General features: G+C 61.8%; 47 protein-coding genes and 2 pseudogenes (1 of these 49 cut by a window edge). 27 read left to right on the forward strand and 22 right to left on the reverse strand.

Translation table 11 applies throughout. The annotated features are described in order from the left end of the window. A protein-coding gene (locus HY067_19175) for an MFS transporter (protein ID MBI3530075.1) crosses the window boundary here: on the reverse strand, positions 1–163 show its 5' end (the start). The gene continues 1,139 nt to the left of window position 1, outside the view; 163 of the gene's 1,302 nt are visible here — the first part of the coding sequence; the start codon lies at positions 161–163; the stop codon falls past the left edge of the window. A gap of 222 nt (positions 164–385) precedes the next feature. Then, positions 386–1,642: a dienelactone hydrolase family protein gene (locus HY067_19180; protein ID MBI3530076.1), complete on the reverse strand. Its 1,257-nt coding sequence runs from the start codon at positions 1,640–1,642 to the stop codon at positions 386–388. A 266-nt stretch (positions 1,643–1,908) separates the two neighbouring features. On the opposite strand from HY067_19180, the gene HY067_19185 reads away from it, so the two are divergent. Then, on the forward strand, positions 1,909–3,456 hold the full coding sequence (locus HY067_19185; protein ID MBI3530077.1) for a twin-arginine translocation signal domain-containing protein: 1,548 nt from the start codon (positions 1,909–1,911) through the stop codon (positions 3,454–3,456). A gap of 274 nt (positions 3,457–3,730) precedes the next feature. Here HY067_19185 and HY067_19190 read toward each other — a convergent pair whose 3' ends face one another. Next, positions 3,731–5,467, reverse strand: a complete 1,737-nt coding sequence (locus tag HY067_19190; protein MBI3530078.1) for a hypothetical protein — start codon at positions 5,465–5,467, stop codon at positions 3,731–3,733. 164 nt (positions 5,468–5,631) lie between these two features. On the opposite strand from HY067_19190, the gene HY067_19195 reads away from it, so the two are divergent. The 5 genes and pseudogenes from HY067_19195 (at position 5,632) to HY067_19215 (ending at position 9,936) form a co-directional block, all read left to right on the forward strand. Then, a complete protein-coding gene (locus HY067_19195) occupies positions 5,632–6,639 on the forward strand; it encodes an ABC transporter permease (GenBank protein ID MBI3530079.1) in 1,008 nt (335 codons plus the stop codon). Positions 6,640–6,701: 62 nt separating this feature from the next. Then, complete coding sequence (locus HY067_19200) at positions 6,702–7,478, forward strand: ABC transporter permease (protein MBI3530080.1); 777 nt, start codon at positions 6,702–6,704, stop codon at positions 7,476–7,478. A gap of 59 nt (positions 7,479–7,537) precedes the next feature. Beyond that, a pseudogene (locus HY067_19205) lies at positions 7,538–8,347 on the forward strand (ABC transporter ATP-binding protein). Beyond that, positions 8,347–9,147: pseudogene (locus HY067_19210) on the forward strand (ABC transporter ATP-binding protein). Before HY067_19205 ends, HY067_19210 begins: the two co-directional pseudogenes overlap by 1 nt. 51 nt (positions 9,148–9,198) lie before the next feature. Continuing rightward, positions 9,199–9,936: an SDR family oxidoreductase gene (locus HY067_19215; protein MBI3530081.1), complete on the forward strand. Its 738-nt coding sequence runs from the start codon at positions 9,199–9,201 to the stop codon at positions 9,934–9,936. A 135-nt stretch (positions 9,937–10,071) separates the two neighbouring features. Here the strand turns inward: HY067_19215 and HY067_19220 are convergent, their stop codons facing one another. Continuing rightward, entirely contained in the window at positions 10,072–10,326 is a 255-nt protein-coding gene (locus HY067_19220; GenBank protein ID MBI3530082.1) for a hypothetical protein, read from the reverse strand. Positions 10,327–10,361: 35 nt separating this feature from the next. Here HY067_19220 and HY067_19225 point away from each other — a divergent pair, with 35 nt between their 5' ends. Beyond that, positions 10,362–10,601, forward strand: coding sequence for a hypothetical protein (locus HY067_19225; GenBank protein ID MBI3530083.1), 240 nt, complete (start codon positions 10,362–10,364; stop codon positions 10,599–10,601). A 648-nt stretch (positions 10,602–11,249) separates the two neighbouring features. Here HY067_19225 and HY067_19230 read toward each other — a convergent pair. Beyond that, positions 11,250–12,203 carry a hypothetical protein gene (locus tag HY067_19230; GenBank protein ID MBI3530084.1) on the reverse strand — a complete coding sequence of 318 codons (954 nt, stop codon included), beginning with the start codon at positions 12,201–12,203 and terminating at the stop codon, positions 11,250–11,252. A 271-nt stretch (positions 12,204–12,474) separates the two neighbouring features. On the opposite strand from HY067_19230, the gene tal reads away from it, so the two are divergent. From tal to HY067_19260, 6 genes are all read left to right on the forward strand, one after another. Further along, positions 12,475–13,449, forward strand: coding sequence for a transaldolase (gene tal, locus HY067_19235; protein ID MBI3530085.1), 975 nt, complete (start codon positions 12,475–12,477; stop codon positions 13,447–13,449). A gap of 38 nt (positions 13,450–13,487) precedes the next feature. After that, positions 13,488–14,222, forward strand: a complete 735-nt coding sequence (locus HY067_19240) for a hypothetical protein (protein ID MBI3530086.1) — start codon at positions 13,488–13,490, stop codon at positions 14,220–14,222. Between the two features lie 65 nt (positions 14,223–14,287). Then, entirely contained in the window at positions 14,288–14,686 is a 399-nt protein-coding gene (locus tag HY067_19245) for a RidA family protein (GenBank protein MBI3530087.1), read from the forward strand. A 133-nt stretch (positions 14,687–14,819) separates the two neighbouring features. After that, complete coding sequence (locus tag HY067_19250) at positions 14,820–15,980, forward strand: hypothetical protein (protein ID MBI3530088.1); 1,161 nt, start codon at positions 14,820–14,822, stop codon at positions 15,978–15,980. Positions 15,981–16,026: 46 nt separating this feature from the next. Next, positions 16,027–16,431, forward strand: coding sequence for a RidA family protein (locus HY067_19255; GenBank protein MBI3530089.1), 405 nt, complete (start codon positions 16,027–16,029; stop codon positions 16,429–16,431). Positions 16,432–16,542: 111 nt separating this feature from the next. Beyond that, complete coding sequence (locus tag HY067_19260; protein MBI3530090.1) at positions 16,543–16,686, forward strand: hypothetical protein; 144 nt, start codon at positions 16,543–16,545, stop codon at positions 16,684–16,686. A gap of 13 nt (positions 16,687–16,699) precedes the next feature. On the opposite strand, the gene HY067_19265 is transcribed toward HY067_19260, so the two are convergent. From HY067_19265 to HY067_19300, 8 genes are all read right to left on the reverse strand, one after another. Continuing rightward, positions 16,700–18,343, reverse strand: coding sequence for an AMP-binding protein (locus HY067_19265; protein ID MBI3530091.1), 1,644 nt, complete (start codon positions 18,341–18,343; stop codon positions 16,700–16,702). Between the two features lie 122 nt (positions 18,344–18,465). Beyond that, positions 18,466–20,943, reverse strand: coding sequence for an amidase (locus HY067_19270; protein MBI3530092.1), 2,478 nt, complete (start codon positions 20,941–20,943; stop codon positions 18,466–18,468). Continuing rightward, complete coding sequence (locus HY067_19275; protein ID MBI3530093.1) at positions 20,940–21,662, reverse strand: ATP-binding cassette domain-containing protein; 723 nt, start codon at positions 21,660–21,662, stop codon at positions 20,940–20,942. Before HY067_19275 ends, HY067_19270 begins: the two co-directional genes overlap by 4 nt. Next, the gene (locus tag HY067_19280; protein MBI3530094.1) at positions 21,659–22,681 is read right to left on the reverse strand and encodes a branched-chain amino acid ABC transporter permease; all 1,023 of its coding nucleotides are present in this window, start codon (positions 22,679–22,681) and stop codon (positions 21,659–21,661) included. The genes HY067_19275 and HY067_19280 overlap by 4 nt, the downstream gene beginning before the upstream one ends. Positions 22,682–22,704: 23 nt before the next feature. After that, positions 22,705–23,571, reverse strand: a complete 867-nt coding sequence (locus tag HY067_19285) for a branched-chain amino acid ABC transporter permease (protein MBI3530095.1) — start codon at positions 23,569–23,571, stop codon at positions 22,705–22,707. A 22-nt stretch (positions 23,572–23,593) separates the two neighbouring features. Next, positions 23,594–24,817 carry a transporter substrate-binding protein gene (locus HY067_19290; protein ID MBI3530096.1) on the reverse strand — a complete coding sequence of 408 codons (1,224 nt, stop codon included), beginning with the start codon at positions 24,815–24,817 and terminating at the stop codon, positions 23,594–23,596. Positions 24,818–24,852: 35 nt separating this feature from the next. After that, positions 24,853–26,445 (reverse strand): flotillin, encoded by a 1,593-nt coding sequence (locus HY067_19295; GenBank protein MBI3530097.1) that lies wholly within the window; start codon positions 26,443–26,445, stop codon positions 24,853–24,855. Positions 26,446–26,618: 173 nt separating this feature from the next. After that, a complete protein-coding gene (locus HY067_19300) occupies positions 26,619–27,674 on the reverse strand; it encodes a substrate-binding domain-containing protein (GenBank protein ID MBI3530098.1) in 1,056 nt (351 codons plus the stop codon). Between the two features lie 291 nt (positions 27,675–27,965). Here HY067_19300 and HY067_19305 point away from each other — a divergent pair, with 291 nt between their 5' ends. The 7 genes from HY067_19305 (at position 27,966) to HY067_19335 (ending at position 32,430) form a co-directional block, all read left to right on the forward strand. Next, the gene (locus HY067_19305; GenBank protein MBI3530099.1) at positions 27,966–28,397 is read left to right on the forward strand and encodes a MarR family transcriptional regulator; all 432 of its coding nucleotides are present in this window, start codon (positions 27,966–27,968) and stop codon (positions 28,395–28,397) included. 650 nt (positions 28,398–29,047) lie between these two features. After that, the gene (locus tag HY067_19310) at positions 29,048–29,479 is read left to right on the forward strand and encodes a DUF4437 domain-containing protein (protein MBI3530100.1); all 432 of its coding nucleotides are present in this window, start codon (positions 29,048–29,050) and stop codon (positions 29,477–29,479) included. A 279-nt stretch (positions 29,480–29,758) separates the two neighbouring features. Then, positions 29,759–30,154 (forward strand): GFA family protein, encoded by a 396-nt coding sequence (locus tag HY067_19315; GenBank protein MBI3530101.1) that lies wholly within the window; start codon positions 29,759–29,761, stop codon positions 30,152–30,154. A gap of 124 nt (positions 30,155–30,278) precedes the next feature. Next, positions 30,279–30,566, forward strand: coding sequence for a type II toxin-antitoxin system HigB family toxin (locus tag HY067_19320; protein ID MBI3530102.1), 288 nt, complete (start codon positions 30,279–30,281; stop codon positions 30,564–30,566). Positions 30,567–30,595: 29 nt separating this feature from the next. Then, entirely contained in the window at positions 30,596–30,979 is a 384-nt protein-coding gene (locus tag HY067_19325) for a transcriptional regulator (protein ID MBI3530103.1), read from the forward strand. 168 nt (positions 30,980–31,147) lie between these two features. Next, positions 31,148–31,915: an SDR family oxidoreductase gene (locus HY067_19330; protein MBI3530104.1), complete on the forward strand. Its 768-nt coding sequence runs from the start codon at positions 31,148–31,150 to the stop codon at positions 31,913–31,915. 59 nt (positions 31,916–31,974) lie between these two features. After that, entirely contained in the window at positions 31,975–32,430 is a 456-nt protein-coding gene (locus HY067_19335) for a DoxX family protein (protein ID MBI3530105.1), read from the forward strand. Positions 32,431–32,446: 16 nt separating this feature from the next. Here HY067_19335 and HY067_19340 read toward each other — a convergent pair whose 3' ends face one another. From HY067_19340 to HY067_19365, 6 genes are all read right to left on the reverse strand, one after another. Next, positions 32,447–32,878: a 3-dehydroquinate dehydratase gene (locus HY067_19340; GenBank protein MBI3530106.1), complete on the reverse strand. Its 432-nt coding sequence runs from the start codon at positions 32,876–32,878 to the stop codon at positions 32,447–32,449. A 113-nt stretch (positions 32,879–32,991) separates the two neighbouring features. After that, a complete protein-coding gene (locus HY067_19345; protein ID MBI3530107.1) occupies positions 32,992–34,272 on the reverse strand; it encodes an ABC transporter substrate-binding protein in 1,281 nt (426 codons plus the stop codon). A gap of 38 nt (positions 34,273–34,310) precedes the next feature. Next, complete coding sequence (locus tag HY067_19350; GenBank protein MBI3530108.1) at positions 34,311–34,694, reverse strand: cupin domain-containing protein; 384 nt, start codon at positions 34,692–34,694, stop codon at positions 34,311–34,313. A gap of 13 nt (positions 34,695–34,707) precedes the next feature. Further along, positions 34,708–35,652, reverse strand: coding sequence for an NAD(P)-dependent oxidoreductase (locus tag HY067_19355; GenBank protein ID MBI3530109.1), 945 nt, complete (start codon positions 35,650–35,652; stop codon positions 34,708–34,710). A 15-nt stretch (positions 35,653–35,667) separates the two neighbouring features. After that, positions 35,668–37,119: an aldehyde dehydrogenase family protein gene (locus tag HY067_19360; protein ID MBI3530110.1), complete on the reverse strand. Its 1,452-nt coding sequence runs from the start codon at positions 37,117–37,119 to the stop codon at positions 35,668–35,670. Beyond that, positions 37,116–38,906, reverse strand: coding sequence for a thiamine pyrophosphate-binding protein (locus HY067_19365; GenBank protein MBI3530111.1), 1,791 nt, complete (start codon positions 38,904–38,906; stop codon positions 37,116–37,118). The genes HY067_19360 and HY067_19365 overlap by 4 nt, the downstream gene beginning before the upstream one ends. 133 nt (positions 38,907–39,039) lie before the next feature. Between HY067_19365 and tcuA the strand changes: the two genes are divergently transcribed. Further along, on the forward strand, positions 39,040–40,530 hold the full coding sequence (gene tcuA, locus HY067_19370) for an FAD-dependent tricarballylate dehydrogenase TcuA (GenBank protein ID MBI3530112.1): 1,491 nt from the start codon (positions 39,040–39,042) through the stop codon (positions 40,528–40,530). Between the two features lie 14 nt (positions 40,531–40,544). After that, the gene (locus HY067_19375) at positions 40,545–41,993 is read left to right on the forward strand and encodes an FAD-dependent oxidoreductase (GenBank protein ID MBI3530113.1); all 1,449 of its coding nucleotides are present in this window, start codon (positions 40,545–40,547) and stop codon (positions 41,991–41,993) included. Positions 41,994–42,215: 222 nt separating this feature from the next. On the opposite strand, the gene HY067_19380 is transcribed toward HY067_19375, so the two are convergent. Beyond that, entirely contained in the window at positions 42,216–43,121 is a 906-nt protein-coding gene (locus tag HY067_19380; protein ID MBI3530114.1) for an IclR family transcriptional regulator, read from the reverse strand. A gap of 122 nt (positions 43,122–43,243) precedes the next feature. Here HY067_19380 and HY067_19385 point away from each other — a divergent pair, with 122 nt between their 5' ends. Together HY067_19385 and HY067_19390 are read left to right on the forward strand one after the other, a co-directional pair. Continuing rightward, a complete protein-coding gene (locus HY067_19385; protein ID MBI3530115.1) occupies positions 43,244–44,113 on the forward strand; it encodes an N-acyl homoserine lactonase family protein in 870 nt (289 codons plus the stop codon). A gap of 178 nt (positions 44,114–44,291) precedes the next feature. After that, on the forward strand, positions 44,292–45,254 hold the full coding sequence (locus HY067_19390; GenBank protein MBI3530116.1) for a site-specific DNA-methyltransferase: 963 nt from the start codon (positions 44,292–44,294) through the stop codon (positions 45,252–45,254). On the opposite strand, the gene HY067_19395 is transcribed toward HY067_19390, so the two are convergent. Together HY067_19395 and HY067_19400 are read right to left on the reverse strand one after the other, a co-directional pair. Further along, the gene (locus HY067_19395; GenBank protein MBI3530117.1) at positions 45,205–45,771 is read right to left on the reverse strand and encodes a restriction endonuclease; all 567 of its coding nucleotides are present in this window, start codon (positions 45,769–45,771) and stop codon (positions 45,205–45,207) included. The two genes, HY067_19390 and HY067_19395, sit on opposite strands and share 50 nt — an antisense overlap. After that, a complete protein-coding gene (locus HY067_19400) occupies positions 45,734–45,979 on the reverse strand; it encodes a helix-turn-helix transcriptional regulator (protein MBI3530118.1) in 246 nt (81 codons plus the stop codon). Before HY067_19400 ends, HY067_19395 begins: the two co-directional genes overlap by 38 nt. 421 nt (positions 45,980–46,400) lie before the next feature. Between HY067_19400 and HY067_19405 the strand changes: the two genes are divergently transcribed. From HY067_19405 to HY067_19415, 3 genes are all read left to right on the forward strand, one after another. Then, positions 46,401–47,336 carry a glutathione S-transferase family protein gene (locus HY067_19405; protein MBI3530119.1) on the forward strand — a complete coding sequence of 312 codons (936 nt, stop codon included), beginning with the start codon at positions 46,401–46,403 and terminating at the stop codon, positions 47,334–47,336. A 99-nt stretch (positions 47,337–47,435) separates the two neighbouring features. Then, a complete protein-coding gene (locus HY067_19410) occupies positions 47,436–47,882 on the forward strand; it encodes a nuclear transport factor 2 family protein (GenBank protein MBI3530120.1) in 447 nt (148 codons plus the stop codon). A 201-nt stretch (positions 47,883–48,083) separates the two neighbouring features. Next, complete coding sequence (locus tag HY067_19415; protein ID MBI3530121.1) at positions 48,084–48,491, forward strand: hypothetical protein; 408 nt, start codon at positions 48,084–48,086, stop codon at positions 48,489–48,491. The last annotated feature ends 486 nt before the right edge of the window (positions 48,492–48,977 follow it).

A 48,977-nucleotide genomic window follows, 5' to 3' on the forward strand; every position in this document is an offset into this window, starting at 1 on the left:
AGCCATAGGCCGTCGCCGTGAATCCGAGCTCGGCATTCATCGTCAGCGCCGCGAACCCGACGTTGAGCCGGTCGATGATGCAGATCAGATAGGTCAACAGCAGGAATGGCAACACGCGCCACGCCATTTTGCGCACGAGCGCCTTTTCTTCGACCTGCGTCATGTTCTCTCCTCTTGTTAATTCTTACTTCTTGTTAACCCAACTAACCGCAAAGGCGCGAAGGCGCAAAGTAAACGCAAAGAAAAACGAATGAAAACCGGTCAGAAAACAACCCACCTCTGAATTGGAATGTGTTTGAGTTTATTACCCGTTCGTTGTCAATGCTTCCCTTCGCGTTTCCTTTGCGCCTTCGCGCCTTTGCGGTGAAGGGTTATCCGCGGAGGGTCAGCTCTTGCCTTCGCTCTTGGCCCAGTTCTTCATCAGCATGTTGGACGGGAAGTTCTCGTCCACGAGTTTCCGGGCCGTTTCCGCGCCGGAAATCGGCAGGCCGTTCTTCTTCGGGTCGAGCAGACCGATCTGCACCAGCACCGAAGCCTGGTCCCAGTAGATGTGTTCGTGATAGAGCTTGTCGCCGCGGAAATTGACGATCGCCACCAGCGGAATCTCGACGTACTTGCCGGTGGGCGCGACGCCGGGCAGCATCCAGTCGATCTCGATGTCGTGCGTGAAACAGAACAGCATCTCGTCGACCAGCCGGTCCGCGCCGATGGTGCGCGAGATCGGGATCAGCTTGGTGTCTTTTGGCGTGGTCGGAATGAAGTGATGTTTGTAGAAGCGCTTCAGGTGATCGTGGCCGACGCCGCCGGTCAGGGTCGGGATGTGATTGACGTAGGGTTGCGCGACCATGGTCTTCATGGTCGCGTCGACATCGCGCGTGCCGAACTCGTGCATCGTGTGCAGTTCCCACAATGCGGACAAGTCGTAGTGCGGGCCCATGACCCTGCGGAACAGCGCGATCGAGCGCGAATGCGCCATCATCGACGCCGGCCGGTCGTAATGCATGCCGCCGGTGCGGGCGAAGGCGTGGTCGACGCCGGGGTAGATGTAGATTTCGACGTTGGCGTTGTCCTTGAACGCGTTCTTGATCTTTTCCACGGCTTCCGGCGGCGCGTATTTATCCTCGGCGGCGAAGTGCAGCACCATCGGCACCTTGATCCTGGTCGCTTCGTTCAGGTATTTCTCGATGGTCACGCCGTAGTAGCCGACCGCGCAATCCACACCGGAGCGCGCTGCCGCCAGATAGGCGAGCCGGCCGCCGAGACAGAAGCCGAGCGCGCCGACCTTGCCGGCCACTTCCGGCCGGGTGCGCAAGGTGCGCACCGCGGCGGTGATGTCTTCCATTCCCCTGTCGATGTCGAAGCGCTGAAGAAAATCAAAAGCCTTTTTCCACTCTTCCTCGGTGTAGCCGAGATCGACGTCTTTCTCCAGCCGCCAGAACAGGTCCGGCGCTAGCACCACGTAACCTTCCTCGGCGTAATAATCGGCGACTTCGCGGATGTAAGCGTTGATGCCGAAGATTTCCTGGCACAGCACGATGCCGGGGCCCTTGCCCGACGCGGGAACGGCGAGGTAACCCCTGAATTTTCCGCCATCCGCGGCTTTGATCTCGATCCATTGCCCTGTCCTGTTTGGCCCGGCCATATCGTTTCTCCCGGATATCATGTCACTGTGCTTGTTGCAGCGCGGCGTCCGCGCGTCAAAAACATGCCGCCCCTTGTACCGTGCGAAACAGCGCCGTGTCAAACCGGCCATCCGTCGCGACGGCGGCAGGGCGCGGCTTGACAAAACACCCCCTGCCACCTAGATTCCGGCGGGTCATTCGCCATAAAAACAACCGGCGAGCCCGCATCCGACCGGACTGCGTCCATCGCATTCAGCCAGTTGCAACTAACTCGGGGAGAACTACCATGATTCCGTTTACGCGCCGCCGCTTTTTGCAGGCGACCGGTGCCGCGGCCTTGACCGCGCCGCTCGCCAATTCGCTGCTCGTTCCGACCGAAGCCCACGCACAAGCGGGCGGGGTTCTCAGCATTGCGTACAACGTCGCCCTGCCATCTTGGGATCCGACTACCGGTCCGTCGGCGGTGAACCCGACCATCCAGTCGCTCTACAAAGCGGTGTTCGATTCCTACATCGATCAGAACCCGGACCTGTCCTTCAAGCCGGGACTGCTCACAAAGTGGGGCTGGAACAAGGACAAGACCAAGGTCGAGATGGAAGTGCGCAAAGGCGCTTTCTGGCACGACGGCAGCCCGGTCACGCCGGAAGACGTGGTGTGGTCGCTGGAGCGCGCCGGGGACCCCAACAGCGGCAATCCGATCCAGTTCGTCTGGGGCAAGATCGGCAACTTCGGGATCGACGGCCAGAAGATCACGGCCGACGTCAAGGAATTCGAGCCGTCTCTGTTCAAGTGGATGGCGTTCCTGACCGGTTACGTGTTGCCCAAGAAGGCCTACACCGCGGCCGGCGCGCAGGGATGGGAAAGCAAGCCGATCGGCAGCGGCCCTTACATGGTCGAGAAGTTCGAGCGCAATGCCTTCATCCGTCTCAAGGCCTTCCCGAAATACTGGGGACCGAAGCCCGCGTTCGAGACCGTCGTGTTCAAGCTGGTGGGCGATGCATCCGCGCGCGTGGCGGAGATCGAGAGCGGCTCTTCCGACCTCACCCTGGAAGTGCCTTACGAAGAATTCGACCGGCTGACGAAGAAGAGCGGGCTGACCGGCGTTGCCCATCCGGTCTCCGACATCGGCATGATCTTCATCACCAATGTCGAGCCGATGCTGGACAAGAACGTGCGCCTGGCGATGATTCATTCAATCGACAAGAAATCGATCGTCGGCAAACTGCTGCGCGGTTACGGCACGGTGATCGACACGCTGGAGGCGCCCCAGTATGCGGCTTTCGATCCTTCGATCAAGGTCAAATACGATCCGGAGCTGGCGAAACAGTTGCTCGCCAGGTCCGGATTTTCAACATCGAAGCCCGTGAAGTTCACGATCCAGACCACCCGCGGCTTCAAGCCGAAGGATTACGAAATGATCCAGGCGGTGGTCGGCATGTGGCGCAAGGTCGGCATCGAAGCCAGTATCGAAACCTACGAAATCGCCAAGCACTTCGAACTGCGCATGCGCCACGGCCTGGCGCCGGCGGCGTTCTACAACTGGGGCAACTCGATCGGCGATCCGTCGACGTCCACCGGCTTCGCCATGTTCAGCCATTCGCCGCATTCCGCGTGGAAGACCGAGGACGTGGACAAGACGATCGGGCCGTTGTGGGGCGAGAAGAACGAGAAGAAGCGCATCGAAGGCTACAAGGCTGCAGATCGTTATATCGCCAGGAACGGCTACGTCATCCCGCTGCTGCAATATTCACAGCCGGTGGTGCACAAGAGTAGCATCAAGTTCACGCCCCACGTCGCCGGGTTCATCCTGCCCCAGTCCATCAAGCCGGCTTAGTGCATACACCCAACACAGCAGCTTCAGCTCCAAGTGTTCCCTTGAGTGTTTCACCTTAAGGCGCAGAGGGCGCGGAGGACGCAGAGGTTAAGCAAGACGAGAAGTGGCGAACAACTGGAAACATGGCCCATGCGGAATTATCGGCGGCTGTTTCTCAAGTTATCGTTATCTTTGATTTTCTCTGCGTCCTCTGTGCTCTCCGTGCCTTAAGGTGAAACACTCAAGGGAACACTTGGAGCTGAAGCTGCTGCGTTGGGTTTTGATTTAGACAGGACTAAAAATTCGCGCTAGTCTTGACCAGGAACTGCGTGGACCGGATGTTCGGATCGGGATTGAGCGGAAACGCGATGTCGGCATGCAGCACGTTGCCGAACGCGGAACGGGCACTGAGGATGCGCAAGCCGAAGCCGACATCGCTGAGCCAGCCCGGATTCACCGGGTTCTGGAACGGTCCGCCCCAGGCGCGGCCGATGTCGTAGAAGACGGCGCCGCCCACGCGGAACAGCCGAAACGGGTACCAGTCCGTATAGACGCGCTCTTCGACGGTGAATAGCGCGCGGTGTTCGCCGCTCTGGTAGCGCAACGGGTAGCCGCGCAAGCCGTTATCGCCCCCAAGCAGCAACAAATCGGCCGTCTCGGGCTTGCGCACGACGTCGCCGGACACGGCGGCATAAAACAGGGCCCGCTTGCCCTGCGGGACGTAGTAGCGCAGCGAACCGCCAAGCCCCTCGCGTCGCCCGCGGCCGTCCCCATATTGGCCCGAGAGGTAGGTCGAAATCAGCATGTCGTTGCCGTGTGGTATCTGGAAGCCATCGCTGACGGTGGCCGAGTAAGTCCATAGGTTGAGCGTCGAGCCCAGAGAGGTGAGCGCGCGATTGACCTGCAGTTTCGAATTGAAGCCCAACGCGAAAAATTCCGGGCGCTGGATCTTGTCCCTGTTTGTGAGCTTTTCATAGTTGTCTTCGATTAACTCATAGCGCACGAATGGTGACACCAGAGTCTGATCGGCCGGTACGACGGAAGGCGGGATCAGCGACGGGTCGACGGTGTAGGTATCGGCCTGATAGCGCAGGCCGGTGGAATAACGTTGTGCCCAACCGTCGATCAGGCCCTTCGACCAGCCGCCGAATACCTCGCCTGCGTCCTGCTTGTGGCGGTACTGGCCGACGACGACGCCGTCCTGGTAGATGGATTCGATGCGCTCGTCGTGAAGAGCCGATACGCCGGCGGCCCAGCGCGTGTCGAGTGCATAGAAGGGCCGGCCGAACGCAAACGACTGGCGTTTGCCGTCGTCGTAGCTGGCCAACTTCAGGTCGATCTGCGTCCATCCGCCGAAGGCGTGGTCCTGCGAAATCTGGAACTCGGTGCCTTTGCGATCGGCGTCGGAGCTCTTTGCGTAGCTGAGCTTGGTTCCCGTGCCCAGCAGGTTGTATTCCTTCACCGTCAGAGCAGTCGAGTTGGAGCCGCCCGCGCGGCTGAAATTGAAGCCGGGCTCCAGAGTCCAGGTGTCGCGGGTCTCGACTTCGATATCGACGATGCCGTCGTGATAGGCGATCGGGTGGATGTCGACGTCGTAGATGTAACGATTCCCATGCAGCAGGCGCTCCGTTTCTTCGATCCGCTGCACGGAAAGCGGCTCGCCGCTATGGAACAGCAGGGAGCGCTGGATGACGCTCTGGCGCGTGCGGATGTGCAGCTTGTTCGCCAGCCGGAACAGAAAATTGTCTTCCTTGGGATCGTCCAGGTCGAAGATGTTGTCGTTGACGATGCGTATCTCGCCGACTACCGCACCGGCGGCCTGCAGTTCGGCGAAAGAAGGGAGCGCATTTTCACTTGTGGCTTCGTCCGCCATCGCCGGCAGGCAAAGGCAAAGGAAAGCGGCGCAGCCGCTTAGCCAACGGGCCAGACTGCGCAACACCCGCTTGTGAAAGGCAACGAGACGGTTTCCCGACCATTCCGGAATCGGGCTGGAAATTAGAAAACGCCCGCGCACGGTTTCGGATGCACGCATGTTCGGGAGTTTGCCGCAAGACGGTCCAACATTGGAATCACAATTTCAACGTGCCGGCTCTGCGCAGAATCGCCGAGCCCGGTCGGGCGATTCCATGGTTGCAGCGGCGCTGGCAGTTGGTGTACAAGATGCGGCTACTATTGCCTCTGATCACGAACCTTCCAATGTCCGGGAACTACTTGTTGAAACGCCTGCTGTGGGCGTTGCCGACGTTGTTCGGCGTGGCGGTGGTCGTGTTCGTGCTGGTGCGCGTGGTGCCGGGCGACCCGATCGCCATGATGTTGCCGCCAGGCGCAACCGCGGACGATGTCGGTCGTTTGCGGGCGCTGTACGGGCTCGACGCGCCGATCGCGAAGCAGTTCGTAGTCTGGATGAGCAAGGTGCTGAGCGGAGATTTCGGCAACTCGATCAGCCTGCGTGACGGCGTGGCCTCGTTGGTCCTTAGCCGGCTTCCCGCTACCCTCGAGCTCGTTGTCATCGCGGTTACGGGAGCTTGTGCACTCGCGGCAATTGCTGCAGTGACTGCGGTTTATTTCCGTGGCCGCTGGCCGGAACTGGTGGTCGATGGTGCCAGCGGCTTCGTACTCGCCATTCCAGATTTTCTTTGGGGATTGCTGTTCATCCTGGTCCTCGGCGTACTCCTGCCGTGGCTGCCGATTTCGGGACGCATCGACCCGACCCTGGATTTCAATCCGGCGACCGGCTTCTATCTCGCCGAAGCGCTGGTGCGCCTGCGATGGACAACGTTCGTGGATCTGCTGCGGCACATGGTACTGCCGGCTCTCGCGCTGGCGTTGCCGCTCGCCGCGGCGCTCACGCGCGTGCTGAAGGGTTCGCTCATCGAGGCCATGAACCAGGACTACGTGACGCTCGTGCGCGTGAAAGGCTATTCGAGGGCGCGCACCTTATGGCGAGTGGCCCTGCGTAATGCGCTCATCCCAACGGTGACGCTCACCGGCGTGCAGTTCTCCTTCCTGATCGGCGGCACGGTGCTGATCGAATACATCTTCTCCTATCCCGGCATCGGCAACCTCGCCATTGCTGCCGTCAACCAGCGCGATCTGCCGCTGATCCAGGGACTGGTGCTGACGTTTGCCGTGCTGTTCATTCTCACCAACCTGATCGTGGACATGGCTTATTCGGTCCTCAATCCGAAGGTGCGGCAGGCGTGAACGCGATTGCGTCGTCGCTGCGCAATCCGCGAGTCGCGTTCGGCGCGCTGGTGTTGCTCGCCATGGTCGTTGCGGCGGCCGGCGCGCCCTGGCTGTCTGCGCACGATCCGCTCGAACAGGACTTGCTCAATTCGTTCCAGAGTCCCGGTGTCGCAGGCGGCGATCACGCGCATCCGCTCGGCACCGACAGCCTCGGCCGCGACATTCTTGCGCGGCTGATCTACGGTGCGCGTCCCGCCCTGATCGTTGCGTTCGTCGCCGCCTTGTTCGCCGGCCTGATCGGCACCGCACTCGGACTCGCCGCGGGCTATTTCGGCGGCAGACTCGATGCGTCAATCTCGCGCCTGGTCGATGTCTGGATGAGTTTTCCATCGGTGCTGCTATGCATCGTGCTCGCCGCGGTGCTCGGCGCGGGTCTGCATACTGTCGTGATTGCGATCATCGTCATCGACTGGACCCGTTTCTGCCGCGTCGTGCGCGCGGAAACGATGGTGCAGAAAAGCCACGACTACGTTGCTTCGGCCGTGACGATCGGCCTCGGACCCGGGCGCATCCTGGCGAGCGAGATCCTGCCCAATGTCGCGCCTCTGCTGCTGACGCTGTTCACGCTGGAAATGGGCATCGCCATCGTGATCGAGGCGATTCTTTCCTTCGTGGGACTGTCGGTCTCATCGGGTGTGCCGACCTGGGGCGGCATCATCCAGGAAGGCCGGCTGTACGTGAACCAGGCCTGGTGGCTGATGGCGGCGCCGATGGCCTGCATCGTCGTCGCGGTACTGGGACTCAATGCGCTCGGCGACGGATTGCGCGACGTAATCGACCCGGTCGAATCCCGTTGAGCGTGCTGCTCGACATCCGCGCTCTCGACTTGTGGCTCGAAGCGCGGCCGCCTCAGCGACTGCTCAGACGGGTGTCGTTGCAGGTTGCACCCGGACAAATCGTCGGGCTGGTCGGCGAATCCGGCGCGGGAAAAACCATGGTCAGCCGCGTCGTGCTCGGCATCGCGCCGGCAAACGCCCGCGTGACGCACGGCACCGTCGTCTTCGACGGGCGCGATATCACGCATCTTTCGGAAGCGCAACGCCGCCCTCTGCTCGGACGCGAAATCGCCCTCATCCCGCAGAACCCGATGACCGCCCTGAATCCGGTGGAGCGCATCGGGCCGCAGATCACCGACGTATTGCGCATGCACCTGAAACTCGAACGGGCCGCCGCGCGCGATCGTGCGCTGGCGCTGCTGCGCGAAGTGCACTTGCGCGAGCCGGAAAGAATATTGCGCCAGTACCCGCATGAACTTTCCGGCGGCATGCGCCAGCGCGTGTTGATCGCGATCGCGTTTGCCTGCAAGCCCAAATTGGTGATCGCGGACGAGCCGACCACCGCACTGGACGTCACGGTCCAGAAGCAGATCTTGCAGTTGATCAGGGAACTGCAACGGAATTCGGGAACGGCGATCCTGTTCATCACGCACGATTTGGGGGTGGTGGCAAAGCTGTGCGGGCACGTGGCGGTCATGCACGGCGGCCGGGTGCTCGAATCGGCGCCGGCGTCGCGGTTGTTCGCGAGCCCCGTTCATGACTACACCCGCGCGCTGTTTGCGGCGACGCCCCGCTTCGACCGGCCGGGCGATGAACTGAAACCGATTCCCGCTGCGCTTACGCAGCGACTTATCGAGGAGGCGCGCGCACTCGACGCGCGCGACGCGTAGTGGCGTTGCTCGAAGCTCGCGGACTTACGCTGCAATTACGCGACCGTTCCGCCACATCGCTGTTCGGCGCCGCGCCGCTGATCACGATCTTTCGCGGCGTCGAATTCGCACTCGAAGCCGGAGAGTCCGTCGGCATTGTCGGCGAATCCGGATCGGGCAAGACTTCGCTTGCGCGAACGTTGCTGCGGCTTTACGAGCCGACCGCTGGCAGCGTGCGCTTCAAGGGACGCGACATTTCGCATCTTCCGGAACAGGAACTGCGTCCGCTGCGCGCGCAATTTCAGTCCATCTTCCAGGATCCGCTGTCTTCACTGAACCCGCGTCACCGCATCGGGTCCATCCTGGCCCAGCCATTGCTCGCGTACGGACGCGCGCGGGATCGCCGGTCAGGCTGGCGCGAAGCCGGCGCTTTGCTCGAGCGGGTCGGGCTGCCGGCGGCATTCACCGATCGCTTTCCGCACGAACTCTCCGGCGGCCAGCGCCAGCGCGTCGGCATCGCGAGGGCGATTGCGCTGAAGCCCGATCTGATCGTGGCCGACGAAATCGTGTCCGGCCTGGACGTTTCCACCCAGGCACAGATCCTCATGCTCCTCAAAGAGCTGAAGACCGACGGCTCGCTGATCTTCATCAGCCACGATCTGTCGGTGGTGCGGGTGTTGTGCGACCGGGTGCTGGTGATGCGCCAGGGCGAGGTGGTCGAATCCGGACCGTGCGCCGAGCTTTTCGCCAGGCCTGCTCACGACTACACTCGCAGTCTGCTCGACGCCATTCCGCTGCCCGACCTGGATCCGGACTGGGTCAGTCGCGGCGCGGAAAGCGAACAACATGAAGAGGGAAAGGAGACGGGGGGAATGAAGATCGAGGGAGCAATAGCGCTGGTGACCGGCAGCAATCGGGGCATCGGCCGGAATTTCGTCAAAGCGCTGATCGCAAAAGGCGCGAAGAAGATTTACGCCACCGCGCGCGATCCGTCGAAAGCGGCCGACCTGGTGGCGGCGCATCCTGGCAAGGTCGAGACGCTCAGGCTCGACATCACCGACGAGGCGCAGGTGGCCGCAACAGCGCAGAAATGCAGGGATGTGACGCTGTTGATCAACAACGCCGGCATCAACCACAAGAAAGCGTTGATCGCTGCCGGAACGCTGGAGGATGCGCGGCTGGAGATGCGTACCAATTATTTCGGTCCTCTCAACCTGTGCCGTGCATTCGCGCCGATCCTGAAGGCCAACGGCGGCGGCGCCATCGTCAACATGCTATCGATCCTGTCGCGGGTCAACCTTCCCGCATACGGTTCACTGTGCGCATCGAAGGCCGCGGCGCTGAGCCTGACGCAGGGCGTGCGCGCGGAACTCGTCAAGCAGGGGACGCTGGTGATCGGCGTGATGCCCGGCGCTTGCGATACCGATATGGAGCGCGATTTCCCTGGTCACAAGGAGAATCCTTACGAAGTGGCGATGGCCGCGCTCGATGCGGTCGAGAAGGGAATTGAAGACGTGTATCCCGGCCAGATGGCGGGCGGGGTTTCGGCGGGACTCGCCGCCAATCCAAAGGCGGTCGAGAAGGAATTCTCAGCTTACTTGCCCGGCTGAAAATTCCTCCACCTCAACGCAAAGGCGCAAAGGAAAAGCTAGGGGACAGAGGTGAATGGCTACGGGCAGGTTCTCCCACCAGGTATGTGCGGGCGCTCTGAGATCCCGCCATATCTGCGTCGAACACTCAGACTTTCATCCAGAAGCGTTCTTATCTTTCCTTCGCGAACCTTTCTCTTCCCTTTGCGTCAACGCTCTTGAACTTTCTTTAATTATTTTGAGACGGATTGCGACGCGGCGGGGACCGCCGGCAAGACAATCTCCGTGTGGCCACCGCGCCCGCCAGATCAGAATCTCAAAGATGCCTTCGGGCTTGAACGTTTCGCGGTAGGCGTAGCCGTTATTCTGCAGGATGCTATAGAGCGGCCAAGGCTGGCGATCTATGATCATCAGTAACTGTTCGTCGGGCCGGTCACCCTAACACGATGGCAGTTCGCGACGATCGGCAGTCGAGCTGCCGCGCGCCGCGTGCACTCGGTGAAATGCGGGCGATCACTATTCTGGAGAAGGTGCAGAAATCCATTGACTTTGACGGAGGAAGGGCGCTCACTGGATTCGCTTCCGCGCGCTGGACCGGGGTAGATTCTCAAGCCCAAGGCATGACGATCCGGTTGTTGCCTAAGGCATTCGCTGTTGCGCGCGCCATTTCGTTCGGGTGTGCCTGATGCGGAGACGGGCGGCGACCACCTTAAACCCGATGTTTGAGGGTTATCTCGACCAGAGCGCCGAAGCAAACCGCAAAGGGCGTGACGCGAGTCGCGCCCTTTGTATTTGCCGTTTCGGCAAAGACGTGCCGGCCGGCCGCGGATTTATTTGGGAGACTTATCATGACGCTTTGCCCAGTTGCGTTGGCAGTGGGCTGCATCAAGTGCCCCGTATTCAACATCTGCCCCGTCAAGGGGATTATCGGCGACTACAAAAAAGACGCACCGCCGCCGGCGGACCTAAAGAAAAAGCAGTAAACGCAGGTTGTTCCTTTTTGCCAGTCACGCCCACTTTCGCGATGTCCGCTCTCAGGGAAAGTTCGCCTCCCACCTGACCGGCAGGTTTTGCCCGTTTTAAGGCGTCCGTAAATGCACCACGCCGATTCGCGTACCGAACCGGCATGTCGGGACAATTCAGAGACTCTGCGAACAAAGATCGGCGCCGGGTTTCTTGCCCCGATTTCCTTTGCGCCCTCCCTTGCTTTTCGTAAAAGGGTACTCCACGCTATTGCGAGGGTATCTGCGACCTTAAGGTGAAACACTCAAGGGAACACTTGGAGCTGAAGCTGTTGCGTCAACGCCCTTGATCTTTTTCTTCTTTGAGACGGATTACTGCGCAGCAGGGCGGAAATAGACCTGCTTGTCGCGCTCGACCACGTCGTAGTTCTGGTTGGGGACGACGATGAATTGCTCCACGCGGCTGCGCACCGACAGCCCGCGCTCGGAGTAGCCCTGTCCGCGTTTCCACAAGTTGTCGAGGAACCATTTCTCGATGCCGGCGTGTTTTATTTCCAGCCGTTCCGAGCCGAGGAAAGCGAGCGGAATCACCCGGTGGTAACCGAGCAGTTCGTGATCGACCTGCAGGTACTCGAAACCGATCATGCCCTGCGGCAGCGCGAGCGCCTGGTTATCGATGCGGGCGATCGCGCCCTCGCCGACCGGAATGCGCCACATCACCGTCTCCTCTGCCGGTTTCGATTCGGCCGCGAACAGCAGCGAAACCGCGAGCACACCGGCAACGGCGAATGCGAACACCGTGTCGCGCAGCCGTGCGATCGGACCAGTCCCGCCAAGATGGAACACACGCGCAACCAGCCAACTGATCGCAACCCAGCACGCCAGCGCCAGGCCGAAGAACAGCTTCTGCAACGGCCCGGCCGGCGCCCAGACATGAAGAGCGATGAACCCGGCAACGGTCAACACCACGAACGCCGTGAGCCCCAGACTGTCCCAGGTCCAGCGCGTCCAGCGCCACCACATCGGCTGGCGCCGCAGGCGGATGAAATGCCACGCGCGCATGATGAAAGGCAGTTCCAGGCTCTTGCGGCAGAACGCGCACTGGGCATCGTGAACGACGGTTTCGCGATGGCAGTACGGGCATTCCATCACGACGCTTTCTTGCATCTTCAGGCGCGCCGAGATCATTTCCATGTACAGCCGGAACACCGGCGAGAATATGCGGTGGGCAAGCAGGACGATACTCAACCAATAGACCGCGGTTGCGACCGTATCGAGCGATGGGCCCAGAGATTGTTCGATGGCTTGAAACAGACTTCGCAACATGAGACAGCGCTCCGTATCGTCAGTCCGGAACCCATTATAGGGGGCGATTCCGTCGGCATGCATGACGCCAATCGGCGACAGCGTACCGGGCCGTGGTAATTTATGGTCATGCCCAGTGTCTTGTTCCGCCGATTTCGCGGGTTTTCCGAACGATGTAGGATTGCTGTCAAATGTGTATAAAGGACCGACTTCCAAGGTTCGCGAGTTATTCCACGAATCAGCGGAACAGGACACTAGACCGCCTTACGGCAGGTGTTTACAGGAGCGCACCATGAATCTGCTCGAATCCCTGAAAAAATACTCCGTCATCGTCGCTGACACCGGCGATATCGATGCCATTGCGCGGCTGCGGCCGCAGGATGCGACCACCAATCCGTCGCTGCTTTACCAGTCGGCGCAGAACCCGAAGTACCGCGCGCTGGTTGAAGACGCGCTCGCCTTCGGCATGCGCGCCAAGGGCGATCGAAAGACGAAGGCCGAGGCAACGATGGAAAAGCTTGCGGTGAATTTCGGCTGCGAGATCCTCAAGCACGTCAAAGGCCGCGTTTCGACCGAGGTCGATGCGAATCTGTCGTTCGACGTCGATGGCAGCCTGGCCAAGGCGCACCACCTGATCGCGCTCTACGGGCAGGCCGGGGTCGCGCACGAGCGCGTGCTGATCAAGCTGGCCAGCACCTGGGAGGGTATCCGCGCCGCGGAGAAGCTCGAGCGCGAAGGCATCCACTGCAATCTCACCTTGCTGTTCAGCTTCGCGCAGGCGGTCGCCTGTGCAGACGCGGGGGTGACGCTGATCTCGCCGTTCGTGGGCCGCATCTACGACTGGTACAAGAAGGAACGCAAGGTCGACGACATCGCAGCGGAGGACGATCCCGGCGTGCAATCGGTGACGCGCATCTACAACTACTACAAGAAATTCGCTTACCGCACGCAGGTCATGGGGGCGAGCTTCCGCAAGGTCGAACAGATCACCGGACTCGCCGGCTGCGACTTGCTGACCATCAGCCCGGATCTGCTCGACAAGCTGGAAGGCAGCCCCGGCGAACTCGGGCGCTGCCTGTCGGTGGAGGCGGCGAAAGCGAGTGCGGCGGAAAAATTGGCGATGGACGAAAAGACCTTCCGCTGGATGCACAACGAGGACGCGATGGCCACCGACAAGCTGGCGGACGGCATCCGGCGTTTCCACGTCGATGCCCGCAAGCTCGAAGAACACGTGCTGGGGCTGGTGGCGAACAGCCAGGCTGCCTGAGTGGTGCGCGTGCGAGAAATGGATTGCGATCATTGCCGATGCGCTGGTTGAGCAACACCACGCCGCGCCCGACCGCACCGTCCACCATGCTGTCGCGGCCTATGCTCGCGACGATGCTGCTGACGGTGATTGTCGGACTGCCGGTGGACGGATTCGGCGGCATTCCCGGCCAGATCGCCGTCAGCGTCTGGACCTGGGCGCTGTTCCTGGTTCTGCTCACGCGCATCAACCAGCAACTGCGTTTTCCCCTGATGCTTTGCCTCGTGATTTCGACCTTAGGGGAATGCGGCTTGTCGTTGCTCTGGGGCCTGTACGTCTACTGGCTGCACAATGTTCCCTTCTTCGTTCCGCCGGGGCACGTGCTGCTGTTCGCGCTGGGCCTGACTCTCGCGCCGCGTCTGCCGCAATGGGCGATCGGGCTGGTGGCCTTTTCCGCCGCCGGCTATGGGGCGGCGGCGTTCCTGACTTCCACCGACACCCTCAGCGTAGCGCTGGCGATCCTTTTCCTGGCCTTCATGACGTTCGGCAGCAACCGGCGGTTGTACGCGACGATGTTCGTCATCTCGCTGCTGATGGAGTTGTACGGCACCTGGATCGGAAACTGGATGTGGGTGCCGGAAGTCCCCGGCTTGCCGCTGTCGAGCGCGAATCCGCCGCTGTGCGTCGGCGGGCTCTACTGCGCTCTCGACCTGTGCGTGGTGAATGCGGACCGCGCATTGCGCAGATGGCGGCGCTCCTCGGGACGCGTCGTGGAGGCGGGCTCCGCCGCGTGACGCGGGTCTGAGCGGGCATACTGGAAATAGTCCGTAAAACGGCAGCATCGCCAGGAGGAGAGAAAATGGCAAAGAAGTTCGTCAATCCGCCGGGAATGAAACCCCTGGGCATGTACTCGCAGGTCACCGTTGCGCAGGGCGGCAGCATCGCCTTCATCAGCGGCCAGGTCGCCGTCGACAGTCAGGGGAAAGTCGTCGGCACCGGAGACATCCAGGCGCAGGCGGTGCAGGTGTTCGAGAACCTGAAGCTCGCGTTGGGTGGCGTCGGTGCGACGTTCGAGGACGTGATCAAGTTCACCATCTACATCGTCGGACTGACGCAGGAGAAGCGCAAGGCCGTGATGGACGTGCGCGGCCGCTACATTTCGCACAAGAATCCACCCGCCGCGACCATGGTCGGCATCGACCAGCTCGTGCAACCGGAATTGCTGGTGGAAATCGAGGCCGTTGTGGCTTTTGACTAGGGCGAAAGAGCGTTGACGCAAAGGACGCAAAGGTGAAAAGAGAGGACGCGAAGGAAACAAAGGAGTGGGACGTCCGAACGCGCGGGTATTGTGAAGCCGCGATATTCACGGCATTCACGACTTTCACGGATTCATGAATCGACGCAGGGTATTGAAGTTCGCAGGCGCGACTGTGGTCATGGCGGGCAGCGCACTCGCCTGGCGTGCTTTCGATCAGGGCGTTTTCAGTGCCGGCAGCGGCGCGGCGTATGAACCCTGGAAGAACTGGCAGGCGGACGGTTCCCTGCGGCCCTTGCGACTGGTGCGTGCGGCGATTCTCGCGGCGAACCCGCACAACTCCCAGCCTTGGCGGTTCCGGGTCGCCGACAACGCGATCGATGTGTTTGTCGACGCCGGGCGCAACATCGGCACGATCGACCCGTTTCTGCGCGAGATGACCATGGGGATCGGCTGCGCACTGGAGAATCTGCTGATTGCCGCCGCCAGCGAGGGTTACGCCGCCGAGATGACGCTGCTGCCGGACCCGGACAATCCCACACATGCCGCGCACATCCTGCTTGCGCCGGGGGCGCGAACTGCCTCGCCGCTGTATGACGCGATCCCCAGGCGGCACACCAACCGCGGTCCCTACGAATCCGGTAGGAGTGTGCCCGCCGATCTATTGGACTCGCTCGCCGACCTTGGCGCGGATCTGCCGGGGACGAAAGTTATCTGGTTCAGTACGCCCGAGGCGCGGGCGCGAATCGGCGAATTGATCGTGGCGGCCGCCGAAGCGATCGTCGCCGACCTTCAACAGAGCGCTGATAGCGCGAAGTGGTTTCGTACGAGCTGGCAGCAGCTCCAGACAATGCGCGACGGCACTACGCTCGATGCGCAAAGCCTGCCTCCATTTGTCAATGCAGCCGCGAAAATCCTGCCACCGCTGAGCCAGGAGACAGCCGACCAGGCCTGGCTGCAGGCCACGCGCGAGCGGCATGTCGCCACCGCGGCCGCGTTCGGCCTCATCGCCGTGCCGAACGCGCGCGACAACGCGATGCGCATCCATGGAGGAAGACTCTGGCAGCGCATGCATTTGTGGGCGACGACCAAAGGCCTGGCGGTGCATCCTTTGAACCAGATGTCCGAACGCGCGGATCGCGAACACCAGCTTGGCATCGAGCCGCGCTTCGGTACCGCGCTGAAGGATCTGGTGGCCGACGCCAGCTCGCAGGCGTTGATGCCGTTCCGCATCGGCTATCCGACCATGGAAGGGCGGCCGAGTCCGCGGCGCGACTTGAAATCTGTGCTCATGTGAATATGCGGGGGCGCGCGCCAAGCGCGGGAAAGCAAGGGGGGAAACGATGCGGGAGATCAAAGCAACCTGTCCGAGCGGGCTGGAAAACCTCGGCGGCTATTCGGACGTGTTGACAGTGCGTGGCGGGGCCAGGACGATTTATGTGGCCGGCCAGACGGCGTGGAGCGTGGCGCACCGAGGTACCGACCGCCCCAGTCTGCAGGCGCAGACCGTGGAATGCTTCGACAATGTCAAACGCTGTCTCGAAACCGAGGGTGCGAGCTTCGACGACGTATTGAAGCTCACCATTTTCGTGGTTGGCCTGAACCGCGCCGGCCGCGATGTGATCGCCGAGGTGCGCGCCCGTTACGTGAACCCGGCGCATCCGCCTGCCGCCACCATGGTGGGCGTCGAAAGACTGGTCCTGGAAGGCCAACTGATCGAGGTCGAGGCGATTGCAGTTGTCGACTGAAACCGCCGGTGCATCGCCCCCGGGACAATAGGGGACGATAGTAAGAGGAGCGCGTTCGAAACAGGGAACGCGAGGCAACGGCTTGAAGGCGTTAACGCAGAGTTAGAGCGCATGAATATCAGACTGCTCAACGTCTATGCCGGCACAGCAGCCGGCATGGCAATTTGGGGTGGTCGGCGCACTTTTTGCGGTGGTGCTGACGTTTCCTATTTCAGTGCTGGTCTGACAATCGCGCTCGACGGGCTTCGGCAATAGCACTGGAACTGCCTTACGCCGTCCGGGATTCCTGCAGATTCAGTTCCCGCATCATGAGTTCGCGCATGGCGAATTTCTGTGGTTTGCCGGTCACGGTCTTGGGCAGCTCGGTGACAAAGCGGATGTGGCGCGGCAGCTTGTAGTGCGCGATTTGTCCGCGGCAGAAGTCGCGGATTTCGTCTTCGGTTGCAACGGCGCCCGACTTGAGCACGATCCAGGCGCATATCTCCTCGCCCAGCCTGGCGTCCGGAATTCCGAACACCTGCACCTCCAGTACCTTCGGGTGCCGGTAGAGGTACTCTTCGATCTCGCGCGGGAATACGTTCTCGCCGCCGCGGATCAGCATGTCTTTCAGACGCCCGACGATGTTGCAGTAGCCGTCGGCATCCAGGGTGGCAAGGTCGCCGCTGTGCATCCAGCCGGCGGCATCGACCGCCTCGCGCGTCGCATCCGCATCGTCCCAGTAGCCCAGCATCACCGCGTAGCCACGCGTGCACAGTTCGCCGCGTTTGCCGACGGCAACGATGCGGCCGTGCTCGTCGACGATTTTCACTTCCAGGTGTGGCAGGACGCGGCCCACGGTCGAGACACGCCGCTCGATAGGATCGTCCACCGCGCTCTGGAACGAGAGCGGGCTGGTCTCGGTCATGCCGTAGCCGATGGTGACTTCGTGCATGTGCATTTCGGCAACGACGCGGCGCATGGTTTCGATCGGGCAGGGCGCACCCGCCATGATCCCGGTCCTGAGCGACGAGAGATCGTACATGGCGAATTCGGGATGACCAAGCAGGGCGATGAACATCGCGGGCACGCCGTGTAGCACCGTGCAGCGATAGTCCTGCACCGTTCGCAACGTTTCTCCGGCGTCGAAGCTCTCGCCTGGAAAGACCATGGTCGCGCCGGTCGCGGCGCAGACCAGCACGCCGAGCACCATGCCGAAACAGTGGTACAGCGGCACCGGGATGCACAGCCGGTCGCGCTCGCTGAGCCGCATCGCCTTCGCGCTGTAACGCGCATTGTTGACGATATTGCGGCTGGACAGGGTCGCGCCTTTCGGCAGCCCGGTCGTGCCGCTGGTGAACTGGATGTTGATCGGATCATCAGGATCCAGCGCCGCGCTCAAGCTCGGCAGGCGGCTGCGATGCGCCGGGCCGGCAAGCGAGGTCAGTTCCCTGAAGGAGAGCATCCCGGCGGGCCGCGCGCCGTCACCGATCAGCACCACGCGCTCGAGGAACGGGAAGCGCGCCGTGCGCAGCAGCTGCGATGCGGGTGATGTTTCGATTTCCGGCGCGAGCGCCTTCAGCATCGCCACGTAGTCGCTCGATTTGTGCCGGGCGGCCATGATCAGCGCCCGGCACTTTGTCTTCTGCAGCGCGTGTTCCAGTTCGCCGCCCCGATAGGCAGGGTTGATGTTGACCAGGATCGCGCCGATGCGCGCGCTGCCGAGCTGGACCAGCAGCCACTCGACGCAGTTCGGCGCCCAGATGCCGACGCGATCGCCGCGGTCGACGCCGAGCGCCAGCAGTCCTGCTGCGACATCGTCGGAGCGTTGCCGCAGCGTGTGCCACGACAGGCGTTCGCGCGTCGGCGCAAAGATGACCGCATCGCCCGCGCCATGCCGCTCGACGGCACGATCCAGCAGCGCGGCGATGGTCATGAACTTCAGCGCCTCTTCGGTGGTGCCCGCGACCTGGGACAGGCCGCTTCGCGGCCGGCGCGGATCGTCGCGCCCGGCCTTCAGCCAGTCGGAGAGGAATGGATTGGCGCCCATGTCCGTCGTTAGAAACCGCGCCAGTCGCCCAGTTGTTCGAACGCGCTCGCTGCGCGATAGATGGTCGACTCTCCATACTGCTTGCCGATCAGCATGAGCCCGATGGGCAGTCCATGACTCATGCCGCAGGGAACGCTCATGGCGGGATGGCCGGTAACGTCGAACGGACAGGTGTTCGGCAGCATCTCGAAGCCGCGCTGGCAGTAGAGCGCCAGCGGTGCGTTCTGGTCGGGAATCGGCGTCGCCTTCATCGGCAGCGTCGGCATCAACAGCAGATCGTAGCGGTTGAGCGTGTCGTCGTAAGCCTGGCGCAGCAGGCGCGACAGGTTCTGCGCCTTTGCATAGAAGTGGCCGCGGTAGTGGCGCACGAAATACTCGCCGACCAGCATGGAGATCTTGAGCGTGCGTGACAGTTCGTTGGCGCGGGCGCGCCAGTTCGCGTGCGCGTCGAGCAGACTCGTGGTGTACATACCCTTCCAGTTAAACCCCATGCCGTTACCGTGCATCATCTGCATCTGCAGGCCTTCGAGTGCGATGGCGGTCCAGATCGCAGGGCCGTCGAGGTGCATCGGGATCGACAACTCGTCGACGGTCGCGCCCAGCGCCCGCAGGCGCTCCGCGCCCTGGCGCACCTTCTGATCCACGTCCGGTTCGCTTGCCGCGTGGCCGAAGCCTTCGCTCACCACCGCGATGCGCATGCCGGCAACGCCGCGGCCCAGCGCCGCCGTGTACTTGTCCACGCGCACATCGTATTGCCGGGGGTCGAGCCCATCGGTTCCGGCGATCACTTCCAGCAGCAGCGCATTGTCCGCCACCGTCGCGGTGATCGGCCCGGTGTGATCGATGGTGGCCTCGATCGGCATCACGCCGGTGTAGGGAACCAGTCCGTGGGTGGGCTTCATTCCATAGCAACCGCACCAGCAGGACGGCATGCGGATCGATCCGCCTTGGTCCCCGCCGATCGCCATTTCCACTTCGCCGGAGCCGACCAGCGCACCCGAACCGGAGGACGATCCGCCCGCGGCGTAACCATGCTTGTAGGGGTTGTGCACCGGACCGAGCGCCGACGTATGGCTGCCGCCGGAAAGGCAGAAGTATTCGCAATGCGACTTGCCGACGATGATGCCTCCCGCATCGAGGATGCGGGTGACGATGGTGGCATCGACGTCCGGCACATAGCCCTCCAGCGTCGACGCGCCGTTCATCATCGGCACGCCGGCGAGGCAGACGTTGTCCTTGAGCACGACGCGTTTTCCAGCCAGGGGGCCGTACGCCGCCCCGCGCACCTCGGACTTCACCGCCCACGCATTGAGCGGATTTTCCGCGGCGCCCGGACGGTAGCCCGGCGTACGTGGATAGCGCACCGGCGGCAGGTTGTCCGGAAGCTCCTGCAGCCGGTCGTAGGCCTGCATCGAGCCTTCCATGACTTCGAGATACTCGGCAATCTCGGGATCGGACATGCTCATGTGCAGCGACGACACGATCTCCTTCATCTGATCGTGCGTTGGACGCTTGACTCTGGACATAGATGCTCCTGCTGTCGGCGCGGTATTGCCGTTCGATGGTTTGGTCGGTGAAACGGGTGCGGGGTGTTGTGCCGCCTGCGGCGCCTGGTGCGCGGCTGGAACGGACTGTGGCGGCGGGGCGGTGCGTGGAATCCTCGGTGAGGGTGCCGCACGGGCGACAGTCTGCGTGCCGCGCGCCATGCGCACCGAGCCCAGCCCGAGCGCTTCCACCAGCGCGCTGCCGGCGCCCATCTCGTCGGGACTGAACTCGCGAGCGACCTGTCCGCGCTCGAGAACCGCAATATGCGTGGCAACGTCGAGCACGAGATCGAGATTCTGCTCGACGATGACGATGGCGAGTCCCGCGTCCTTGCGCAGTCGCAACAGCAACTGGCCGATCTCGTGCACGATCGACGGCTGCACGCCTTCCGAAGGTTCGTCGAGCAGCACGATCCAGGGGTTCGGAATGAGCGCACGCGCCAGCGCGAGGATCTGTTGCTCACCGCCCGACAGCGCGCCGCCGCGCCGGTCCAGCAGCGGAGTGAGGCGCGGAAACAACGACAGGCAGCGGTCGACTGCTTCCTGTTCGGATTCATGCGAGTCGCCGGTCCAGGCAAGCCGCAGGTTATCCAGCGTGCTCAGGCCCGGCAGAATGCCGCGCCCCTGCGGCACGTAGGCGAGCCCGCGCCGGCTGCGCAGGTGTGCAGGCTCGCGAGTGACATCGGTGCCATCCAGCAGGATGCGTCCGCCAACGGCCGGAAGCAATCCGACGATGGTCTTGAGCAGCGTCGTCTTGCCCATGCCGTTGTGTCCGACGATGCCGAGCGCCTCGCCTTCGTGCACCCGCAGGCTCACGCCGTGCAGCACCGGAATGCGACCGTAGCCCGAGCGCAGGTCGTGAACCTCGAGCAGCACGCGCGCATTCGCTCCGGGCGCCAGGCTATCGTTCGGGCCGTCGAGAGTGGAAGAGGTCGCGCTCATGCCGCGCGGTTGCCTATGTAGACTTCGCGCACGGCGGGATCGACGAGAACTTTCTCCGCCGGGCCTTCCAGGAGGATCGAACCCTGGTGGAACACGGTGACACGCGATCCGAGCATGCGCACGAATTCCATGTCGTGATCGACGACGATGACCGACGCGGTCAGGTTGATGCGCTGTATGACGCCGATCAACCGGTCGACCTCGTTGCCGGTCATGCCGGCGGCCGGCTCGTCCAGCAGCACCAGCCACGGATGCTGTATCAGCACGATGCCGATCTCGATCATCTGCCGCTGGCCGTGAGACAGTTCGCCGACCAGTTGTCGCAACTGGTCGCCCAGTTGCAGTTCGGCGCTGATCTGCTCGACGGCGCCGGCCGCGCCGGCCCAGCCGTGCACCCGCCGCGCCGACAACCACAGGTTCTCCTGCACGGTCAGACCGTTCATCACCGAGGGTACCTGGGTCTTGATGCCGACGCCCAGCCGCACGATATCGTGCGTGCTCCAGCCGGTGACGTCGGTGCCGCGGATGATTACGCGGCCATTCCCGGAGGTCAGCGCGTACTGGCCGGTCAGGCACTTGAAGAACGTGCTCTTGCCCGCGCCATTCGGGCCGATCAGGCAGCGTAGTTCGCGCTCTTGCAGCGAGAAGTCGACCCCATCCACGGCGGTGACGCCGCCAAAGCGCATGGTCAGCTCCTGGGTTTCCACCACGCCGCTCATGGGCGCTCCCGCACCGAGGCGCCGAGCGTGCGGCGCGAGCCGGAATCACCGGGGCGGCGGCGTGCGCGCCGGCTGCCAGCCGACCATAAGCGTTGCAGCGAGGGCACCACGCCGCGTGGAATGCCAAGCACGACGATGATCAACAGCGCGCCGAGAATCAGCGAGTTGTCGATCACGGTCTGTTCTCCAAGCAACAGCTTCACGTAGCCGAGCGCCATCGCGCCCAGGATCGGACCCACCAATGTGCCGAGTCCTCCGACGATGACCCAGATCAGCACTTCGGCCGCCTGGCCGAGACTGAAGACGCGCGGGGTGACGATCTCCGCCCAGTTGGCGAACAGGCACCCGGCCAGGCCCGCCATCGCCGCACACACGGTGAAGATCGCGGTCTTGAGCGCGGGAACGTTGTAGCCCATCAATTCGCAGCGCGCCTCGTTCTCGCGGATGCCGACCAGCACCCGGCCGAAGGAGCGCGCCAGGATCCAGCGGCAGATGAGATAGCAGATCAGCAGCGACGCGACGCACACGTAGTAGGTCGGCACACCGAACAGCGAGATCTCGGGATAGCCTGGCACATTCAGCGTCTGGAAGCCGGGGATGCCGTTGAATCCGCCGAGGCGCGCCTTGCCGATCACATAGGCGTCGCCGGCGGTCGCGCTCATGAACTTGAACAGGATGAGGGTGACCACCAGCGTGATGACGCCCATGTAGACGTCGCTGATGCGTCCGTAGAACATCATCGCGCCGACCACGGCCGCGAAGATTGTCGGTACGAGCATGGCCAGCAGCAGCGGCACGGTACTCTCGCCGATATTGACGACGGCTATTGCATACGTATAGGCGCCCAGCCCGAAATACGCGGCGTGCCCGAAGCTGAGCAGGCCGGCATAGCCCCACATCATGCCGAGCGACAGGGCGAACAACGCCCAGATCAGCAGTATGGTGGGCGTGAGCGTGTCGGTTACCAGCGGCAGCAATACGAGGATCGCCGTCGCCAGCAAAAACCAGCCCCAGCGCATGCGACCGACGGACGGCCAGCCCCTCATGTGCCGTCCCGGAAGAAGCGTCCGGTAATGCCCTTCGGCATCAGCCGCAGCAGAATGATCGCGAGCGCCAGCATGGCGAGCTCGCCGATCACCGGATGGGCGGCAAACGAGACCAGTTGGTTGACGGTGCCGAAGACGACTGCGCTGGACAGCGTGCCCGAGACGACCGCAGCGCCGCCGGTGATGACGGTGATGAATGCCTTGGCGATGTAAGCGCCGCCCGATGAGGGCAACAGACCCGTCAGAGGCGCCAGTACCCCGCCGGCAAGGCCCGACAGCGCCGCGCCTGCGGTGAAGGTGTACATGTAGATCTTGCGCGGATCGTAGCCGAGAGAGGACACTACATCGGGACCCTGCATCGCGCCGCGCGCGATCAGGCCGGCGCGCGTGAACCTGAGCACCGCCCACATCACGAGTGTCAGCGCCACCGTAATGAGGATGATGAAGAGGTTGTATCCGCCCATCTGGTATTCGCCGAGCTGATAACCGGATACGGGAGCAGGGACACTGACCGCGGTGTTGCCGAAGATCAGCGTCACCAGTCCTATCAGCAGCAGGCTCAATCCCCAAGTGGCCAGCATGGTGTCGATCATGCGGCCGTACAGGAAGCGGATGATCGTGCGCTCGACGATCAGGCCGACGAGGCCGACTACCACCGGCGCCACCACCAGCATGGCGAAATAAATGTTGATGCCGTTGTTGTAGCAGGCGATGGTGGTGTAGCCGCCCAGCATCACGAACTCGCCGTGCGCCAGGTTGATCACTCGCATCATCCCGAACACGATCGCGAGCCCGGCGCTGGTCAGCGCCAGGAACGCGATCATGTACAGGATTTCGAGGCAGACGACGCCCGCGTAGTCCATCGGTTCAATCGTCGCCTTGGGCTCAGATGTCGACTTCGTACTGCTTGTTCTCGTTCGGATTCTTCTGCAGGTCGCAGTAGCGGGCGGTATCCGAGGGCGCGCGCTGCTTGACCGTTTCCAGAATGGCGAGCTTCTGGTTTTTGACTTCCATGACGTTGATGTCGAGGGACGCGTGGTGGGTCTTGGCGTCGATCGCCACCGTGCCCGCCGGCCCCTCGATGGAAGCGCCGGACTCGATCGCCTTGAGCACGGCTTCGCGATCCACCGACCCGGCCTTGCGTACGCACTCGGCCCACAACTTGATACCCTGGTACTGCGACACCGCGATTTCGTGCACGATCTTGGTATCGCCGAACCGCTTCTGCCAGGCTGCGAGAAACTGCTTGTTCGCCGGCAATGTGGATTCCTGGCTGTAGTTGCCGGCGATCAGGATGCCGTCGCCTTCCGCCGCGGAAAGAGCCAAGTGCTCGTTGCCGACGCCGAAGGTGGTCGAGGCAAGCGGGATCTTCTTGTTCATACCGGAAGCCGCCCACTGGCGGTAGAAGGACATGTGCGCGCCGCCGACCAGCGCGGAAACCACCCAGTTCGGCTTCTCCTGCTGGATCTTGGCGATGGTCGATCCGAAATCGGCGACATCCAGCGGGAAGAAATCCGTTTTCGCCACGGTGCCTTTGCGCTGATCCACGTAGTACGAGATCCACTTGGCGGTGATCTGGCCATAGTTGTAGTCGGCCGCCAGGACATAGACCTTGTTGCCCCACTTCTTCATCGCGCGCTCCACGATCGGCTCCACCGCCTGCGCCGGGGTCGTGCCGGTGACCACGGTGTTGCGGTCGCATACGCCGCCTTCGTAGAGGACGTTGTAGAAGTAAAGCGTGTTGCTGCGCTTGAAAGTCTGGCGGATGGCTTCCCGCGAGGCGGAAGTGATGCCGCCGTGCACGACGTCGACCTTGTCCTCGCGCGCGAGCTGCTGCGCGAACTTGGTATACAGCGCGATGTCCGACTGCGTGTCGTATTGGATCAGCTTGATCTTGCGCCCGAGCAATCCGCCCGCCTCGTTGATCTCGTCGACCGCGAGCCGGGTGGCGATCACCATCGGCTTGCCGTAGATGTCGAGGTTGCCCGAGTTGTCGAGCACGGATCCGAGCTTGATCTCCTTGTCCGCCGAAAATGCCACTGCCGGAAGCCCGCCCGCGACCGTGGCGGCACCCGCCGCCCGTAGAAATTCACGCCGTGTATACGTCATTTCAGTCTCTCCCCGTCAAGGATGAAGTTGGATGATCAGGACTTCTTGTTGTCTTGCTGCTCGGTTCCCGGCGTCTTCGGCAGCGCGGATGAAAAATCGTAGCCGATCGATTCGCCGATACTCTTGAGGGCAGGCAGTTGCAGGGCCATGCCGAGAATGCTGTCCATCACCTGGTTGATCGGGGGACGGTTCGCGGCATCGCCCGTGCCGCCCGCCGTTCCGGGTACGGCACCCAGGCCGCTTACCTGGTGGATGCGGATGCTCTCGATCTTTTCCGCCGGTTTCATCAACTGCGCGATGATCTCCGGCATTTTTTCCAGTCGATAGCGTTCCAGTTCCAGTTTCATCAGGCTGTCGCTGCGCGTGTTTTCCGCGGTGAGCCTGGCCTTGTTTCCCTCCGACTCCGCCAGCAGCCGCAGGCGCTCGGCATCCGCCCGCGTGCGCACCGCCTGCGAGTCCGCCTGCGCCCGCTTGATCACCACGGCGGCCTCGGTTTCGGCCTTTGCCGATTCGACCTCCCCCTCCTCATGCACGCGCTTCAACGCGAGCTCGAGCGAGCGCTCGGCGACGGCGCGTTCGCGCTCGGTCTGCACGTGCTCCTGTGCGAGCGCGACACCCGCGCGCGCGCGCTCGGCGTCGGCCTGGGCCTTCGCTTCCTCGACGTGCTTGGCCGCGAGGCGGATGGCGCTGTCGGCCTTGTTGAGTTCCGACTGGAGCTGGGATTCGATTTCGAGCTTGCGCAAATCCCGCTGCTTGGCGAGTTCCATCGCCTTGGTATCGCGTTCGCGTGCGATGCGCGCGTTTTCGCTGGCCGCCATGGCGTCTTCACGCGCCTTTGCCGCGTCCGCATTACTCGCGGACTTGGTTTTTTCGATTTCCAGTTGCTGTGAGATTTGCGCCTGTTCTTCCTGCTGCTGCAGTGTCAGCCGGCGCTTGGTGGCTTCGAGCTGGGTTTCACGCACCGCGATGTCCGCTTCCGCTTCGATCTGCGTGCGGCGCTTTTTGTTGGTGGCGATGATTTCGGCCAGTTGCCGCATGCCGACCGCGTTGAAGGCATTGTTCTCGTCGAGAGACTGGAACGGCGCCTGGTCGAGGCGGGTCAGCGAGACCGAGTCCAGGAGCACACCGTTGTGAGCCAGGTTGTCCCGCAACTGCTCGGCTACGTGGCGCACGAACTCGCCGCGCTTCTCGTGCAACGCGTCCATGGTCTCGGCGGCCGCCACCGACTGCAGGGCGTCGATGAAGCGGCCTTCCAGCAGGTTGCGGATGCCTTCAGGATTCAGCGCTCGGGCACCGATGGACTGCGCCGCGGTGGCCACGCCGTCTGCCGACGGTTGCACGCGCACGTAGAACTCCAGCTCCACGTCCACGCGGATGCGGTCCGTGGTGATCAGCGACTTGTCGCCGGTGCGTTTGACCTCCACGCGGTTGGTACGCATGTTGATCTCCTCGACCCTGTGCAGGAAGGGGAGCGACAGGCAACCGCCGGAGAGGACCACCTTCTGGCCGCCGAATCCGGTGCGCACCAGCGCTATGTCGCGGGTGGATTTACGGTAGAAACGGTTCATGAACGCCACGACGACGGCGATGGCGATGACCGCAACAACGATCGCTAGAAAGACAGCCACAGCGACCTCCCGGGAGTCTGGTTAGGGTTCTGGAGGGGACGCCCGTCCAACGGACGGGCGAAGCGTTTCAGGCTTTTATTCTCGGCGCCCTATATTTTCCAAGTCAAGGAAAATATTTTCCATGGAAAGGAAATTGGCGGGCGGATGCCCCGTGGCAATCCGGGTGCAAGCCCTTAAAGACGTTCGACGACTTCGAACAGGTGCCCTTCGGCGCGGGCGAGGTACATCGGGTAGAGCTTGTGGTCGTTGTTTATGTATGCCGCATCCCGGGCACTGCGGTATTGCAGAGGCGTGCGGCCCGACACGGAAGAACCGCTGGGGGACTGGTGGCAGCGCTGGATCAGGGCCGCCAGGAAGTGCACGCCTTCGTAGGTCGATTGCCCGAGCGCGTTGAGCGTGGGTGCGTGATCGCCGTGCAGGGTGTAGTAACGTTCCTTGAACGCCATGTTGGCGTCGGACTGCACGCCCGAGAAATAACCGGCTGCGGCATAAAGGCGATCGGTATTTTCCGCGCCCATGGCGAGCAGGCCGTTCTCCTCGATGGCGCAGGACAAGCGCACCATGCCGCGAACCAGCGGACCGGCCGCGCCGAAGTCGCGGCTGAACTCGATGGCGTCCTGTCCGGCCAGCGACAGCAGTACGGCATCCGCCTTTAGACGGGCGAGGCGCTCCAGCACCGGATCGAAATGGCTCGTGCCCAGCGGCAGGTAGAGATCGTCCACGACTTCCCCGCCGGTTTCCTTCACGTACACGCGGGCGAGGGCATGCGAAGTGCGTGGCCAGATGTAGTCGTTGCCGAGCAGCGCCCAGCGTTTCAGGCCGAAGCGCGAACCCAGCGCGTGGATGGCTGGACGGAGCTGCTGTTGCGGCGTCTCGCCGATCGTATAGACCGCGCGCGAGCGTTCGCCGCCTTCATAGAGCGGGGTGTAGACATAAGGCAGCGAACCGCCGATCGGCTCGAGCAGGCGCTGGCGTACGGCGCTGGTGTGCATGCCGACGATGGCGTCGATCTCCCCGTCCGCGAGCACCTGCCCGGTCTGCTCGACGAGATCGGAGCGCTCGTCGGCCGCGTCGACCAGTAGCAGACGTACTTCCCGCCCGAGCAGGCCGCCGGCGCGATTGATCTCTTCCGCGGCAAGTCGCGCGCAGGCTATCGTCGAGGGACCCCAGATGCCGAGCGCGCCGCTGGTCGGAACGAACAGTCCGATCGAATAAGCATGGTCGTGGATGCGATCGAATCGCGCTTCGAAGGCCCGGCCTGCTTCTCTGCGCGGCGGTTTCGTCCGGCGCAGTGCCGGCAGGACAAACCCGCCGGCCGGAGTAGAAGCAGATTGCACGATGTCCGTCGTCACTGTGAACTGCTCCCGGGGCCCGATGTTATCCGACCTGAAGGCCGGTGAAAGGGCGCGGCGAATGCTCAGGCCCGGTCTGACCGGACCACGTGTGTCATTTTCAGGCGAATCGATCGTATACTACGCCATGCCGAAAGGCTTCTCCATATGACTCACGCATCGCGATCAATGGCCGCCGAACCGATCACGAACTACCTCGCTTACCTGCTTGCGCAAGCCAACCGGCAGATGAGCGCGCAAATGGAGCGCGCGCTGAACGAAGAAGGCGTGCAGACGGAACACTGGCGGATTCTGGAAGTGCTGAGCGACGAACAGGGCCGGTCGATGGGAGACCTGGCCGCTGCGGTACTCATGAATCATCCGGCGCTGACCAAGACGCTGGATCGCATCGTCAGCCGTGGCCTGGTGCACCGGCGCGCCGATCCGGCCGATAGCCGGCGTGTGCTCGTCTACATCAGCGATCGGGGGCTCGAACTGGTCGCACGCCTGAGAGCGCTGGTCGACGACCACCATGATGCCGTCACGGCAGCCGTCGGGCCGCGCAAGGCCGAGCAGCTCAAGAAGTTGTTGGGCGAGTTCATCCGCAACACCGAAGAATAGTCGGCCCGCTTGTCGCTGTATTTGGCAGCACGCAATTGTTGCGCTGCTGTCCGTTCCGATATTACCCGCAATCCTTATCTGCTTGGTACACCGTACCGCGCGGGGCAACAGCTTAAAGGCGTTAATGCAGAGGTGGATGTTGGCGGACCGTGGCGACCGCCAAGCAAGGCCTGCTCTGCAGGGCTTGGCATCTTTGTTATTGCGCTAGACATACGGCATCATCAATCCAACGCTTTGTTTGTGAACGCATTGCGAAGCGCTTATGAGCCAGGTTATCCAGCAGTCGTCCAAGTTAGATGTCACTATTGACGCATAAATACAGATATGGTGGAGCACATGCGCACAACTCGCGGTGGCCACGCGTATACGTCTCTGCGCGAGAACTATGCTTATACAAGAGGAATCGGCGCAGGTCATACCGACGTTATTCCAGTTAGCTGGCTCGCGTCGCAGACGCGCATGGATGAGATCTGATGAGCCGAACAAAACACCCCAGAGGACGCGTTCAAAGCAACGCGCCTCTGAGCGTTGGTGTTGGGCGTCACGAAAGAGATAGTCGCACAACCATCTTGTTCGTTGATAGTTGAAACGGGTCATTTAGCCGCGCGGCCGACATCTCGGCCGGTGGCCTACTCACGAGGAGACGCGTCATGACGAAGAAACAATTGTTGCTGGGTCTTTTCTTGACAGCCGCTGCTGGATTCGGGCACGCCGCAGATGGTGGAAAACCCGGAACCATGATCCCCGCCGACGAAATGGAATGGAGGGAGCTGAATCCCGGTTCCCCGGTGAAAATGGCCCCGCTTTGGGGGGATCGCAGCACGGGCGAATACGCGATGCTGCTCAAGATACCCGCCGGGTTTGTCGCGCCCATTCATGCTCACACTGGCGACTACTACGGCATGAATGTGAAGGGGACTTGGCGCCATTCCTTTGACGGGGGCGACGAGAAGGACCTAGCGCCCGGCTCCTACGTGTTTCAGCCCGGGATGGGGTGGCACGGTGATGCGTGCGTCGGGCCCGAGGACTGCATTCTGTTCATTCATCAGCACGTAAAGGGCGATTTCATTCCAAAGCAATAGACTGGGTTGCGCAAATTGTGGCGCTTCGTTTGTGCTCGCCCGCCAGCGCCGGCTCATCATAGGGCGTCGTTCGGCAATCCGAAGCCAAGTGACGTTGAGCGGCCGGGGAGATCGGCAACAAAATAGTCCGGGGACATGGGTTACACATTGTGTCGCTTCAGTCGCCCGAAAGCATCCTCGGTGCGCCCATGTTGGTCGAGCACCTGTCGAGCTTGAGCGCAACGGAAGCAAGTGGGTCAGGCTGCATAGTTGCATTGACCGACGTTAGGAGCGACACAGATGATCCGAGGCAGCTGTCTCTGCCGTAGCATCCGCTACGAAGTGCGCGGACCGCTGGGACCCGCGAGCCATTGTCATTGTTCGATGTGCCGCAAGGCGCACGGCGCGGCTTTCGGAACTTATGCGCGGGTTCAGAAGGCGGATTTCGTCCTGGTTTCCGGCGCAGAGGACATCGCCTCCTATCAATCTTCGCCCGAAGTGACGCGCACGTTCTGCCGGCGTTGCGGCTCGACGTTGCAGTTCATCAGGGCGACACGGCCGAATACGTTCGCGTTGGCCCTCGGTACGCTGGATGACGATCCCGGCGTGCGGCCGTCCATGCATATTCATATCGAGTCGAAGGTGCCATGGCTCGATATCGATGACGGCCTGCCCCAGCACATAGGGCATCCCTGAATTGACAGTTATTACAGGAGAATCTGGGAATGGTTGATCCAGCATTTCGACAGACGCCTTTCCAGGTACGTAACGCCCGCTAACTGCTATTGCGGTATCTCGAATTGAGATATACAGTGCGTTTGTGCATGTCATCACCAGGAAACGGTTGAGGGAGTTCTCGGCCAAGCACAGGGACGCCGAAGCACCGCTCGGTGTCTGGTACGCCATCGTATCCAGGACAGATTTTGATTCGTTCGCCGATCTCAAGCAGGTCTTCCGGTCAGCGGATAAAGTCAGAAAGTTCACCGTCTTTGATATCGGTGGCAACAAATACCGGTTGATTGCAGCCATTCACTACAACCGGAAGAAAATATACATCAGGCATGTGCTCACACACGTCGAGTACGATCGCAGCAATTGGAAGGAATAGAAATGTCCGCCACTGAAATGAAGGAGATCATGCAGGAGTATCGTCGGCTGCGTGCGGTCATCCCGTTGGGTAGCTTGCGCACGAGGAAGGAGTATGAGCGTGCGGTCGAAATGCTTGACGCGATTCTCGACGAGATCGGGGAGGACGAGAAGCATCCTATGGCGGAGCTTGCCGATGCGATCAGTGTTTTTGTCGAGAGATACGAGAACGAGCACATGGCGCTGCCGGCCGGCAAGCCCTCCGAAGTGTTGAAGTTTCTGATGCGGGAGCACCAGTTGCGGCAAAGCGATCTGCCTGAAATCGGTACCCAGGGGGTAGTGTCCGAGGTCATGGCGGGCAAGCGAGAACTGAACACACGCCAGATCAGAAAGCTCGCCGAGCGCTTTGGCGTTTCACCTGCAGTATTCGTCTGAACTGCCGCGGGTGCACCGTACCTACGACGGATCGGTTTCACCATTACCGTGCATCGACAAATCCCGCTCTTCTTTGCGTACCTTTGTATCCTTTGCGCCTAAAAGGGTACTCCGACGTGCTATGCACGTAGGGTATTTGCGTCGAGATTTTAATCTTTCGGAGGAGAAATGAGACTCGCCAATAAGACGGTCGTCCTCACCGGTGCCGGCAGCGGCATCGGCCTGGCCGCGGTCAAACTGTTCGCGCGGGAAGGCGCGAAGCTGATGCTGGCTGGACGCAATGAAGCGGGACTGGCGTCGGCGGTCAAAGCGGCGGGCGAGGGCAATGCGGCTTACATCGTTGCCGACGTGTCGAAACCGGAGGACAACCAACGTCTCATCAAGGCGGTGGAACAGAAGTTCGGCGGCATCGACATCTTCGTCGCCAATGCCGGGGCCGAGGGTGTGACAGCACCGATCGTGGATTACCCGCTGGATGCGTTCGACCAGGTGATGGCGGTGAACGTGCGCGGTGTATTCCTGGGATTGAAGTACGCGATCCCGGCCATCAAGAAGCGGAGCGCCGGCAGCATCATCATTACTTCGTCCATCGGCGGCATCAAGGCGCGGGGCCAGGGCAACTCGGCCTATATCGCGAGCAAGCACGCGGAGATCGGGTTGATGCGCACGGCATCCGTGGAATGCGCCCCGTTCAATATCCGGGTGAACTGCGTGCTGCCGGGCCCGACCGAAACCCGCATGATCCGCAACATCGAGGAAGGGCGCTCACCCGGCGCGCCCGAGAAGGCGCGCGCGACGATCCTCTCCGGATTGCCGCTGAAGCGCTACGGCACGCCCGCCGAAGTCGCCAGCGTCATGCTGTTCCTGGCTTCCGATGAATCCAGTATCTGCACCGGCGGTGTATATCTGGCGGACGGGGGGCTGTCCGCGATCTAGTTTCGCAGCGGGTTCGGCCGCACCCCGTTTCGTTCCATATAAATAGACGGGGGGGAATAATGAAGTTGCTGACTACGTGGCTGATCGACTGGCCGGAAAGCATCGCGCGTCATTTTGCCTGGCTGGGTCCGCTGGTTGCGCGCGTGACCGTCGGCTGGGTATTCCTGATCACCGGCTGGGGCAAGCTCAACAACCTGCCGCAGGTGATCGAGAACTTCGCCGGCTGGGGCATCCCCTTCCCCGAGATCATGACGCCCTTCGTCTCCGCAGTGGAATTCGGCGGCGGCCTGCTGCTGTTGCTGGGCCTGTTCACGCGGATCGCCGCCGCCCCGTTGATCGTGGTGATGATCGTCGCGATCATTTCGGCCAAACGCCAGGAAATCGATTCCCTGGATGCGCTGCTCGGCTTCGAGGAGTTTTCCTACATGGCGATATTCCTCTGGCTGGCGATCGCCGGTCCGGGGCTCGTCTCGGTCGATCGCCTGCTGCAGCGCTGGAGGATGAACGCCGAATAGCGCGCGCAAACCCCGCCTACTTGCGCAGCAGCTTCAGCATTGCGTCGAGCCCAAGCACGTAAGAGTGCACGCCGAAACCGAACACCGCTCCGACTGCGACCGACGCGAGAAGCGGGCGGATCTCGCGTTTCTCGATGTTGGTCATGTGGACTTCCACGTACGGAAAGGGCAGTGCGCGCACGCAGTCGCGCAGCGCGTAGCCGGCGTGGTTGAAGCCGGCGGGATTCATAACGAGGCCTTGCACGCCGTCATCGACCGCACGGTATAGCCGGTTGATCGCTTCGCCTTCGATGTTGGTGTAGAAAATATCGAGCTGATATTTGTTGGCCTTTGCGTGAGCGAGCAGCATCGTGTCGAGTTCGGCGGCCGTGGTCTTGCCGTAGATTTCCGGTTCGCGCCGCCCGAGGAAACTCATGTTGGCGCCCTGCACGAGTAGAATTTTTTCCATGCTTTGACGGCAGTGATTGGGTGATTAAGTGATTATGCGATTAGCCAACTCAATTACTAAATTACTTAATCGCATAATCGCCTAATCAACCGATTGCCTAATCGCCGATTCCATCAACGTGCGAAGCCCGACTTGATCCAGTCCCCGCTCTTCACGCCTTCCGGCGGATTGACCTGCTCGGCGGTGTAGCGCGTCACGTTCGTCATCGTCAGCTTGCCGCCGACCGCTTTGGTCATGCCATACACCATTGGCTGGATGCCCTGATGTCCGTTGCCCAGCGCCATCCGGGTGGTGCCGCTCGGCGTTTCGAAACTCAGACCCTGGAAAGCCACGATGACCTGGTCCGTGCCGGGGTTCTTGCCATTTGTCGCGGACTTCGCCATTTCGTACGCGGCCTTGGTGCCGAGAATCGCCTGCACCATGTGGTAGGCGGCAAAGGGCGGCGGCGCACCATACCGTTTCTCGTAGGCGCTTCTGAACCAGCGGTTCAGTTCGTTGTCCGGCGCGAACACGCCGTGCGGGCCGCGCGCGCCGATGACGGTGCCGTCGGGAATTCTGGTGCCGAGGTTGTGGAGCTGCGCGTCGCCGGTCGTGAGCACGACCGTGCTGCGGCCGAACAGGTTGCGCGGGACAGCCTGCAGGATGAAAGCCTCGAGATCGCCGCCCCAGAAACTGGAATGAATGACGTCCGGGTTCCCCGCGAGCAGGGCGGAGATCTCGCTTCCATACTGGCTGGAAAACAGTTTTGGCATCTGGGAGGTCGTGACCTCGATGGCGGGCGCCAGTGCCTTCATCGATGCCTCGAAGTCCTTCCACGAGTCCTGGCCCCAGGAGTAATTCTGGTTGATGCCCGCTATGCGGGTGGCGTTGGGCAGGCGCTCCCGGACATACTTCGCCGCGGCAACGCTGTCCATGGTCGCGTGCGATGCGGTTCTGAACACGTACTTGTAGGACGCATCTTCGAGCAAGCGGGGTGTGCCGCAGTCGAAAATGACGGTCAGCATTTTCAATTCTTCGGCGATGGGGGCGACCGCCAAGCAACTGCCGCTGGAGATGTAGCCGATGACCATGTCGACGTTCCGGCTCTGGACCAGGTTCCTGAATTGCGTGACGACATTGCTCGTCGATCCGGCTTCGTCGATCAGCACCATCTCGATAGGGTTGCCGCCGAAACCTTTCGTCTGGTGCGGAGCGGGCACTGATCCGGCATTCAGGGCTTCGAAAGTCAGCTCGGCGGCGTTTCGCGCGGGAACGCCCATCGGCCCGGCACCGGGGCCGGACAGATAGGTGACGACGCCGATGCGGATCGGTTTGGCTTCCTGGGACCACGCGCAATGCGCGCCGGCGAACCACAAAAAGGCCGTCAGCAGGATGGAAAACTTTCTAGATGCCATGGAAGGAACCCCTGTTGTGTCCTGTGCGAGGCCGGGAATCACTCGTCGGGCGGCGACGTGACGACGATGAAGCGCAGGTCGGTCATGCCGGTGTTGTAGATCGCATGCCTGACGCCGGGCGGAATGAAAATCACGTCGTCCTTGCGCACCACGGTGCGCTCGCCTTCGATCTCCATGAGGGCTTCGCCGTCGATGACGTGATAGACCTGCTCCTGGATGCGGTGCCGGTGCGGTTCGACGTAAGCCCGGGGCTGATACACGGAAACGCGGTAGTCGATGCTCTTCGAGCCGCAGGACTCCGGCCGCACCAGCAGCTTCGAGTACGCGCCGCCGATGTGCGCCGGCAGCTCGTCCCACATCACCGACGCGGCCGCGCGGATTGCGGGTTTGCGTTTCACTGCAGCGCCTTTTTTCTTTGCCATCAGGTTTCCTCCCTCAGTTCTGCGATACCGTTTGTTGTTCGCGCAGGGCTTTCACGTAAGCGGCCAGCCCGGTGTGAATGTCGAACCGTGGACGCCAGCCGAATTCCGCGGCGGCGCGGCTGACGTCGAGCGCGCCCTTTCTGACGATCTCGATGCGGTCGCCATGGCGATAGGGACCGGGGCCGACCGAAAGTTCGGCGCCGGGCACCAGTTCGCGGACGAGCGCGATCAGTTCGGAAACGCTGACGGCTGCGCCGCTGCCGACATTGTAGGCATCGTAGCGATGCTGCGGGTGATCGAGGGCCGCGAGGATGGCGGCTACCGCGTCATCGACATAAGTGTGGTCGATCGCCGAATCCGCGCCGGACGGAACATGCAGCTTTCGCCCGGCCAGTGCCGCGTCGATCAGATTTTTCGGGATGCGGTCGCGCGGCAGACCAGGCCCGTAGACCCACGACGGACGCAGGTTGATCACTTCGAGACCGTGCAGGTCGCGATAGGTGCGGCCGAATTGTTCCACCGCGGCCTTGCAGATGCCGTAGGGCATGACCGGATCGAGCGGGTGGCTCTCGTCTATCCGGTCGACGCGGAAGGCGCCATACGCTTCCTCGGAGCTGAGGTGGATGCAGCGCCTGACCTTGCCGAGCCGCATCGCCTCGAACACGTTCAGCGAGCCTTCGATATTGACCCGCGCGATCTGGATCGGACTGTTGACCGATGAGAGCACGCTGACAATGGCCGCGCAATGAATGACGGCATCGGGTCCGTGAGCCGCGACGATTTGCGCGACACGCTTCGAATCGGTGATGTCGCCCGCTACCTGGACAAGCCGGCCATCGGCAGAGCCGCCCTGGCGGGCTTGTGTATCGAATCCGATCGCCGTATCGCCGCGCGCCAGCAGCGCGCGCACGACCGCAGCGCCGAGAAACCCGCTGCTGCCCGTCACCAGGACTCGCATCCGCCTGCCTTCCGTTCAGAGATTGAAGACGACGAGCCGCTGCTCGGTCATCTCTTCGATGGCGTAGCGCGGGCCTTCGCGCCCGGTGCCGCTGGCCTTCACGCCGCCGTAAGCGAGCTGGTCGGTGCGCCAGGTGGAGCTGCCGTTGACGATCACGCCGCCGACCCGCAGGCCGCGGATCGCTGCGAAAGAAACCTCGTTGGATCGGGTGAAGATGCCGGCCTGTAACCCGTACGGTCCGGCGTTGATCGCCGCAAAGGCGTCGGCCGGGGTTTTGTACGCAATCACATTGACCACGGGACCGAACACTTCCTCGCAGACGACTTTCATCTTGGGTTTGAGATTCGCCAGCAATGTTGGCTCGTAAGCCGCGCCGTGACGATGGCCACCGATTGCAATGCGTGCCCCGGTGAGGGCGGCCTCCTGCACCCATCCCTCCACGCGTCGTGCCGCTGCTTCGTCGATCAGCGTGCCGACGTCGGTCGCCGGATCGAGCGGATCGCCGAGCTTCATCTTGCGTACCTCGGCTTCCATCAATCCGAGGAAGGCGTCGGCGACGCGCTCCTGGACATAAACGCTTTGCACCGAGATACAGCTCTGGCCGGCGAGTCGCATCGAATTGCGCGCGCAGACGGCCGCCGCGGGAGCAAGGTCGGCATCGTCGTGCACGATGGTCGCACCGTTGCCACCCAGTTCCAGCGCAACGCGACGCAGACCGCTCGCGGCCTTGATGGCGGCACCGGCCCGGCTCGATCCGGTGAAGGTGATGAACTCGACGCGCGCATCGGCGACCAGCGCCGCGCCGATTTCGGCGCCGCCGTAGACGGTGTTGAGCATGCCGGCCGGCGCGCCGGCTTCGACCATCAACTCGACCAGGCGATGCACGATCAACGGCGCCTGCGGCGACGGCTTCAATACCATGGTGTTGCCGGCCGCGATCGAAGGCGCGATCTTGTGGACCGCCAGGTTGAACGGTGCGTTGAACGGTGTGATCGCGGCGACGACGCCGACCGGGAAAGGCATCAGGAACGCCATCTTCCCGGCGCCCATGGCGCTGCCGTCGAGCGGCACGTGCCGTCCTTCGATGCGGATGGCTTCTTCGGCGGCGAGCGCAAAAGTCTCCATCGACCGCCGGATCTCGCCCTCGGAATCCTTGATGGCCTTGCCGGTCTCGCGCGTCATCAGCTCCGACAATGATTTGACGTCGCGCTCGACCAGTGCGGCGACGCGGCGTAGCAGCGCAGCGCGTTCGTAACCTGGCATGGCGGCCGCCTTTTCGCGCGCCTGAACTGCGGCATCCAGCGCGGCGTCGAGATCTGCTCTGGAGGAAACCGGCGCACTGCCGACGACATCGCCGCGATACGGATCGCGAATTTCGATGTAACGCCCGGCGTCTTGCCAGACATTACCCGCGAGTCCTTTCGCGGCGACCGGCAGGAAGCCGTTCCCGGCAACGACTGCGCTCATGACTGGGACACCGTGCGCTTCAGCGGCTTGCCGAACGCGGGCTCCCGGAACGGCGTCGGCGGAAGCTGCCAGGTACCGGTGCCCGGCGGTTTGATCTTGTCGTCGACATGCACGTCGAGCAGGCAAGGCTTGCCGAGCGCCAAGGCATGGCGCAAGGCATCGCCGAGTTGGTCGGAATGTTTTACCGCGATGCCTTCGACGCCGTAACTGCGCGCCATTGCCGCGAAGTCGGGGCTGTAGGGTTCGCGTTTCGGTCCCGCGTAGAAGCCCGTTCCGATTTCATGCCCGTCGAACATGCCGTACTGAATGTCGCGGATCGCGGCCCAGGAATAGTTGTTCCACACCAGCCAGACCGCCGGGATATCGTATTCCACAGCGGTGGCGAGCACGTGCGGGGTCATGCTGAAGCCGCCGTCGCCGACGACTGCGAGGCAGGGCCGATGGGGTGCGGCGAGTTTGGCGCCGAGGATGCCGCTGACGCCGAATCCCATCGCCGAGAAACCCCAGGTGTTCAGCATCGCTTGCGCACGGCGCGCTTCCCAGAACTGCATGAACCAGTTGTGATGCACGCCACTGTCGAGCGAGATGATGCCGTCGTCCGGCAGCGCGTTGCGCACTTCTTTCACTACGCGCTCGGGGCGCAACGGCTCGCCGCTCAAGTCGAAGTTTGGTTTGACGAATGCGTCCCACTCGCGGCGCCATCCGGCAATCGTTTCCAGCCAGGGGCCGAAGCCCTTGCCGGACGCGCTGCGGCTCGTGGCTTCGTTCGCTACCTGGGCGAGAAAAACCTTTGCATCGGCAATGATGCCCAGCGTGACCGGGTAGTTGCGCCCGATCTCGGCCGGATCGACATCGACATGCACCAGCTTCGTCGGCGGCATATTCCACGAATAGCCCGGGATCCACGAAGACGAAGAACGGTCGTCGAAGCGCGCACCCACCGCGATCAGCAGGTCGCAATGCCGTCCCGCCTGGTTGGCCGGATAGGCGCCGTTGCGGCCGATGAAGCCGAGCGCGAGGCGATGCGGCATCGGTACGGTCCCCATTCCATTCGGGGACGTAATGACGGGAATGTTCAACTGCTCGGCCAGCCGGGTCAGCTCCGGCCCGGCCTCGGCCAGGGTCACGCCGTGACCGACGAAAAATGCGGGACGCTGCGCCGCGAGAATCAGGTCGACGACCCGCTTCACGTCGTCGGGCGCGGCACCGGGACGCGCGAAACCGGAGAGCCGATCCGAGCGCAGCATCTCGACGTCGTCCTCTTCCTGAAACAGATTGAACGGCACGTCGAGGTTGACCGGGCCGGGACGGCCGGTCAGCATCAGGTTGTAGCTCTGGCGCAAGGCGAGCGGCAGCATGTCCACTCGCGTCGGCTGGAAGCTGCGCTTGACGTAAGGCCGCAGCGAGACCGGGAACTCGGCCGCCTGGTTGCGATTGCTTTCCTGGAAGGGGCCGCGGTTGAACTGCGAGGTCGGCACGTTGGCGGAGATTGCATAGAATGCGGAGGAATCGGCGGACGCGCAGGCCGTCGCCATCACCAGGTTGCAGGAACCCGGGCCGCACGAAGTCAGCGTTGCGACCGGGCGGTGCGCCACCCGAAAATACGCGTCCGCCATGTGTCCCGCGGTCTGCTCGTGGCGCGGCGAGATGAGCTTGATCCTGTCCTGGCGTTCCCACAGACAGTCGAGCAGGCCGACGTTGCCGTGGCCGCAGATGCCGAAAATATAGGGGACTTCTTCCTGGATCAGGAAGTCGGAGATGAGATCCCCGCCTTTCATGCGCGGCATGGCCGTTATCCTCCTTGTCGGTCTTATCAACTGCCTTTGGCGCTGTCTTGTTGCGGCTGGTGCCGCGCAGCATTGCGATAATGTCGAATCATTTTCTACAATATCGCAAAACTACGCAACCCTTGGAGAGCTGATGTTTCCGGAAAGCAGTGATGTGGTAGTGGTGGGCGCGGGCAATGCCGCGATGTGCGCGGCGCTTGCGGCGCGCGAACAAGGTGCAGTGGTGATCGTGCTCGAGCGCGCACCCGAAGACGAGTCCGGAGGCAATACCCGCTTCACGGCCGGTGCAATCCGCTTCGCCTACGACGGCCTCGGGGATTTGCGCGAACTGATGCCGGATCTCACCGAAGAGGAAATCGCGCGCACCGACTTCGGCGCCTACACGGAAAACCAGTTCTTCGACGACATGGCGCGGGTGACGGAGAATCGCGCCGATCCGGACCTGGTCGAGTTGCTGGTCAGGCGCAGCAGGCAGACCATGATGTGGCTGCGCGGCAAGGGATTCCGTTTCGTGCCGATCTACGGACGGCAGGCGTTCAAGGTCGACGGCCGCTTCAGGTTCTGGGGCGGATTGACGGTGGAAGCCTGGGGCGGCGGTCCCGGCCTGGTCGAGGCGCACAAGAAGGCGGCGGATGCAAACGGCATCCGCATTTTCTACGGCGCGCGCGCGATGTCGCTGTTGCATGGCGACGACGGCGTGCACGGACTCAACGTGCGCTATCAGGGAAAATCACGAACGCTGCGTTGCAAGGCGGTCGTCCTCGCCGCGGGCGGCTTCGAATCCAATCCGGAATGGCGCACGCGCTATCTTGGCCCGGGTTGGGATCTGGCCAAGGTGCGCGGGACGCGCTTCAATACCGGCGACGGCATCCGCATGGCGCTGGACGCCGGCGCGGCGCCTTGCGGCAACTGGTCCGGCTGCCACGCGGTGGGCTGGGATCGCAACGCGCCCGAGTTCGGCGACCTCGCCGTCGGCGACGGTTTCCAGAAACATTCGTATCCGTTCGGCATCATGCTCAATGCCAACGGCGAACGCTTTGTCGACGAGGGTGCCGACTTCCGCAACTACACGTATGCGAAATACGGCGCGGTCATCCTGCGTCAGCCGGGGCAGTTCGCCTGGCAGATCTTCGACAAGAAGGTGATGAATCTGCTGCGCGACGAATACCGCATCCGCCAGGTCACCAGGGTAACGGCGAACACGCTCGAAGAACTGGTCGGAAAACTCGAGGACGTCAACGCGTTAAAGGCGCTCGAAACGATACGCGCCTACAACGCCGCAATACGCACCGACATTGCATTCGACCCGAACGTCAAGGACGGCCGTCGCACCGAAGGCCTGGCGATGCCCAAATCCAACTGGGCCAACGTTCTCGATACGCCGCCTTACGAGGCCTATGCGGTGTCCTGCGGCATTACATTTACTTTCGGCGGATTGCGCATTACCACCGATGCGCAAGTCGTCGACACCGACGGCATGGCCATGCCGGGACTGTATGCGGCGGGGGAACTGGTCGGCGGTCTGTTCTATTTCAACTATCCCGGCGGCACCGGACTGATGTCGGGCGCGGTGTTCGGACGCATCGCCGGCAGCAGTGCCGGCCGCGCCGTCGCAGCCGTGTGACAGAGCTGCACGTGATGAAACCGGAAGAGGCATTCGACGTCATCATCGTCGGCGGCGGCGGGTCGGGGCTCGCCGCCGCGATCGAGGCACGCGCTGCCGACGCGCAGGTCGTGCTGCTCGAGAAGAACGGCAAGCTCGGCGGTTCGACGGCATGGTCGATCGGCTCCATCACCGCAACCGGCACGCCGCATCAGATCAAACGCGGCATCTCCGATCGGCCGCAGGATCACTATGCCGACATGCCGCTGTTTGCCGGCGAACTGGCGGGCCGCGACAACGACGAACTGCGCCGCATCCTCTGCGACGAAGTGCCAGATGCATTTCGCTGGCTGATGTCGCTCGGCGTGCGTTTCTACGGGCCGATGCCCGAGCCGCCGCACAAACAGCCGCGCATGCACAACGTGCTGCCGAACTCGCTGTCCTATATCTACCACCTCGGTCGCCATGCACGCGGCGTTGGCGTCGACGTGCGGCTTGGCGTGCGCGCGACTTCGCTGATAGATGAAGGTGGCCGCGTGACGGGAGTCGCCTGCAGTGACGGCCGGATTTTCCACGCCCGCCGTGCCGTGATTCTCGCGGCCGGCGATTTCACCAACGATCCTGAACTTAAGTCGCGCTACATGGGAGCTCAGCAGGCGAAGGTCGAAGGCGTGAACGCGATGGCGACCGGCGACGGCCAGAAGCTTGCGCTGGCACTCGGCGCGCAGATCATCAACGGCGATCTCGCGCTCGGGCCGGAGATCCGCTTCATCGCGCCGATCCGACCCACGCTGGTTCGCCGGCTGCCGCCGTGGCGCGGCCTCGCGCGGGCGATGGAATGGGCGATGGGCCATGTCCCGCAAGCGCTGCTGCGTCCGTTCATCATGGATTTCCTGACCACCGCACTGGCTCCCTCGCAGAGCCTGTTCGAGCACGGCGCGCTCCTGGTCAACAAGGAAGGGAAACGCTTCTGCGACGAACGCGATCGTCCCGCGCTGGCGCTGGCCGATCAGCCGGACAAGTTCGGCTACATCCTGATCGACGGCCGGCTGGCGCAGCAGTTCTCGGCGTGGCCGCATTTCATCTCGACCGCGCCCGGCATTGCTTACGCCTACGTGCCCGACTATCGCCGCAACCGCCCCGACGTTTACACCGAGGCGGCCAGCCTTGCCGAGCTTGCGGGCAAACTCGGAATGTCACCTCAGGCTCTGCAATCCGCCGTCGGCGAACGCAAGGGCGAAGCGCCGTTCATTGCACTGGGACCGGTAAAGCCGGTATTCGTGCACAACGAAGGCGGCCTCGCGGTCGACACCCGCCATCGCGTACTGGGTGCGCAGGGGAAGCCGATTCCCGGACTGTATGCCGCCGGCTCGACCGGGCAGGGGGGATTGCTGCTCAAAGGCCACGGCCATCATCTCGCCTGGGCTTTTGTTTCGGGACGGCGCGCGGGACGCATCGCGGCTTCGGAACCATCCAGTTCTTGAATCACGCTGTCTAGGTCTTGAACCACGGAGAACACGGAGAGCACGGAGGAAATGCAAGAGGAAAGAAGATGGATGGATTGAAATTCCATAAGCTGATGATCTAATTGCGGTGATATTTGATCGAACAGGTTCGTGAACTGACATCTCCAACCCGCACATTGATCTTCGTCGTTCTTGTTTTTCCTCCGTGTTCTCCGTGGTTCAAGACCTAGACAGCGTGGTTCAGGATCTAACGCGCTTGCTGCGGTTGCGCGGGATGGCGGGTTTTTTCGCTTGCGCGCGGTAGCCGAGATCACGCGAGAGGTCGTCGGCGATGGAGGCAACGCGCGTGCTCAATCGTTGCATGTCTTTCAGGGTCACACGCCATACCGGCCCGGAGATGCCGAATGCTGCGATGGTCTGTTGCGTGAAATTGCGTACCGGCGCCGCGATGCAGCGCAATTCATGGTTGAACTCCGCATCGTCGTAAGCCGTGCCGGCCGCCGCGACGCGTTTGATCTCCTCCCGCAACGCGGCCGGCGTGGTGATCGTCTTCGGCGTGTAGGCTTCGTACGGTCCGCTGCGCAGATAGGCGTCGAGATCCTCTTTCGGAAGCGCGCTCAGGAGCACCTTGCCGATGGCAGTGCAGTATGCCGGGCGCACGATGCCGACGCGCTCGCTGCTGCGAATGGAAGAACGCGCATCGACCTTGGCGATGACCGCGATACCTGCATCCGCCCTGACCGCGAGATGGGTCGTTTCCCCGGTTTCTTCCGCGAGGCGCTTCAGGTGTGGCATGGCCAGGTTCACGAGTTCGACCTCGTTGAAGGCGCCGGCCGCCTGCATGAACAGCCGGGGTCCGATGCGATAACGCCTCGCCTCGTCCTGGATGACGTAGCCGAGCACGATCAGCGTCTTGATCAGATGGAAAGTCGTGCTGGTGTGCAGGCCGGTTGCGCGACTGAGGTCGGCCAGGCTCAGTGGCTGATTGCTGCCCGCGATCGATTCGAGAATGGAGAAGGCGCGTTCGAGGGATTGCACCGTGCGCCCGGGCGGCGCGATGCCTCCACGTGGCGCTCTGCCCGCCGGCTTCACGCGGGAACCGCTTTTTGCCTGCGCTGTTTTGCTCTGGGGCGTGGTCGTCTGCATGATCGCGGGGATTCTAGCCGGAGGATCGTGATCCCACAACGACGAGTGCTGACCGGTTGCTGCGTTTGCCGGCTGGAGAGAGCGCGTAGAATGGCTGCTCCATGCGCGAAACGGGAGGAAACATGGCGATGAACCGGAATACGACAGCGATTCGATTTTGCGCGGCATTGTTTTCCATCGTCTGTCTCTATGCCGCGCCCGCGCGCGCGGGCGATGCGCAAGGCGTCCAGCGCATGGCCGTGTTGTACTGCGGCGAGAGCGATACGAAAGACGTCTCGGTCTGGTCGCCCGGCGTCGATGTGGGTCAGCCGCGCGAATTCAGCGACAGTTGTTATCTGATCCGCCACGGCAAAGGCTGGATGCTGTGGGAATCCGGCATCTCCGACACCGTGGCGGACAAGCCCGACGGCGTGGTCGTGGGTGGCGGGATCCTGACCCTGCGTGTGCGCAAGACCCTGCAATCCCAACTGCGCGAACTGGGCATTGCACCGACCGACATCAAGTATCTGGGGTTCTCGCACTTCCACGGCGACCACGTCGGCAATGCCAACCTGTTCACCGAGGCCACGCTGTACATCCAGCAGGCGGAATACGATGCCGCGTTCGGGCCAGAGCCCGCCAAGTTCAATTTCAATCCCGTGCTCTACGAGAAACTTCGTGCGGTGCCGATCGTGAGACTGCAAGGAGATCACGATGTGTTCGGCGACGGCTCTGTGACGATCTATTCCACCCCGGGCCACACGCCCGGCCACCAGTCGTTGCTGGTGCGCCTGCCCAAGACCGGACCGGTACTGTTATCCGGCGACGCGGTTCACTTCCGCGAGAACTGGGAAAGCCGGCGGGTGCCGGCGCGCAATTTCAACCAGGAACAGAGCCTGGCCTCGATGGAAAAACTGGCGGCGATTCTCGAACGGGAACACGCCACGTTGTGGATCAACCACGACAAGCCGCAGACGGACACTCTTCCGCATGCTCCGGAATTTGTCGAATGATATTGGAAGCTTGCTTATAGCTTCATGAACATGTTCCTAATCTTGGAGCTGTTTATCATGATGCCTAAATCTAGATAGACCCAGCACTCAGTATCGACGGGCACTTACAAAGCCAGACTTGACGACAGGACAGCGGCTGCATACTATGAGTAGCATTTCGGTTCCCAGTACAGATGCCATGAACAACGAAAATTCCATCCTTGTCGGCGACTGTCGCGACCTATTGCTTCAGCTACCTGAAAACTCGATTGCCGCATGTATCACGGACCCACCGTACAACTACGAATTTATAGGCCACAAGTGGGACGCCGGAGAAATAGAGCGCCGTCTAGCACGAGTCAAAGACTCCAAAACACTCGTGAAGAATATCCCCTATGGGAGCGGCTTGGCCGGTGGCGTCAGAAACAAGCGCTGGTACGAGAAGAATCGCGAAAATATTCTTGAGTACGAGTCCTGGTGCCACCAATGGGGGGAGCGGGTCTACCGTGTTTGCAAGCCCGGGGCACTTGTCGCGGCATTCAATAGCACACGAACAATGGCTCACGTCCAGGTGGCTCTGGAGCGCGCAGGTTTCTATGCAAGAGACTGTATCGTCTATCGGAGATCCAGCGGTATTCCAAAGGGCCTAAACGTTGCGGCCAAATTGCGCAAGCTTGGTGACTCGGATCCGGACAGGTGGAAGGGTTGGCACAGTTGTCTACGAAACGAGTGGGAGGCAATCGTCGTAGTTCAAAAACCGCTTGAGAACAATTACGTTGAAACCCTACATAAGTACGACGTCGGGCTATTTCAAGCCGAAAATGCCGACGGGAGCTTCCAAAGCAATATTCTCGAAGGCTTGCCGAGATCGAACTCCGAAGAATTCAATTTGCACTGCACAGTCAAGCCACTGCCACTGATGGAACGGCTTATTGAGTTACTGGTTCCACCAAATCCAAACAATATCGTGCTGGACCCATTCGCTGGGTCTGGTACTACACTCGTTGCCGCAAAGAACCTTGGGTTCACTTACGTAGGAATGGAGATCAACCCGGAGTACGCATCGATCGCTAGAAGAAGGTTGGGGGAGCTTGTTAGGACGGAAAAGAAAGTTAGCGCACAACCGGGAACGCTTGGGCTCTTTCGTGCAGAAACGCTTTGACATCGAACCCTGTTAGTTCGAGTAAATAGTCGAACGTTTTTTGCCCGGTTGTGACAGTCCACCCTCCAGTGTTACAGGCGGTAATTGCGGCGCCGAGGTTGTCTTCGCGAACAATGAGCAGCACCGGCTTAAAGCCTTTCTCTTCAAGAATAGGGCCGTAGGCCTTGAACTTCTTGAGTGTCCCAGAATCCCCAGAGCCAATTCGATATTTCGTATCGATTGCAAGATTTCCCACTGTCAGATCGCAGGGCTCATCCGCTCCTAATCTCAAGGCTGGACCAAAATCCTTACGAGTTTGTCTACAAATCTCAACCACCAAGCGCTGCCAACACATTCCAAGCTCACGTCCCCAGTACTGCCGGTTCTCGCGCTTTAGCAGGGGGGTTATCCCGTAGACATCCATGAGTAAGTCATGATCGTCGTTCTCATCGCTATAGACCTTTTCAGAAAACCCCTTCTGATAAGCTGAGAGAATTTCGTCAAGAGCGCTTTGAAGTTTGCTTTCTTCGTTTTTCATCGTTCAGTCGGACACATCGATCTAGAGTCACGCCAAGGGCCTCAGCAATTCGTTGAGCGTTTAGCAGCGTTATGTTTCTCTCGCCCCGCTCGACCGCACCTACATACGTTCGGTGTAGCCCAGCACGATGCGCAAGCTCCTCTTGAGAGAAACCGCGCTTCATCCGAAGCTCGCGAACGTTCTGTGCGAAGAGTTCAGTGATAGACATGCTCTAGAAAGTTAATGCGAAGATGACTATTAGTCGACCGTCTATAAGTAGCACCAGGTCTGACATGGTGATCGAGGCCAGCCGCGCGTAAACCGGTCCGAACACAAACCAGGGGTCACAAACCATGGGTCAAGTCTTGTTTCTTGCTTGGCCCGCGGTGATGTGAGCGAGCAGCAAGGGGTCTGGCACGCACACATAACATGTGATTCCGGGATACAAGGGCGACGTGCCCGACTCGCGCGACGGTGTGCACGGCGTGATTGCGTTCAAGGCGAGCTACCAATGCGCGGGGCCGCGGCCCCCCGCCGTCGACAAGTGTTAAAGTTCCCAACTTCGGACCTGCGCCGAGACTGAGTTTTCGCCCAGGTCAGCGCGTGAAATTTTGCGCGCGCATGCCAGCCATACGCTGAAAGGACCCGTCATGCCGGATTTGATCCTCCATCATTACTCCATGTCGCCGTTTTCCGAAAAAATCCGCCTGGTCCTCGGCTACAAAAAACTGGCATGGAAGTCGGTCATCATCCCGCGCATGATGCCCAAGCCCGATGTGGTGGCGCTAACGGGCGGCTATCGGCGCACTCCGGTGCTGCAAATCGGTGCGGACATTTATTGCGACACAGCGCTCATCTGCGATGTGCTGGAGCATCGCCAGCCGTCGCCCAGCCTCTATCCGCAAGGCAGCAACGGCGCGGTCAGAATCGTCGCGCAGTGGGCGGACTCCACATTGTTCTGGGCGGCGATGGGCTATAGCTTCAGTCCGACTGGTGCCGCATTCCTGTTCCAGGGCGACGCACCCGAAGTCGCCAGCGCATTCGCCGAGGACCGCGCCAAAATGCGCGCCGGTGCAAGCCGCATGCACCCAGGCGATGCGACCTCAACCTATAAGTCGTATCTGCGCCGGATTGCGACCATGGTAGATAACCAACCCTATGTGATGGGCCAGCAGCCCAGCCTGGCCGATTTTTCCTGCTACCACGCGCTCTGGTTTACCAAGCGCATCCCGCCGCTGGCCGGCATTTTCGATGCCACGCCCAGCCTCTCCGTCTGGATGGGCCGCATGGCAGCCTTCGGGCAGGGCAGCATGGAGATGTCCGACGCTCTGGCCGCGATCGCCGTGGCGGCGCAATCCAAGCCGGCCGGCGTTGAGAAAGAGGTATTCCAGGACGATCACGGCATCGCGCTCGGAAGCCGCGTCACTGTCACCGCTGAAAGCTTCGGCCTGGAGCCGACCGAAGGCGAACTGGTTGCCGCCACCCGCACGCGTTACAGCCTCCGCCGCAGCGACGCGCGTGCCGGAACGGTGCATGTGCATTTTCCGCGCGTCGGTTTTCAGTTGCGGGCTGTGAAACCAACATGACATCTCAGCAAAACACGTGGGGTCACAAAACACGTGGCGCGGAGAAGTGAGTTAAACCCTTTTGCGACGTTCGATCGTGCCACATAAAGGAGAACAGATATGAAACGTTTCGTTCAATTGCTTTGGTTGTCCGCGGTCCTGGTCATCGTTTTTCCAAACGTTGCGGTCAGCGGTACCGAACAAGACCTCAATCAGTTGGAGGAGAATCGATACGCGGCGCTCATTGCCGGAGATTGGGCCGCGCTGGACGCTCTGCTCGCCGATGAGTTCTTCTACAACCAGGGCGGCGGCGGGTCTGTATCGAAATTGACATTCCTCGACTACATGAAGGCCGGCGATGCCAAAGTGAGGAAGGCGGCGCGCGAAGACACCAAGATACGGTTGTACGGCGATACCGCAGTGGTCACTGGTGTAGCGCACGTCGATGTCACGTTGAAGGGAGAGGACAAGACGCTGCACTCGCGCTATTTGCATGTCTGGACGAAGACGCCCGACGGCTGGAAACTGGCCGCCCGCCAGGCGACTTACCTGCCCGAGAAAAAATGAGCGCGTCGCCTTCGACGCAGCATGGCGAGAAAGCACAGACCGGCGCAAAACGAAATGAGTAGCCGAACACGGCGAGGACGTAAAGAGTGTTCGCGTGCTGAGGCAGACCAGACCCCAGGCATTGCGCCCTACAAAGAACGGGCGTCCAGGTGAGCCGCCCAACAAATGACTGGGTGCCTTCTTCCGGAGGCGAGTGAAACTATGGCGATACCCTGGCTTGCAGCAGCATTCAAGGCAATTCCCTGGAAGGAAGTGGTCACCGCTGCTCCATCGATCGTGGAGGGTACAAAAAAGTTATGGAGCAGCGTTACTCGAACGGAGAAGCAGCCTTCACCTGCAAACGAGCAATCTGACGAATCATCTTCGACTCATTCCGATCAACTCTCTGCCATTGAAGCCCGGCTTTTGGCTCTCGAGGCGAGAACGGCGGAAATTGCACACCAGGCAGTGACGTCGGCGCAACTTATCAAATCTCTCGCAGAGCAAAACGCCCAACTCGTGCAGGCTGTGGAAATCCTTCGGCTCAGAACGCGCAAGTTGGTTTGGTTCACTGGGGCTCTTGGGCTCGCCGCTGGCTTCCTGATTATCTGGATGATCTTGTACAAATGACGCCCAACCGGCAGTTGCACCGGGGACGTGACAACAGTGCTTGGGGCAGCAGGGGAGCGGCCTGCATAAATGCATAAACAATGCAATTCCGCAGGCTCGACCCTAGGCATTCCCCGACTCTAGGCATTCCGCCAGGCATCACCCTCCAGAACTTGTGGGGTCAAACTTGTGGGGTCTACCGTCTGAATTGTGCGGCTGACGGGATTATGTCGGGGGCGTAGGATAGTTCTCCGACGGGGGTGTGGCTCATGGGAGACCTCAGCAGAGAGCTCAGGGTCAGACTCGATTTGGTTTGGCCGCAATTTAGAATAGGTAAGAAGCAGAGGGAAGAAATGGAGTCTGATCGTCATGGCACTACCTTAAGCATAAGCCCGACGTGCACGGATGATCGCGGCGCGCGCAACCTGTCGAGGTACTGTCAGCAGCGCGTGGTTTTTCGGTCTTCGTTTGATCGCGTGTGGCTCGATGCGTCCGGGTCGAATCGGT

The sequence above is a fragment of the Betaproteobacteria bacterium genome (assembly GCA_016194905.1).
Lineage (GTDB): Bacteria > Pseudomonadota > Gammaproteobacteria > Burkholderiales > JACQAP01 > JACQAP01.

Bases quoted from the DNA above. Each gene is read 5' to 3' on its own strand.
- HY067_19345 (MBI3530107.1), bottom strand. From the start codon at position 34,272: ATGGCATCTAGAAAGTTTTCCATCCTGCTGACGGCCTTTTTGTGGTTC.
- HY067_19185 (MBI3530077.1), top strand. From the start codon at position 1,909: ATGATTCCGTTTACGCGCCGCCGCTTTTTGCAGGCGACCGGTGCCGCG.
- HY067_19375 (MBI3530113.1), top strand. From the start codon at position 40,545: ATGAAACCGGAAGAGGCATTCGACGTCATCATCGTCGGCGGCGGCGGG.
- HY067_19215 (MBI3530081.1), top strand. From the start codon at position 9,199: ATGAAGATCGAGGGAGCAATAGCGCTGGTGACCGGCAGCAATCGGGGC.
- HY067_19310 (MBI3530100.1), top strand. From the start codon at position 29,048: ATGACGAAGAAACAATTGTTGCTGGGTCTTTTCTTGACAGCCGCTGCT.
- HY067_19265 (MBI3530091.1), bottom strand. From the start codon at position 18,343: ATGACCATCGCCGCGCTGCTGGATCGTGCCGTCGAGCGGCATGGCGCG.
- HY067_19385 (MBI3530115.1), top strand. From the start codon at position 43,244: ATGGCGATGAACCGGAATACGACAGCGATTCGATTTTGCGCGGCATTG.
- HY067_19410 (MBI3530120.1), top strand. From the start codon at position 47,436: ATGAAACGTTTCGTTCAATTGCTTTGGTTGTCCGCGGTCCTGGTCATC.
- HY067_19240 (MBI3530086.1), top strand. From the start codon at position 13,488: ATGCGCTGGTTGAGCAACACCACGCCGCGCCCGACCGCACCGTCCACC.
- HY067_19325 (MBI3530103.1), top strand. From the start codon at position 30,596: ATGCAGGAGTATCGTCGGCTGCGTGCGGTCATCCCGTTGGGTAGCTTG.
- HY067_19355 (MBI3530109.1), bottom strand. From the start codon at position 35,652: ATGCGAGTCCTGGTGACGGGCAGCAGCGGGTTTCTCGGCGCTGCGGTC.
- HY067_19305 (MBI3530099.1), top strand. From the start codon at position 27,966: ATGGCCGCCGAACCGATCACGAACTACCTCGCTTACCTGCTTGCGCAA.
- tcuA (MBI3530112.1), top strand. From the start codon at position 39,040: ATGTTTCCGGAAAGCAGTGATGTGGTAGTGGTGGGCGCGGGCAATGCC.
- HY067_19180 (MBI3530076.1), bottom strand. From the start codon at position 1,642: ATGGCCGGGCCAAACAGGACAGGGCAATGGATCGAGATCAAAGCCGCG.
- HY067_19285 (MBI3530095.1), bottom strand. From the start codon at position 23,571: ATGGACTACGCGGGCGTCGTCTGCCTCGAAATCCTGTACATGATCGCG.
- HY067_19330 (MBI3530104.1), top strand. From the start codon at position 31,148: ATGAGACTCGCCAATAAGACGGTCGTCCTCACCGGTGCCGGCAGCGGC.
- HY067_19255 (MBI3530089.1), top strand. From the start codon at position 16,027: ATGCGGGAGATCAAAGCAACCTGTCCGAGCGGGCTGGAAAACCTCGGC.
- HY067_19405 (MBI3530119.1), top strand. From the start codon at position 46,401: ATGCCGGATTTGATCCTCCATCATTACTCCATGTCGCCGTTTTCCGAA.
- HY067_19190 (MBI3530078.1), bottom strand. From the start codon at position 5,467: ATGCGTGCATCCGAAACCGTGCGCGGGCGTTTTCTAATTTCCAGCCCG.
- HY067_19270 (MBI3530092.1), bottom strand. From the start codon at position 20,943: ATGAGCGCGACCTCTTCCACTCTCGACGGCCCGAACGATAGCCTGGCG.
- HY067_19395 (MBI3530117.1), bottom strand. From the start codon at position 45,771: ATGAAAAACGAAGAAAGCAAACTTCAAAGCGCTCTTGACGAAATTCTC.
- HY067_19280 (MBI3530094.1), bottom strand. From the start codon at position 22,681: ATGCGCTGGGGCTGGTTTTTGCTGGCGACGGCGATCCTCGTATTGCTG.
- HY067_19220 (MBI3530082.1), bottom strand. From the start codon at position 10,326: ATGATCATAGATCGCCAGCCTTGGCCGCTCTATAGCATCCTGCAGAAT.
- HY067_19230 (MBI3530084.1), bottom strand. From the start codon at position 12,203: ATGTTGCGAAGTCTGTTTCAAGCCATCGAACAATCTCTGGGCCCATCG.
- HY067_19260 (MBI3530090.1), top strand. From the start codon at position 16,543: ATGAATATCAGACTGCTCAACGTCTATGCCGGCACAGCAGCCGGCATG.
- HY067_19415 (MBI3530121.1), top strand. From the start codon at position 48,084: ATGGCGATACCCTGGCTTGCAGCAGCATTCAAGGCAATTCCCTGGAAG.
- HY067_19245 (MBI3530087.1), top strand. From the start codon at position 14,288: ATGGCAAAGAAGTTCGTCAATCCGCCGGGAATGAAACCCCTGGGCATG.
- HY067_19365 (MBI3530111.1), bottom strand. From the start codon at position 38,906: ATGCCGCGCATGAAAGGCGGGGATCTCATCTCCGACTTCCTGATCCAG.
- HY067_19350 (MBI3530108.1), bottom strand. From the start codon at position 34,694: ATGGCAAAGAAAAAAGGCGCTGCAGTGAAACGCAAACCCGCAATCCGC.
- tal (MBI3530085.1), top strand. From the start codon at position 12,475: ATGAATCTGCTCGAATCCCTGAAAAAATACTCCGTCATCGTCGCTGAC.
- HY067_19275 (MBI3530093.1), bottom strand. From the start codon at position 21,662: ATGAGCGGCGTGGTGGAAACCCAGGAGCTGACCATGCGCTTTGGCGGC.
- HY067_19340 (MBI3530106.1), bottom strand. From the start codon at position 32,878: ATGGAAAAAATTCTACTCGTGCAGGGCGCCAACATGAGTTTCCTCGGG.
- HY067_19195 (MBI3530079.1), top strand. From the start codon at position 5,632: ATGTCCGGGAACTACTTGTTGAAACGCCTGCTGTGGGCGTTGCCGACG.
- HY067_19400 (MBI3530118.1), bottom strand. From the start codon at position 45,979: ATGTCTATCACTGAACTCTTCGCACAGAACGTTCGCGAGCTTCGGATG.
- HY067_19290 (MBI3530096.1), bottom strand. From the start codon at position 24,817: ATGACGTATACACGGCGTGAATTTCTACGGGCGGCGGGTGCCGCCACG.
- HY067_19360 (MBI3530110.1), bottom strand. From the start codon at position 37,119: ATGAGCGCAGTCGTTGCCGGGAACGGCTTCCTGCCGGTCGCCGCGAAA.
- HY067_19335 (MBI3530105.1), top strand. From the start codon at position 31,975: ATGAAGTTGCTGACTACGTGGCTGATCGACTGGCCGGAAAGCATCGCG.
- HY067_19380 (MBI3530114.1), bottom strand. From the start codon at position 43,121: ATGCAGACGACCACGCCCCAGAGCAAAACAGCGCAGGCAAAAAGCGGT.
- HY067_19225 (MBI3530083.1), top strand. From the start codon at position 10,362: ATGGCAGTTCGCGACGATCGGCAGTCGAGCTGCCGCGCGCCGCGTGCA.
- HY067_19315 (MBI3530101.1), top strand. From the start codon at position 29,759: ATGATCCGAGGCAGCTGTCTCTGCCGTAGCATCCGCTACGAAGTGCGC.
- HY067_19390 (MBI3530116.1), top strand. From the start codon at position 44,292: ATGAACAACGAAAATTCCATCCTTGTCGGCGACTGTCGCGACCTATTG.
- HY067_19200 (MBI3530080.1), top strand. From the start codon at position 6,702: ATGGTCGTTGCGGCGGCCGGCGCGCCCTGGCTGTCTGCGCACGATCCG.
- HY067_19250 (MBI3530088.1), top strand. From the start codon at position 14,820: ATGAATCGACGCAGGGTATTGAAGTTCGCAGGCGCGACTGTGGTCATG.